Source organism: Anaerococcus hydrogenalis DSM 7454 (assembly GCF_000173355.1).
Lineage (GTDB): Bacteria > Bacillota > Clostridia > Tissierellales > Peptoniphilaceae > Anaerococcus > Anaerococcus hydrogenalis.
The window spans coordinates 55,520-113,190 of record NZ_ABXA01000044.1 but is presented as its reverse complement, the minus strand read 5'-3'; the positions used below and the strand labels follow the sequence as shown (position 1 = coordinate 113,190).

Below are 57,671 nucleotides of genomic sequence, written 5' to 3'. Positions count from 1 at the left end.
TAAGTTGTCTTTTAAAACTTTTGAAGAAAGAAGATAAATTTTTGACCCTATTTTTGCATCTTTAAAATCTTTTAATTCTAATTCTTGGCCCTTTTTCAAATCCTCCGTCAAGGTCAAAGGGAGTTTTCTATTTTTTTCAGTAGTAACTTGAAGGATCGATTCTTTTATCAAAGATGAATTTGATTTAAAAAATCTCTTGCCATTTTTTTCATAAACCTGACCAATTTCCCTATGTTTATTTTCATCTTCAAGGGCAAGATATGATGATTTTTGACCAAAAATAAATCCTTTTGTATAGGACCTGTTTGAAATATCCCTTAACTGGTCCTTATCATAAAAGTTTTTCTCTAACTTTTCTTTATAATTTTTGACAGTATTATAAACGTACTCATCAGTTTTCATACGTCCTTCAATTTTTAAAGAATCAACTCCAGCCTTAATTAGCCTATCTGTATAATCTATGGTTGATAAATCTTTCATTGAAAGATAATAATCTTCTCCCAAAATTTTACCGTCATTTATAAGCTTATATTTTTTTCTACAAATCCCTGCACACCTTCCCCTATTGGCAGATCTTTTACCAAGATATGATGATAAAAGGCATTCTCCAGAAAATGATACGCACAAAGATCCATGAACAAAAACTTCTGTATCAATATCTAATTTACAAATTTTTTCAATTTCATCAATTTCTGTTTCTCTTGCAACAACTACCCTATCAAAACCAAGATTTTTGGCAGTAAGTGCCCCCTCATAATCTTTTATGGCCATTTGAGTTGAGGCGTGAAATTCTAATTTGTGCTTTGCATTTTTATTTATATTTTTTACCAATGAATATAGACCAATATCTTGGATTAAAATTGCATCAGCCCCATATTCAAAAAGTTTTTCAATATAAAAAATCGCCTTATCAATTTCTTCATCCTTTATAAGGGTATTTATGGTTATAAAAACTTTTTTATCAAACAAGTGAATATAATCAATCACTTCTTCAATATTTTCCAAAGAAAAATTCTTGGCGTAGGCTCTTGCACCAAAATCATCCAAGGCTAGATAAAAACTGCAAGCCCCTGCAGAAATGCCTGCATCAAGCATTGACATTTTTCCAACAGGAGCTAATATTTCAGTATTTTTCATTATAAGTCCCTCTTTAAATCTTCATTTTCTTTTTGAAGATCGAGATTTTCCTCTTGCAACTTAGTTAAATTTTCTCTAAGTTTTTTAAGATTTTCATCTTTAGACTTATTTATTTTATTTTCTTATCAATTTCCGCATTCAACCTATTAATAGTAGAATTCAAGCCATCTATTTTTTCATAGATTCCATAAAATCTTTCTTAGATTTTTCAAAATCATCTTTTGTAATTTTATTTTCTTCTTCTAATTTTTCGTAAGCTTCTTTTATTTTAGGATAATTTTCAATAGGCTCCTTAGCTTTTTCTCTTAGCTCTTTGTGCTTGATTAAAATTTTATACATTTCATCAGCTATATTTACTGAAGCTAAGACAAGTTGATTTTCACGAGTTAATTTATCATTATCAATTTCTCGAATTTTTTTATCAACATAAGCAGCTATTTGCTTTATTTCATTATTTTCCTTTTCACTTACCAAAGTGTAGTCCATGCCAGCAATATTAACAACAATTTTATTATCTGCCACCTTAACTCCTAACTACGCAAGTTTATATTTTCCTTACTTAAATCTTCTAAAAATGCTTTTTCAATTTTTTCAACTTCTTCATCTTTTAAAGTTGCATCATTTTTACCATAAGCTACCTTGTAAGAAATAGATTTTTTGCCTTCTTCAATTTGATCTCCTGTGTAGATATCAAATATTTCTATATTTCTTACCAAGCCATCAGCTTTTTCAATGATCTTATCTTCAATGCTTTGACTTTCTACATCCCTATCACAAGTAAATGAATAATCACGAAGAATAGATGGGAATTTTGAAAGAGCCTTATACTTAACTTGGTCAATTTTTTTATCCTTAATCATAGAAAGATTAATTTCTAAGGCTAGGGCAGGATTTTTAATTTTAAATTCTTCCATAACTTCATAAGAAATTTGTCCCATTATACCAATTTTTTGACCATCTAAATAAATATTTGCACACCTTCCTGGGTGGAAAGTTTTGATATTTTCTTCAGTTTCAAACCTAAATCCTTTAAAACCAGTCTTATTCATAGCTTTAATAAAGAAATCTTTCAAATCATAGAAAGAATAATCTCCATAAAGACCCATGGTCAAGTATTGTTTTTCTTCTGGAAGATCATCTCCACCTTTAATAAAGGTTGTTCCAATTTCATAAAACCTTAAATCTTTTTGTTTTTTTGCAATATTTTTTGAAAAAGTATCAAGCATATTTGAAAGAAGAGTCGTCCTCATTACAGAATAATCTTCTCCCAAAGGATTTATAATTTTTATATAATCTCTTAATTTAGAATTTTCATCAACCAATAATTTGTCATAATCTCTTGGAGAAATAAAAGAATAGGTTGTAATTTCTGAGAATTTTTGTCCAAATAAATTATTTTTCAATTCATCTTTTAAAAGTCTCATTGAAGTTTTCTCTCCCCTTTGTAAAGATGAATAAAGTGGTTTAGATTCAACTTTTCCCATTCCATAAAGTCTTGCAACTTCTTCAATTAAATCTGCCTCAATTGAAATATCCATTCTAAAATCTGGAATTTTTGCTTCAATTGTATCATCGTCAATATCTCTAACTTCAAATTCTAAAGATTTTAAATAAGAAATTGCCTCATCTTTTGAAAACTCTCTTCCAATTAAAGAATTTAATCTAGAAATCCTAAGTTTTACCTTGTTTTCTGGACTTTCTTTTATTCCTTCATCAAAATGATCTTCTAAAACATCTCCAATTCCAAGATCTGTTATAAGTTTCATAGCTCTTTTTGATGCAAATTCTGCATTTTCTACAGAAATTTCCTTTTCAAACCTTGATGAAGCCTCAGATCTTAAATTTAAAAATTTAGAAGATTTTCTAATATTATCAGAATCAAAATTAGCAGCTTCAAGAAGGATAGTTTTTGTATCTTCTGTAATTTCACTATCCATTGATCCCATAATTCCTGCAAGACCAATTGCTTCTTTTCCATCAGAAATTACTAGAACTTCCTCATTTAATTTTCTTTCTTCTCCATCAAGAGTTTTAATAACTTCACCTTCTTTTGCATCCCTTACAATAATTTTTCTATCATGTAAAGTTTCAAGGTCATAAGCGTGAAGAGGTTGTCCTGTTTCAAGCATTACAAAATTTGTAATATCTACAACATTATTTACAGGTCTCATCCCAGCAAGCATCAAACAATTTTTAAGCCATTGTGGAGATTCGCCAATTTTTACATTTTTAACAATTCTTCCTGTAAATCTTTTACAATTTTTAGATTTAATTTCTATCCCATTAAAATACTGATCTTTTTTATCAGAAACTGTTGGATATTCTGTTGATGGATAGGTGATTTTTTTATCAAAAGATGCTGCAGATTCTCTTGCCATTCCTATAATTGAAAGACAATCAGGTCTATTTGGAGTAATTTCATATTCAATTACTGGTGTATTTGAAAATAAAACTTCAACTGCAGGTGTTCCTGGATTAAATTCACCAGATAAAACTATAACTCCATCCTTTGATTTTTTTTCAACAACAGAATCATCATAGCCAATTTCTTTGTATGATGTAAGCATGCCTTGGCTTACTATTCCAAAGAAATCATGGTCATCAATTTTTTGTCCGTTAATTTCTGAGCCTGATTTTATTACTATAAGATAGTCGCCTTCTTTTGTATTTTTTGCAGAAGTTACTATGGTAATTTCTTCTCCAACATCAATTGTAAGAACAAATAACTTATCTGCATTTGGATGTTTTTCTTGTTTTAAAACTTTTCCAACAACAAGTCCCTCAAGTTTATCAGAAATAAAATTTACACTTTCAACGTGGGAACCTGTTTCTGATAGTCTATCTGTAATTGTTTTTAAATCTTCGTCTAATTTTATATAATCATTTTGCCAAATTAAAGGTACTAACATAATCCCTCCTAGAATTGCTCAATAAATCTTTTGTCATTATCAAATAGTAATCTAATATCATCTAGTCCGTACTTAACCATGGCAATTCTATCAACACCAAGACCAAAGGCAAAACCAGTATATTTTTCACTATCTATCCCACAATTTTCAAGTACATTTGGATGAACCATTCCTCCACCCAAAAGTTCCATTGACCAACCTGTATTTGAACAAGCAGGACATCCCTTACCACCACAAATTGGACAAGTTACATCAACTTCAAGAGATGGTTCTGTAAATGGGAAATGGTGAGGACGATAACGCATTTTCATATCATCTCCAAACATTTCTTTTATAAAAGTTTCAAGAGTTGCTTTTAAATTTGCAAGTGATACATTTTCATCTACAACCAAACATTCTAATTGGTGAAACATTGGTGAGTGAGTTGCATCTACTTCGTCGTTTCTAAAAACTCTTCCAGCTGAAACCATTTTTATAGGAAGTTTTCCCTCATTCATCACACGAATTTGCATACTTGATGTGTGAGGGCGAAGAAGAGTATTTTCATTTATATAAAAAGTATCAGAAAGTGATCTTGAAGGGTGATTTTTTGGTGAATTTAAATCATCAAAAACATTTTTCACTGTATCAATTTCTGGTCCTTCTACAACATCAAAGCCCATATTTTGGAAAATTTCTTCAAGCTCTGCCATTGTTTGATTAATAACTGATAAATGTCCACTAGAATAAAGGTCAAAATTTGCTGTTACATCAATTTTTTCTTCCTTAACTTTTTTTTCTAAAAGATTTTTTTTGATTTCTTCTTTTCTTTCTTCAAGTTTATTTTCAACTTCTTTTGAAGTTTGATTTATTAGTTTTCCTGCCATTGGCTTTTGATCATTTGGTAATTTTGAAATATTTTTCTTTAGTGAAGTAATTTCTCCTTTTTTACCAAGATATTTAACTCTTAAATCGTCAAGAGTTTTTAAATCTTCACTTTTTTCAATAGCCTCACTTGCTTTTTTAACTAAGGCTTCTAATTGTTCTTTCATTTTAACTCCTTTAATTTTTTGTACAAAAAAACTGCCCTATAAAAGGACAGACTTATCTGCGGTACCACCTAATTTGATTTTTTAATCCACTCAATAATTATAACGCATTACCGTCTCAACTACTTTTAATTCGTATCGAAGCTAGGCGGTGAATTTCTATACCGTTACAAGGTGGCCTTTCATCATCTACCACTTGCTTTGCTTGAATAGTACAGCTTTTATCCGCTTTGGCTAAAATTATTCATCAGTATTGATGCAGCTATAGCTGCATTTAATGATTCGATTTCTCCATCCATTTTTATGGAAACAAAATCATCTGACAAATCTTTTAAAGACTTGCTTATTCCATTAGCCTCGTTTCCTATGGCTAATATTATTTTATCACAAGATTTAAAATAATCTACTGATTTTCCATCCATATCAGCTAAAATCAGCTTATAATCTTTATTAATTAAATCTTTTACATCTTCTAATTCTAAATCAATAAAATTTAACCTAAAAATAGACCCCATGCTAGCCCTTATAGTTTTTTCATTGTATAAATCTACACAATTATTTAGAAAAATTATATCTTTAAAAGAAAAAGCCTCAGCACTTCTAATTATGGTGCCAAGATTTCCCGGATCTTGCATATGATCTAAAAGTAATACCTTCTTTGAAGAAATTTCTTTTTTATCTTTCATTTTTAAAACAGCTGAAACTCCCTCAGGATTTTCAAGCAAAGATAGTTTATCAAATAAATTATTTGAAAAAACTATCTTTTTAAAATCAGTTTTATAATCTTTCATATCCTCGTTTACAAAAATAAATTCACATTCAAAATCTTCTGGGATTTGGTCAACTATTTTTATAGACTCAACTATGAAAGATTTAAACTTTTTTCTGTATTTCTTCTTTTTAAGTTTATTTATATACTTATATTTTTCGTTAGATTCTGATTTTATTATCATTAAGCTGCTTGGTTAGCAATCTCTACTAATTTTGTAAATTCTTCTGGGTTTGATACAGCAATTTCTGCAAGCATTTTTCTGTTGATATCAATGTTTGCTTTTTTAAGATTTCCCATTAATTTTGAATAGCTTGTTCCATTTGCTCTTGCTGCTGCATTTATTCTTGCAATCCATAATTTTCTGAAATCTCTTTTTCTTCTTTTTCTTCCAATATAAGCATATTGTAAAGATTTCATTACTGCTTGGTTTGCAGTTTTGAAAAGTAATGATTTTGAACCGTAGTAACCCTTAGCTTGTTTAAGAACTTTTTTATGTCTTTTTTTAGCGTTTAATGCTCTTTTAACTCTTGCCATTATTTCCTCCTATTAGATGTTTAATAATCTTTTGATGTTTTTAGCATCACCTTTTGCAGCTATTGTTGATTTTCTTAATCTTCTTTTTCTAGCTGGTGTTTTCTTAGCAGTAAGGTGTCCCTTGTAAGCTTTATGTCTTTTTATTTTTCCACTGCCTGTTACTTTAAATCTTTTTGCAGCTGCTCTTTTTGTTTTGATTTTATTTTTAGCCATTTTATTCCTCCTAATTTTCTTCGGTATTTGGTGAGATAAATAATACTAGTGATCTTCCTTCCATTGCTGGTTTCTTATCAACTTGTGCACAATCTCCTACAAATTCCATAAATTTATCTAATAAATCATAGCCTAAGTTTTTATGACCCAATTCTCTACCCTTAAATCTTACAGAAACTTTAACTTTGTCGCCATTGTTTAAAAATTTCTTTGTATGATTAGCCTTGGTTTCAAGATCATGGTCTTCTATATTTAAGCTAAATCTTGTTTCTTTTGTTTGAGTTGTTTTTTGTTTTTTCTTATTTTCTTTAGCTTTTTTTTCTTGTTCATATTTGAACTTTCCATAGTCCATTATTCTTGCAACTGGTGGCTTAGCATTTGGTGACATCAAGACTAAATCAAGATGTTTATCATAAGCTCTATCTAAAGCTTCATTTTTTGATACAACACCAATTTGTGATCCATCTTCGTCTATAAGTCTAAGCTTATTGTCCCTTATTTCGTCATTAATTCTTAAATCTTTTATAATCTTACCTCCAAATATTCGCATAAAAAAATGGGTACTCAAAGTACCCATAAAATTTACAATATAATTAGAAATATTCTAATAGAGATTGTAACCTGAAAACTAAATGTCGGCAGGTGAGTATCGGGTACTTCTTTAACTCTCTTTTGCTATGATACAAGAATTTTCTTTTTTTGTCAAATTTTTATTTTCTATCATTTATTATTCTTGCCATCTCTACACCAGATGCTGATGCTTGGGATAGGGAGTGAGTTACTCCTGATCCATCACCAAGAACAAATAAATTATTTTGACTTGTTTCAAATTCTTCATTTACTTCTACAACTGAGTTATAGAATTTAACTTCTATTCCATATAAGAGTGTATCATCATTTGCCATTCCTGGTGCAATTTTATCAAGAGCATAAATCATTTCTATTATATCGTCCAATTGTCTTTTTGGCATAACTAATGATAAGTCTCCTGCTGTTGCATTTAAGGTTGGTCTTAGGAAAGATTTTTTCATCCTTCTTTCTGAAGATCTTCTTCCTTTAACTAAATCTCCAAATCTTTGCATCAAAACTCCACCACCAAGCATATTTGAAACTTTAGCTATAGATTCTCCATATTCATTGGAATCTTTGAATGGTTCTGTAAATCTATTTGTAACCAAAAGGGCGAAGTTTGTATTTTCTGTTTGAAGTTCTGGATTTGCGTATGAGTGACCATTTACAGTTATAATTCCATTTGTATTTTCTGTTACAACTTCACCGTATGGGTTCATACAAAAAGTTCTTACCAAATCATTGTATTGTTTTGTTTGATATACAATTTTTGCCTCATAAACTTTATCTGTTATGTGTTTAAAAACTTCTGCAGGTACTTCTACACGAACTCCTATATCTACTCTGTTTTTTTTCATTTCGACATCAAATTCTTGGCAAGTTTCTGAAATCCATTTTGATCCAGATCTTCCTGCTGCAAGAACTAAATACTTACATTTTATTGTTTCGTCCTTGTCAGTTTTTACAAAGTAATACCCATCTTCAAAATCTACACTTAAAACTTTTGTCATAAAGTCAAAATCTATTGTATCTTTTACATAATCATAGATTTTTTGTAAAATTTCCCTATTTCTTTCTGTACCAAAGTGACGAACTTTTGCTGTTAATAAGTGAAGGTCATTTTTCAAACACTCTCTTTTTAAATCAGTATTTTCTGTTGAATAAAGTGTGGCATCTCCCTTATCAAAATCCATCAAAACAGAATCAACATATTCCATTAATTCTAAAGCTTTCTTTTCTCCAATATAATTATGTAAATCTCCACCAAAATTTGTTGTTATGTTATATTTTCCATCAGATAAGGTTCCTGCTCCACCAAATCCATACATTATATTACAAGGTTTACATCCGATACAAGAATCAACTTTTCCTTCTGAAATCGGACATCTTCTTGCCTTAACTTTTCTTCCTTCATCTATTACACAAACTTTTTTGTCAGAATTTAATTTAGTAAATTCGTAGGCCATAAAGGATCCACTTGCTCCACTACCTACTACAACAACGTCATATTCTCTCATAATAATCCTTTCTTTTTTAACATACATAATAATTATAGCATTTTAAAAAATAAAAATGAAATTTTCCTATTTTTTTTACATTTGTGATATAATTTATAGAAATTTATTGCTTTCAATCGGTCTTGGGACCTTTGCTTATATTTTTTTAATCCAATACGTTTTTATTTAGCTTTTTTTTCCTTGTTTTTATAGACCAGCTGATATATAATTAGTAAAAATTATAAATAAATATAGAAAAGAAAAAAGGGGAAAGTAATGAGTAAAGATTTTTCAATTACAGGTAACAAGGCAATTTTAAATTTGTCTGAACAATTTTTTAATGATGTAAATGAACTTTTAAATAGTGATTCTTTTTTAGATTTGACAAAATCATTTATAAATTATCATAAAAAAGAATCAACCAGGGTCTACGCCTACATAGAACAATTTTTCATAAATTCTTCAGTGGATTCTCTTGCAAAAGAGCTAACTGATATTTTAAAACTTCTAACTGTTATGAATATCGATGAAATTTCATCAAAAATAAATAAGTACCACAATTTGAATAAGGAAAAATACGGCTTATTAAAAATAGTTGAGGAATTTTATAATTATTGGAGAAATTTAGAAAGATATTCCATAATCGAACAAAAGGAAGATGCTAGGGGTGTTGGGGTTGTAAATTTTGTTGAAATTAATGAAAAGTTAAAAAATATGATCCTTCAAGCTTATAGAAGGATTGAAATGAGCATTTTGGGAGAATGGCCAAAGGTTTATAGACAAGTTCCAGCTGCTGCTGATGCTTCTATTATGATTAGAAATTTTAACAAAAAATATCCAAAAGCTTATGAGTTTTTAAATGATGTTTGTTTTATAACCCAAGTTATGATTGAAACTCCATACATAACCTATACAAAATCCAATAAAAGGGACGGGGTTTTTGAGGAAGTTTATGAAAATCCTATTTTAAAAACAAAATTAATCCAAAACATTTTTTCTGCTATCCTGCTAAGGTAGGAGATAATTTGATTTATATTTATTTTCACAGGGACCTATTAACTCACGGAGTTTCTGCATCCAACCTTTTTGAACTTGCAGATGTAGATGAAATAGAAAATAAAAAACCTGATGCTATTTATGTTTACGGACCAAAGGATAAGGGAAATAAGAAGAATTCTTTTTATTATGATGAGGAAAATAAATTATATGTAGGATATATTGCCTATTGTGAGAAAATTGATTATTTCGGCTATTTAAAAAAAATGGTACTAACTTTAAATAATGTTATCAATATTAAAAAAGGATATTTACCAATTCACGGGGCAGGTCTTTCAGTAGTTTTGCAAAATGGTAAGACTGTAAATATTGTAATTCTTGGTGATAGCGGGGCTGGAAAAAGCGAATCAATAGAAGCTTTTAGGTCTCTTGCTAAAGATTATATAAAGGAAATGACCATTGTCTTTGATGATATGGGATCTTTTAGGATTAAAAATGGAAAAGTTTATGCTTACGGAACAGAAATCGGTGCCTTTGTAAGGCTTGATGACCTTGATGCAGGCTATGCCTTCAAACAAATCGACAGGTCAATTTTTATGAATCCAGATAAAATTAATTCTAGATTAATTATGCCGGTTGCAACCTTTGATGAAATTAATTTAGGTTATCCTGTAGACTTCTTCTTGTATGCAGACAATTATTCAGCAGTTTTAGATAATTGCAACTCAATAGAACTTTTTGATAATAAAAAAGAAGCCCTAAGAGTTTTCAAAAGAGGAGCAAGACTTGCCAAAGGAACAACAACAGAAAAGGGCCTTGTTCAAACATATTTTGCTAATCCATTTGGACCTGTTCAAAAAAGAGAAGAATGCGATAAATTATTAGATAAGTATTTTGATAATCTATTTGAAAATGAAATTAAGGTTGGAACAATTAAAACCCAATTAGGCCTTGACCATATGCAATTTGAAGGACCAAAATCTGCCGCAATCGAGCTTTTTGAATTAATTAAAAAAATGTAAAATCTTTTATAAAAAAATAGCCCCAAAATTAATTGGGACTCAGACTGTTGACAAAGTATACAAATCCTCATGCTAAGAATATCATACGAAAAAAATTGATTTAATTTCAAATTTAAAAATTCGTCAAAAATCGCACTGTTCGAGCGTTAGCGAGTTTGCAATTTTAGAATTTTAAATTTAGAAATCAACAATTTTTGGAGTTAGATATTCGTGCTTGAGGGTTTGTCTACGCTCTGAGCCCCAAAATTAATTGGGGCTATTTTTTAATTTATTTCATCAATAGCTTCTTTTATAAGTCTTGGGGAAATTTTACATTTTTCTTCACTTACTGCACAAAGAGCAAACCTTAGTCCTTCTTTGTTTGCAACTATATACATATCTTTTTCTTTTAATTTTTCAGAAACTTTCTTTGAATTTTTACATGGAACAGAAATGAAAAATCCACCAAAATATGGAAGGCTAACAAGGCCAACTTTCTTTGCATTTTCCACAAAGGCCCTTGCCCTTTTTTCAAGCATAATCCTATAAAATTCAAGCTCATCAGCATAAGATTTTTTCTTTTTCTCATCTTTTTCAATATCAACCAATATATTCATCCCTGCATGGGTAATATTTGACCAAATTGCCCTGTTAGAATGTTTCATTGAGTCAAAAAGGCTATCTGCAATTTCTTCATTTGAAGAAACAATTATACAAGCACCCGACCTTAAACCATAGGCAGTATAAGATTTACTCATAGAATAAGCAATACATGTAATTATATTTTCCTTTAATGACCCAAACTTTTGGAAAAATTTCTTTTGACTTCCATCACCTGCAAATTCAATATAGGCAACATCCAACAAAATACTAATAAATTTACCCTCAACTGCCCTTTGGTCTATAATTTTTAAAATTTTATCCCACATAGAATCACTAATTGTAAAACCGGTAGGATTATTTGCTGGTGAATTAAACACACACAAAACCCTATCCCTTTTTTCCAAAGCATAATCCAAGGCTTTTGTAAATTCTTGTAAATTAAATTCATAATTTTTATCCAAAAATTCATAATTTAAAAATTCTCTATTATACTCCTCGCACATGGTTTGGTAAGCTGGCCAATACCAATTTGGACAAATAACATAATCTCCCTCATCCAAAAGTGACCAAAAAGTATGTCTTACCGCCCCACTTCCACCAGCTGTTGCAATAGATCTAATATATCCATCAGGCCTATAAGGACCAAAACATTTATCAATTAATAAACTTAGAAAATCTTTATCGCCCTCTATGGCCCCATAGCTTGCTATGTCTTTTTTATCCATATTTTTTAAGGTATCATAAACACTATCAAAGGCAATAATATTTCCATCATCATCAATTAAGGTTCCAAGGGTAGAGTTAATTACCTTATCCCTACCTTTTTTTTCTATTGCCTTCTTACACTCGCCGCTAATCTTGAAAATTTCATCTTCAAGTCTAGGCCATTTTGCATGGTCTGCTATAATATTTTTTCCCATAATTTTCCCCTTTATTTTTCATTATTATTTAAAATATTGTATCATTTTTTATTTATTTTTGAAAGTAAAAAAGATTGCTTAATTTATTATAAATTAGTAAAATGTTTGTAAGGAGGATGTTATGGATGAAAAATTAAAGCAAGATAAAATAAATAAGCTATCTAGACTATCTTATGAGGTTACACAAAATGCTTGTACAGAAAAACCTTTTTCTAGTGTTTATGATGATTTTTATAAGGATGGTATATATGTAGATATTGTAAGTGGAGAAGTTTTATTTTCATCTTTAGATAAGTTTGATTCTGGTTGCGGCTGGCCTTCTTTTTCAAAGCCACTAGAAGATAATATAAAAGAAAATGAAGATTTATCTCACGGCATGGTAAGAACTGAAGTAAAATCCAAAAAAGCAAACTCACACCTAGGCCACGTTTTTAATGATGGACCTAAAGAAATGGGAGGATTAAGGTATTGCATAAACGGTGCAAGTTTAAAATTTATCCCAAAAAAGAAATTAAAAGAAGAAGGATACGAAGAATATCTTTATTTATTTGAATAAATATTAAAAAAAGCAGAAAATTTATTTCTGCTTTTTTTTATTCGTATGATCCTTTTTTTAGGATTTTTTTATCTTTTTTCATAAACTTACCTTCAGAAATTACCCCGTCAATATCTAAATTTTTATCCAGTAAAAGTAAGTTTGCTATATAGCCTTCTTTAATAAATCCAACTTCCTTGTCAAGCTTTAATACTTTCGCAACGTTAGATGTAAAAGGCTTGATTGCATCTTCTAAATTTTCTCCATCAGCTACAATTTCTTTAATTGCCTTTATTCCAGTATCAACTGGTGAGTATCCAATTTCTATTAGATTTCCTTCATCATCATAATTTGACCATGAACCAAATCCATCTGATGAAAAGGTAATTTTATCTAAAACATTTTTTTCCTTTGCCATTTTATAAGCCAAGCTATCTGGGAAATCTTTATTTATTCCTGAAGTTAAATCTATATAGCCACCATTTTGAGCAAATTCTAAGGCCTCAGCATAGAGTTTTTTATCCCTATTTACATGGGTTGGCCTAAATACTGTAATAGGTAGATTTGAATATTTTAGGGCATCATTAATTTGATTAAAATAAAATTTTCCACTTCCCATATGAATTGTTACATGGCCACTTTTACCAGAAATCATTCCAGCAACCCTTGCTTCTGCCCCAATTCTTTGTAGCTCTTTATAATCAAGGCAAGAGTCCCTGTGATCATTTGCTGCAATTTTTACTCCTATAAGTTGATTTACAAAAATTATATCTTTTTTTATAGATCCAGTAATAGTTGGTGATGGATAAGCGTAAGATCCTGTTAAAGAATATGTTTTTATTCCTTCATTTGTTAGGGCCAATGATTTTGCCACAAGATTTTCTACGCTTCTTGTTTCAGAATCTGTTCCCAAAAGTCCAACTACAGTTGTTATTCCTGCCTCAATTAATTTTGAAAGGGTAATCTCTGGTACCCTTGTTTCAAATCCACCTTCTCCACCACCACCGGTTATGTGGATGTGTTGGTCAATTAATCCAGGTATAAGAGTTTTCCCTCCTCCATCATATATTTCATCAAAAGGATAATCACAATCTCCTTCAAATATTTTTTCTATTTTTTCATTGGCTATCAAAATATTTTTCAATTCATTATTACCAAGGATTTTTACATTTTTAATTAAAATCATACTTTTTCACCTTCTGCTATTAAAAATTCTTCTTTTTCTTTTTCATTTATTTTAGTAATTCCAATTCCTGTAAAGGCCAAAATTATGGCAAATACTATTCCCATATAATTTAAAACTGCCCAAGGTAGATAGGTCAAAGTATCTACACCAAGAGTTGCTGCCATGTAGGCACCAGCTGCAGACCAAGGAATCAATGGAACTAATACTGTTCCAGAATCTTCAAGAGTCCTTGATAAGTTTTTAGGATGAAGATTTCTTTCAAGATAAACTTTTCTGAATAATTCTCCAGGAATTAAAATTGAAAGGTAAGAATTTCCTGTTACAAAGGCAACTGTAAAACATGAAGCTATTGTTGATAATATTACTCCAAAAGTTGTCTTTACCCTTGTCAAAATTGCATCCAAAACAACATCAAGCATACCAGATGTTGACATAACTCCAGCAAATCCCATAGAACAAAATACCAAAACTGTTGTTGTAGTCATGGAAACTGCCCCACCTCTGTTTATTAGAGTTAAGATATCATCAATAATTTTTCCATCAAATCCTGTCATCTCTACATTAAATCCATTAATCATAGAAATAAATCCATCTTTTAAGCTAAATCCTTGAACAAAAATTCCGATTACAACTGATACCAAGGAGTTTACAATCATGGTTGGTAGGGTTGGAAATTTTAATACTGATCCGATTAACATAAATAAAACAGGTAGTAGTAAAATTATATTCCAATTATAAATTCCAGAAAGTTGGCTTTGAATAATTTTTACAGATTCAGTGCTTGCTCCTGTTGATTTTGAAGAAATACCAACAATTAAATATACTATTATCGAAACAATAGCTGCAGGAACAGTTGTATAAAGCATGTGTTTGATGTGATCATACAATTGTGATCCTGCTGCAAGAGGAGCTAGGTTTGTTGTATCTGAAAATGGTGATAATTTATCTCCAAAGTAAGATCCTGCTACAACTGCCCCTGCAGTTACGGCTAAGTTCATACCAAGTCCTTGTGAAATTCCCATAATAGCAACACCAATTGTTCCTGCAGATCCCCATGATGTTCCTGTAACTGTAGATAAAACTGCAGTTATTAAAAAGGCACTTACATATAAAAATCTTGGGTTAATAATTTGAACACCATAATAAATAATCATAGGAACAGTACCTGAAAACATCCAAGCCCCTATCAAAAGTCCTACTGACCACAAAATTAAAGTAGCAGGAAGGGCTGATGCGATTTTTTCTATAATTCCCTTTTGTAATTCTTCCCAGGTGTTGCCCAATTTTATTGCTATTATACTTGCAATACTAGCACAAATTAATATTATTGGCTCTGCCCTTAATTTTAAAAATCCTACTCCAATTGTAAGAAGCACAATCATAATAACCAAGGGCGATATCGCCTGGAATGTCGTCGGTTTAACTTTCTTTTTTTCCATTTTTTATTCCTCCACTAATTTTTTTATCATTTTAAACTATTATATAATAAAACCAATCTATACGTCAAACAATTAAAACAAAAAATTAATTTGTTATTTTTTATCTTTTTATTTATACTTGCTGAATTTTTATAAAAATAAAAAACCACCAACTTATAAAAAGTCAGTGGTTAGATAAAAAATTATTATTTTTGAGAAATTCCTTCTTCTCTTGCACATTTTGCAACAGCTTCTGCTACAACATCTGCAACTCCCAAATCAAACGCTGATGGGATAACATAATCTTCTGAAATTTTTTCGTCTGGAATTAAACTTGCTATAGCTTCAGCAGCTGCAACTTTCATTTTTTCTGTAATTTTTGTTGCATGAACTGATAGGGCACCTTTAAAAAGTCCTGGGAAAGCTAAAACGTTATTTACTTGGTTTGGATAATCACTTCTTCCAGTTCCAACAACTTTTGCTCCAGCTTCTTTTGCATCTTCATAGGTAATTTCTGGATCTGGATTTGCCATAGCCAAAACTATTGGATCACGTCTCATTGATTTTACCATTTCCTTGCTTACCTTATTTGGCACAGAAACTCCTACAAAAATATCAGCATCTGCCATAGCTTCTTCCAATGTGAGATCTTTATTTTCTTTATTTGTTTCTTTTGCAAGTTTGTTATATAAATCTTTTGAATATTCTTCTCCTTCTTTTAAGATTCCTCTTGAATTGAAAGCGTAAATATCGTTGATTCCAAAATCATTTAACATCCTTACAATTGATGAACCTGCAGCTCCTACTCCTGATATAACTACATTACATTCTTCAGGTTTTTTATTTACTAATTTTAAGGAATTTATTAAAGCTGCAATTGTAACTATAGCTGTACCATGTTGGTCATCGTGGAAAACTGGAATATCTAATTCTTCTTTTAATCTTGTTTCTATTTCTATACATCTAGGTGAAGAAATATCTTCAAGGTTTACTCCACCAAAAGTTGGTGCAACTTGTTTTACAAATTTTATAATTTCTTCAGTATCTGTTGTATCAATTACAAGTGGAACTGCATTAAGTCCACCAAATTTTTTAAACAAGCAAGCCTTACCTTCCATTACAGGAAGTGCAGCCTTTGGACCAATATCTCCAAGTCCCAATACAGCTGTTCCGTCAGAAATTACTGCTATTGTATTTGCTTTTCCAGTATAAATATAAGCGTCATCCTCGTTTTCGTGGATTTTTTTACAAGGTTCAGCTACTCCTGGTGAGTAAACTAAAGATAAGTCGTCTTTGTTTTCTAATTTTGCTTTTAATTCTGTTGAAATTTTTCCTTGTATTTCTTTGTGTAATTCAAGTGCTTTTTCTTTTACATTTTCCATTTTTCTCTCCTTATACCATTTTTTCTGGTTTTACTAATTCGTCAAATTCGCTATCTTTTAAGTAACCAAGTTCGTGGCTTGCTTCTTTTAATGTTAGATTATTATTAAAGGCATATTTTGCAATCTTGCTTGCCTTATCATAGCCAATATGTGGTGAAAGACTTGTCACAAGCATAAGTGAATTTTCTAGATTTTTTTTCAATATTTTTTTCATTAGCTACAAGGCCTTCTAATAATTTTTCCCTAAAACATTTTAATGACTTAGATAAAAGGGTAATTGAATTATCCATTGAATGAATTATTAAAGGCATGTAGGCATTTAGTTGTAATTGACCTTGAGTATTTGCCATTGATATAGCAAAATCATTTGCCATTATTTTTATACAAATCATAGTTATTGATTCAACTTGGGTTGGGTTTACCTTTCCTGGCATTATTGAAGAACCTGGTTCGTTAGCTGGAATTGTTAGCTCACTTATTCCACATCTTGGTCCACAAGATAAAAATCTTATATCATTTGCAATCTTATAAAGATCAGTTGCAAGAGCCTTTATTGTTCCATGAACATTTACTAGGGCTGATTTTGATGATAATTGGTAAAATTTATTTTCATCAGATTTAAATTCAAATTCATATAACTCTGAAAGCTCTTTTGCCATTTCATCACCAAATTCTTTTTCGGCATTTATTCCTGTTCCAACAGCAGTACCACCTATAGCAAGGTAGGTTAGCTCTTCTTTTACTTCTTCTAAAACTTTCAAATCTCTTTCAAGGCAAGTTCTCCATGCAGAAATTTCTTGAGAAAGTTTTACTGGTGTTGCATCTTGAAGGTGGGTTCTTCCAGTTTTAATAATATCTTTATTATCCTCTTCCAATTTTTTAATCGCCTCAATTGTTTTTGGCAATTCCTTCAATAATTTATCTGATAAATTCTTGTAAGTTGAAAGATGCATTGCAGTTGGAAAAACATCATTTGAAGATTGGCTCATATTTACATGGTCGTTTGGATGGATGATTTTTTCATTTTCATTTGCAATATGGCTTATAACTTCATTGACATTCATATTGGTTTGGGTACCAGAACCTGTTTGCCAAACTGTTAGTGGAAATTCTTCGTCAAATTCCCCTTTTAAAATCCTATCGCACGCATCTACAATCAAATCTTTTTTCTTATCATCTAATTTTTCTTCTCTATTATTTACAATAGCAGCACATCTTTTTATACTAGCTATGGCCATAATTTGGGAATGTGGCATTTTTTCAACTTCTTGAGGAAAATTTTCTAAAGATCTTTCAGTTTGAGCTCCCCAAAAATGATCAGCTGGAACATTAACGATTCCTAGAGAATCTTCTTCTTGTCTAAATTTCATTTTTTACCTCTTTTAAAATTCTTCTTTAGCATATTCTTTTAATCTATCAATAAAAATATTTGCTATTCTTTTTAATTTGTGATATTTACAATAATTTATCATGGTAGTTCTTGATGATAAACCTTCTTTTAATTTAAAATATATTAAATCATCCCTTTCTTCCTTTAACATTGATTCAGGAAGAATTGCAAGTCCAAAATTTTCCCTTACACATTTTTGAGCTATAAATATAGAGTCAGTTTCAAGTACTGTTTTTAAAGAGTTTTCTGTAAATTTATCAAGTTCTTGATATTGTAATACTAAATTTTGTCCCTTCTTCATTCTTATAATATTTTGACCTAAAAGTTTTTTTGACTCTACCCATTTAATTTGTCCTTTTCCCTTCAAATCTTTCTTTAAAGGATTTTTGGTCGACATGGCCAAATATACATTTTCCCTATAAAGGTTTATACTTTCTAAATCATCATATTTATCTGTTTCATAGGTAATTGCAAAATCACAAATTCCATTTCTTGCAAAACGATTAAGTTGATCTGTTTTAGCTTCAACAAGTTTGATTTTTATACCTGGATAATCCTTATTAAACTCATTTAAAATTTTAGATAGGAAAAAATAAGTTTGATAATCAGTAGAACCTATTGAAAGTTCTCCTATTTTCAACTTATTTATTTCTTCTATTTTTAAAAGAGTATTTTCTTTTAATTTTTCTATATCTTCAAGAGACTTTTTATATATAAGACCTGCTTCAGTAAGCTTCATAGGTTTAAAATCCCTGTTAAATATCTTAACTCCCAATTTTTTTTCAATCCTTATAATGTGTTGGCTTAAGGCTGATTGGGAAATATAAATTTTTTTTGAAGCGGAAGTTATAGATCCATATTTCAATATAGCTCTTATATATTCTAAGTCTATTTCTGACATATCTACTCCTAAATTTCAATATTTTTTTGAAGTTTTAGTCCTAATTTCAAACTTTCATTTACTAATTCTTTTTCACTATCAATAATAGGATAAGAATCTCTTTTTTCATCTTCACTATTAATATATGAAGCTTCAGTGCAGCCGATTATAATATAATCTGCTCCCTCTTCTAACATTTTATCCAGTATTTTGTGGTATCTTTTAAAATTTATTTGTCCACTTTCCTTAACATCCTTATAAAGGCAAGCATTAATATTTTCTTGAAGTTCTTTTGAGGATACTAAGGCTTTGTGGCCACATCTTTCTATTATATCTGTAAATAAGCGACTCTTAATAGTTCCTTCAGTTGCAAAGAGTCCTATAGTAGAAGGTTTTTTTAGCTCATTTAGCTTATTTTCAACAAGCTCAATCATATTTATAATTGGCTTTTTGGTAAGTTTTTGCAAATCATCATAGAAAAAATGTGCTGTATTACAAGTTATTACATAAAAATCTGGATTTAATTTATCAACACTTTCTACATCTTCTTTTAGAAAATCATAGGGATTTTCTTCTGATTTTTTTAATATGAAGGAGGTCCTATCGGGGATTGTAGCATGATTTAAAACCATATAATTTAAATATTCTTGATCCGAATTTGGTTTATAAGCCTTATTTAAATCATTTAAAAAATTGGTTGTTGCTAAAGTCCCCATTCCTCCTAAAATTACAAAGAAATTTTTCATAATTTAAAAGTTTACTTCTTCCATTTCTGGTTTTTCATCAGATAGGTATCTTTCTTTATCTAATAATTTTTCTGCTGTTGCTGATACGAAAGTTGAAACAACGTCTCCTGTTACGTTTAAAGCTGTTCTAAACATATCTACTATTCTTTCAACACTCATAATCAAACTTACACCTTCAACTGGAAGTCCTACTGATGATAGAACCATAGATAGCATTATCATTCCACTTCCTGGAACTCCTGCTGTACCAATTGATGATAAAACAGCTGTCAAAATAACTGTTACTAAGTTTCCAAATGTTAAATCTATTCCATAAGCATTTGCTATAAATATTACTGCACAACCTTGATAGATTGCTGTACCATTCATGTTAATTGTTGCACCAAGTGGAATTGTAAATGATGAAATTTCTCTTGGTACTCCTAGTGTATCGCATGATGATAGGGTTAATGGAATTGTTGCATTCGATGATGCTGATGAAAAAGCAAAGGTGTAAACCGGAAATACTTTTTTCAAGAAATGGCTTGGGCTTGTTTTTGATGTTAAGGCAATTAATGGTATATATGCTAAAACAATTAATATTAACATTGATCCTAAAACTGCTCCCAAGAAAGTAAGAAGTGGTCCTACTATTCCAAGTCCTATATCTGTAAATGTTCTAGCAATTAGTGCAAATACACCGATAGGTGCTGCCTTCATTACTAAAGCTGTAACTTTCATCATAAAATCATTTCCAACATTCATAAAGTCTTCTAATAATTTTAATTCTTGACCAAATTTTCCTATAACTATACCAGATAAAAATGCCCAGAAAATTACTTGAAGCATATCACCGTTTGCTAGTGATTCAATAGGATTTTTTGGGATAATATTTACCAAAGTTTCTATTAAGGTTGGAGCTTCTTCTGCCTCAGCTGCAGGTGCTGCTGACTTTGTAGCTTCAGCAAGGTTCATACCAACACCTGGTTTTAATAATTTTGCTAAAAATAAAGCTATAGCTATAGCAATGGCTGTTGTTATTAAATATAAAACTAAAGTTCTAACAGCAACTCTTCCAAATTGAGAAATATCTCTCATTTGCATAACACCAGTACCAATTGAGAAAAATACAAGTGGTACTACAAGCATTTGTAATAATCTAACAAAACCTTGTCCAAATAGGAAAAATACACCATCAATCAAAACAGATTTTTTAAAATATCCATCTGGAACTATATAATGAAGTGCAATACCTACTACAAGACCAATGAGCATTGAAAATAATATTTTTTTAGTTGGGCTCATTTTCTTTTTTCATTTGTAGTCATAAAATCCTCCTAATATTTATTTTTCATCCAATTTATCCTCTTCTAAGATTCCTGGTGTAATCATTTTTTTGAAGTCTAATATTTTATCAAGTTCATCTTCACCCAATAATTTTTCTTCAAGAACAAGTTCTCTTACAGTTTTTCCTGTATCTTGTGCCTTGTGGGCAATTTCGCTTGATTTTTCATATCCAATATGTGGAGCAAGGGCTGTAACAAGTCCTACACATTTTTCAACTTCTTCTAATAATAATTCCTTATTAGCTGTAATTCCATCAATACAATTAATTCTTAGAGTATAGATTGCACCCTTTAAAGCTCTTAGAGATTCAAAAAGTTTATAAAATATAACTGGTTCAAAAGCATTAAGTTCTAATTGTCCAGCTTCAACTGCCATAGTTACAGTAGTATCATTTCCACAAACTGCAAAGGCAACTTGGCTTACAACTTCTGGTATAACTGGATTAACTTTTCCTGGCATAATAGAAGATCCTGCTTGTCTGACAGGTAAATTAATATCACCAATTCCTGTTTGTGGACCTGAAGACATAAGTCTTAAATCGTTAGAGATTTTTGAAAGTGATACTGCAAAAGTTTTTAAAATTGATGATGCATATAAAAATCCATCCAAGTTTTGTGTTCCATCAACCAAATCTTCTGCTTGTTTTAAATCAAGACCTGTAACTTCTTTTAATACATCAACTATTTCATTTACATATGTAGCATCAGCATTAAGGCCTGTTCCAATTGCAGTTGCTCCCAAGTTTACACTTGACAAAGCCTCTATTGCCTTATCCATTCTTTCATAATCTCTTTTAATAACAGAATGATAAGCATTAAATTCTTGGCCCAAACTTATTGGAACTGCATCTTGAAGTTGAGTACGGCCCATTTTGTAAACATCTTTAAATTCTTTTGCTTTTCTTTCAAAAGATTCTAAAAGTTTTTCACATTCATCTTTAAGTTCCATAAAATATCTAACAAGAGCAATTTTTCCACTTGTTGGAATAACATCATTTGTAGATTGTCCTTTATTTACGTCATCATTTGGATGAACTTTATCGTAAACTCCAAGACCTCCACCAAGTTTTTCATTTGCTATATTTGCAATAATTTCATTAGTATTCATGTTATAACTTGTTCCAGCTCCGCCTTGGATTGGATCAACAATAAAATTATCCCTATACTCGCCTTCTAAAAGTTTTTCACAAGCATAAAGTATTGCATCTTTTTGATCTGTAGATATTAGGCCCAATTTTTCATTTTCAGTAGCTGCAGCTTTTTTAACCTCAACCATAGCATCTAAAAATTTATCATCAGCTTTAAGGCCTGTAATTGGGAAATTTTCTTCTGCTCTTTTTGCATTTGCACCATAATAAGCATTTTCTAAAATATCCATCTCACCAACAGAATCATGTTCTCTACGAAACTTAGTCATAATTTCCTCCATAAATTCACTTAATTATTTTGAATCCTCTTCAATTATAATAAATATTAGTATCTGTTTTCAAATTTAATTATATAGAAAACGTTTCTTTTAGTAAAATTATTAATTTATAATCAAAATCATAAGTTCAAACTTATAATATTAGTTTTTAAAGTATTTGGATTTACTAAAAACTAGAATTTTTTTCAAGAATTAAAAAATTTATAGTGAAAATGTTTTTGGTAAAAGCTTTTCCTAATAGATAAAATTATAACTAATTATTTTTATTTATTGCATTAAAATAATTATAAAAATACAAAACTTACAAAAGCAGATTAATTGAATTTTAAAAATAAGCACAAAAAAAGCACTCACTTTTGAGTGCTTAAATCTGGTGCAGGATAGAAGACTTGAACTTCCACGTCCTAAAATCGGACACAAGATCCTTAGTCTTGCGCGTCTGCCAATTCCGCCAATCCTGCAAGCTACCCTTATATAATACCAATATATGATAGCTTTGTCAATTTTTTTATAAAACTTTTGATAGAAATTCCTTACTTCTTTTTTCTTTTGGATTTTCAAAAAATTCTTTTGGATTTTGGGATTCTTCTACTATTTCCCCATCATCCATTATTATTATTTTGTTTGAGACTTGTTTGGCAAATTCCATCTCGTGAGTTACTATTGCCATTGTCATTCCATCGTTTGCTAAATCTTTCATCAAATCTAGTACATCTTTTACCATTTCTGGATCAAGGGCACTTGTTGGTTCATCAAATAAAATCAAATCAGGTTCCATCATTAGGGCTCTTATTATTGCTATTCTTTGTTTTTGTCCACCAGAAAGTTCTTTTGGATATGAATTTTTTTTATCTGATAGGCCAATTTTTTCTAACAAGTCTAGAGCTTTTTTTTCTGCCTGATTTTTTTGCATTTTTTTTGTATTTAAGGGTGCAACTAATAGGTTTTCTAATATGGTCATATTTGAAAAAAGATTAAATTGTTGAAAAACCATACCTACTTTTTCTCTTAGTTTGTTTACATCAAGCTCATCTATATTTTTATTTTCAAAATAAATATTTCCACTTGTTTTTTTCTCTAGTTTGTTTAAGGTCCTAAGTAGGGTTGATTTTCCTGATCCTGATGGTCCAATTATTGCAAGTATATCGCCCTTATTTATTTCTAAATCTATTCCCTTTAAAACTTCTTTTTCTTTGAAAGATTTTTTTTAAATTTTCTACTTTAATCATGGGCCATCCTCTCTTCTAATTTTTTAAATATTTTTTCAAGTAATAAGACAACTAGTAAATATATGAGCGCTGCTGCAAGATAGGGAATTGCTGCTGAAAATGTTCTTGATATTATTATTCCAGCTCCCCTTGTCAAGTCTACTAGGCCAATAAATCCTGAAATTGATGTTTCCTTGAATAAGGTTATAACTTCATTTCCTAAGGCTGGTAGGGAATTTTTCATAGCTTGAGGTATTACAACAAGTTTTGCTGTTTTTTCATAAGATAAGCCCAAGCTTCTAGCAGCTTCAATTTCTCCCTTATCAACAGAGTTTATTCCACCCCTAAATACTTCTGACATATAGGCTGATGAATTGATTGTAAATGTTACAACAGCTACCAAAAATAAGGAGTCTGTGTTTGCCAAAATTACATTATATATAATAAGAAGTTGGATTGTTGAAGGAGTACCCCTTACTATTGTTACAAAAATATTTAAAATTTTTGAAAGGATTTTTATTAATGTAACTTTTAATCCCTTATCGTTTTTATCCAAATTCTTGTCATAATCTTTGATTATGGCTATAGTCATACCAAAAATTAGGGCAAGAATTAAAGAAATTAGGGTAACTGATAGGGTAGTTTTTAAACCATCTATCAAATACTTGTAATTATTATCTTGTATTAAATTCTTTTCTATTGCTTGTAAAAAACTTTGCATTTTTTATTTATCCATGTATTTTTCAAAAATTTTGTCAATTGTTCCGTCTTTTTTAAGCTCATCAATAGCCTTGTTTACTTCTTCTAATAATTTGTCGTTTTTCTTATCAAGGGCAATGGCATATTCATCTTTTGCTAATTCTTTATCCAAAACTTTTAAGTCTTTGTTTGCAGCTGCAAATTTTTCTGCTACTTGATCGTCAAGTACAACTGCATCAACCTTATCATTGTTTAAAGCTACGATTGCATCCATGTTTTTGCTAAAAGATTGAACCTTTTCTTCTCCATAAGTATCCTTAGCTGCGGCTTCACCAGTTGAACCAAGTTGGCTTGCAACTTTTTTTCCTTTCAAATCTTCTGGATTTTTGAAAGAAGAATCTTTTTTAACAATAACTTTTTGGACAGATTTTCCATAAGTATCTGAGAAATTTACATTTTTCTTACGGTCTTCATTAGCAGTAATTCCTGCAATTCCTCCATCAAGTTTGCCTGATTCTATTGATGCAATAATAGATGAGAAGTCCATATCTTTGATTTTAACTTCCACGCCTAGTTTTTTTCCAATTTCTTGTGCAATCTCAGCATCAATCCCTACAATTTTATTGTTATCATCAAAAAATTCGTATGGTGGGAAATCAGCACTTGTTCCAAGATCTATTACCCCATCGCTTACAATCTCTGATGAAACTTTCTTGTTTGAATTATTTGATAGGTCACTTTCGTTTGAATTACCTTTTTGATCTTTTCCTGAACATGAAACTAATAAAGTAGTAGTTACAAAGGCCAACAATATTTTCTTTAAATTTTTCATTTTTTCCTCTTTTCTTTTTTTAATCTAAATTAAGCAAATAAATATTACCGAAAATTAAAAAAATCTCCGTCCCAAAGGGACGAAGATCGCGATACCACCCAAATTTTTCTATTTTTTACAAAACAGAACTCAATAAGTACAAATTATACTCTTACTCTGTAACGGGAGTTCCCGTATGGATTTTTTACTTCCACATGCTCCAAGTTTCTCTTCATTTTGCTTCCACTTATCCTCTTACACTCTACAGGATTCGCTTTAAGCTTTCACAAAACTACTCTTCTTTTCGATGCATTTATTTACTTTAGTAGAATTATATAACAATTGGAATATTTGTCAAATATTTTTTCAATTTAATCTTCTAAGGCATTTTTTATATCTGCCAAAATATCATCTACATCTTCTATTCCAATTGATAATCTTATCAAATTCGACCCAATTCCTACTTCTTTTAATTGGTCATCAGATAACTGCCTGTGGGTTGAGCTTGCAGGATGAAGGGCGTAGGATCTTAAATCTGCTACGTGAACACATAAGCTTAAAAGTTCTAATTTTTCTATAAATTTCTTAGCTTTTTCACGTCCTCCTTTTATCTCAAAAGATATAAGCCCTCCACCAGCTTTTAAATATTTTTTGGAAAGTTCATAGTTTTTGCTTGATTGTAAATAGGCATAATTTACAGCTTCTACCTTATCAGATTTTTCTAAAAATTTTGCAACTTCAAGGGCATTTTCACTTGTTTTTTTCAATCTTAGTGAAAGAGTATCAAGTCCTAAAAAGGTAAGATAAGCATTAAATGGCGAAATTATTGATCCAATATCCCTAAGTCCTACTGTCCTAAGTCTTGCAGCATAAGCAGCTTTTCCAAATTGTTCGGTATAAACTAAACCATGATAAGACTCATCAGCTACTGTAAGATAAGGAAAGTCTCCCTTATTCCAATCAAAATTTCCAGAATCTACAATAATTCCTCCCATAGCTGCTGCATGACCATCTAAATATTTTGATGATGAATAAGTTACTATATCACAACCAAAATCTATCGGTCTTACAAGGGCAGGAGTTGCAAGAGTATTATCTAGAATTAGAGGAATATTATTTTTGTGGGCAACATCTGCATATGATGAGATATCAATTACATCTGCTCTAGGGTTTGACAAAGTCTCCCCAAAAACAAGTTTTGTCTTACTATCAATTGCCTTTTTTAATTGATCTAGGTCATTTGAATCTACAAATCTTGTTTCTATACCAAAATTTTTTATTATATTTCCAAGTAAATTAAATGTGCCCCCGTAAATATTATTTACTGCAACAATATTATCCCCACTTTTAGCAATATTTAAAACTGCCAAAAGATTTGCTGCTTGCCCACTTGATGTTGCTACTGCTGCAAGGCCCCCATCTAAGGCTGCAATTTTTTTCTCAAGTGCATCTACTGTAGGATTTGCAATTCTTGTATAAAAATATCCTTCTTCTTTCAAATCAAATAAATTTGCAACGGTATCTGGACTATCATATTTAAAAGTTGTTGATTGGCTTATTGGTGGAATCCTACTTTCTCCATTTTTTGGATCCCATCCAGCTTGGGCGCAAAGTGTGTCAAATTTTGTAAATTTTTTAGTCATTTTTCTCTCCTTATAATTTTCCATAATAAAAAAGAGCCCTCATCCTAAAAAGGACGAAGACTCGTGTTACCACCTTAATTTATTATATACTCACGCATATAAACTCATCAGCTACTATATTTTAAATAAGAAAAATATTTTATAGCCTAGCCCTGTAACGGGAGCACCCGGAAAAATCTAAATATCGACTTTTCCTAAAAAAAGACCATGTTCACAAAAAACCCATCTACTTCTTTCACCAAAACGAATCTCTCTGTAATCAGTTTTTCTTGCTACTCTTCTTTTTGTTAAGTTTATTTATTTCTTAAACTTAAATGAATTATATAAATATTTTGAATTTTTGTCAAATTTTTTTATAATTTTACATTTTCTTTTAAATTTTCTCTAGCTTGACTCATCATTAATTTGACCCTATTAATTTGGTTAACTTCGCTTGCACCCGGATCGTAGTCGATTGCTACAATATTTGCTTGTGGGTAAATTTCTCTGATTTTTTTCATTACCCCTTTTCCAGTAATGTGGTTTGGAAGACAACCAAATGGTTGGATACAAACAATATTTGGAGCATCTTGGTGGATTAATTCTACCATTTCTCCTGCAAGTAGCCAACCCTCTCCTGCTTGATTTCCTATACTTGTAACTTCTTTTGCAAAATCTACCACATCATTTATATAAACAGGTTCTGAAAATCTTTTTGAATTTTTTAAGGCCTTTCTTATAGGCTTTCTATAAATTTCAATTGTATTTATGACAGTTTTTCCGAAAAATGCTGTCCAAGGGCTTTTTCCATATAAATCTTTTTTAATTTCTGTATTTTTTAAGCAATACATAAAAAAGTCCATTAAATCCGGAACAATAACTTCTGCCCCTTCTTCTTCCAAAGTATCTTGGAGATGGTTATTTGCTTCTTGTAAATATTTTACAAGAATTTCTCCAACAATTCCTGCCTTTGGTTTTTTGATATCTAAAATTTCAACATTATCAAATTCTTCTACAATATCATTAATAATTTCTCTGTAGGTTTTTGAACTCATTTTTACAATATTATCCCTACAAATTTCAATCCATTTTTCTTTTAATTTATTTACAGATCCTTTTTCTTTTTCGTAAGGTCTTGTTGCATTTGAAACCCTATTTATTAAATCTCCCAAAAGTAAGGACCTAAGAGCATTTATTAAAAGTGGAATATTTGAAACTTTTTTAAGGTCAAAGCCTGAATGTGATTCTATTCCTTGGGCCGATAAAGCAATTACGGGAATTTGTGGATAACCTGCATCTTTTAGGGCCTTTCTTATATAGCCAACATAATTTGATGCACGACAAGCTCCACCTGTTTGAGTCATTAATAGGGCTAGTTTATTTGGATCATATCTTCCAGAATTTACAGCCTCCATAAGTTGGCCAACAACTGTAATTGATGGATAACATGAATCATTGTTTACATATTTTAAACCATTATCAATAACTTTTTCATCAACCTTATTTAAAAATTCAATATTGTATCCGCTGCCATTAAAAAGTTTTTCCAAAATTTGAAAATGCTCTCTTGCCATTTGTGGGGCAAGGATTGTGTAACCCGCATCCTTCATCTCTTTGGTAAATTCATGGTTTTCATAAGATATCTTATCTTCTTTTTTTCTTAAGTGAATATCTTCGTCATTTTGTTGGCTTAGGGCTTGAATTAATGACCTAATCCTAATTTTTACAGCTCCAAGGTTTGAAACTTCATCGATTTTTAATAAGGTATAAATTTTTCCATTTGCTTCTAATATATCTTGTACTTGGTCAGTTGTAACTGCATCAAGCCCACAACCAAATGAATTTAGTTGAACCAATTGAAGACATGGATCTTTTCCTACAAATTCTGCTGCCCTGTAAAGTCTTGCATGATAAGACCATTGATCCAAAACTCTAGTCTTATTTTCCAAATCTTCTGTAGAATAGGCAAGAGCATCTTCAGATAAAACTGGGATTCTCATAGATTCAATTAATTCTGGAATTCCGTGATTTATTTCAGGATCAATATGGTAAGGACGACCTGCAAGAACTATTGCTTTTTCATTATTTACATGAACATATTCAAGAATTTCTCTTCCCTTTTTTCTAATATCTTCATGATATTCTTCCTGTTTTACCCAGGCATTTTTTACTGCATTTATAATTTGGTTTTTCTTTAAAACAAATCCATCATGCTCATATCCTTCAAAAATTTCAACTAGCCTATCAGAAATTATTTTTTCTGATTCAAATGAAAGATATGGCGCCATATATTTTACATTTTTTAACCCATCAACATTATTTTCTATTACATCAGGATAACCTGAAACAACTGGACAATTCATGTGATTTTGTGCCTTGTCAAATTGCTTGTATTCATAAAAAATTGCAGGATAAAATAAAATATCTATATCTTTTTCTAGTAAATTTTCTATATGACCATGGGTAATTTTTGCAGGATAACAGGCAGTTTCTGATGAAATTGTTGCAATTCCTTTTTCATAAATTTCCCTATTTGACTTATCAGATAAAACTACATCAAAGCCAAGAGAGGTGAAAAATTCATGCCAGAAAGGATAATCTTCGTACATATTTAAGACTCTAGGAAGACCAACTTTTCCAAGAATATTTTTCTCTCCCAAGGTCTTCCTATCAAATAATAATTTATTTTTGAATTTGTACATATTAAGATCGGCCAAAGTTTCTTCTTGTTTTACTCCTGCCCCTCTTTCGCACCTATTTCCTGTAATAAATCTTGACCCATCTGGGAAAATATTTATTTGTAGCGAACAATTGTTGGTACATCTTCCACACCTTGCAGATTTTTGAGTGTAGGTGAAATTATCTATCTCAGCTTCTGATAAAATTTTGGAATGGCCTGTTGATTTTTCTTTAGAAATTAAGGCCATGCCCATAGCCCCCATAAGTCCAGAAATTTCAGGTCTGGTTACACTTCTTGATGATAATTTTTCAAAGGCTCTTAAAATTGCATCCCCATAAAAAGTTCCACCTTGAACAACTATATTTTTTCCAAGAGATTTTGGATCACGCACTTTTATAACTTTTTGTATGGCATTTTTTATTACTGAATAACAAAGACCTGCTGCTATATCAGAAACATCAGCCCCTTCTTTTTGAGCTTGTTTTACCTTTGAATTCATAAAAACTGTGCATCTTGAACCCAAATCTGCAGGTTCTTTTGCAAAAAGAGCCTTTTTTTTGAAATTCTTCTACAGAAAGTCCAACACTTGCTGCAAAGGTAGACAAAAATGACCCACAGCCTGATGAACATGATTCATTTAATTGGATAGAATCGATAATTCCATCACGAATATGCATAGCCTTCATATCTTGGCCACCAATATCCAAAATAAAGTCTACCTCTGGATCAAAAAATTTAGCTGCAGAATAATGGGCGATAGTTTCAACTTCTCCGTTGTCAATATGAAGAGCCTTTCTAATAAACTCTTCCCCATAACCACAAATTCCTGATGAGACAATTTTTGCTTTTGGTGAAATTTTTTTGTAAGCATCTTTTAGCATAGAAATTACAACTTCAAGTGGTTTTCCAAGATTCATCCTATAATCTTGGTGTAGTATTTCATTATCTTCACTAATTAGGACAATTTTTGAAGTAGTAGATCCTGCATCTATTCCTAGGAAAATTTCTCCCTCATAATCTTCTATATCTTTATATTTTACAAGATTTGTTTCATGGTTTTTCTTAAAATTTTCATAATCTTTTTCATTATCAAAAAGCCTATCCATTTTTTTGGTCATTTCCATATCCACTTTTTTATCTTCTCTCAAAGATTTAATAAGTGATTTATAAGAAATAGGCTTTTCATCCTTTGATAAAATTGCAGCACCCTTTGCCACATAAGTTTGGGCATCGTCTGGAATATAAAAATTATTTTCTTCTTCTCCTAAAGTTTCTATAAATCTATCTCTAAGAGCCTTTAAAAAATGTAGTGGTCCACCTAAAAAAGTTACATTTCCCTTAATAGGCCTACCACAGGCAAGGTTTGAAATTGTTTGATTTACAACTGATTGGAAAACAGAAATAGCTATATCTTCCCTGCTAGCTCCTTGGTTCATTAAAGCTTGGATATCAGTTTTTGCAAAAACTCCACAACGACTTGCTATAGGATAAATTTTTTTATAATTTTTGCTAAGCTCATTTAATCCTTGCGCATCAGTATCAAGAAGGGCTGCCATTTGGTCAATAAAAGCGCCAGTACCACCAGCGCAAATAGAGTTCATTCTTTGTTCAACAGAACCTTTAAGATAAGTTATTTTTGAATCCTCACCACCAAGTTCAATCACAACATCAGTATTGGGAATAAATTCTTTTATTGCCCTAGTTTCTGCAATAACTTCTTGGACAAAATTAATTCCCAAATATTTTTCAACAAACATTCCACCTGAGCCTGTGACATTAACTGTCAAAAAATCATCTTTGAACCTATCATAAGCTTCATTTAAAACGTCTGTAACTGTTTGTTTTACATCTGATTTATGCCTTCTGTAGACAGAATAAAGAGTGTTAAACTTATCATCAGTAATAACAATCTTTACAGTCGTAGAGCCGACATCAAGACCCATATGTAAATTCATATTCTATCCTTTCCTATATATCTTAAAAAAATATTTTATATTTAAAATCATCATAGAATTTTTATAAAATTCCACTATATATATTCTATTACAATAAAAAGTAAATACAAGCAAATAAGTTGGTTTTATCCATTAAATTATATGAAAATTATTTTGTAAAATAATTTAAAATTTATATAAAAACTTGGTAAAATTATCATTCAAACTTGTATCACTATATAGTAAATTAAATTCTCAAAATTATCAAGGATTATTCAGAAATTATATATTATAAAAAACGATAAAAATAAGCATAAAAAAAGCCTTCATAAAGAAGGCAATAATTATTTTCTTAAATCTTTTACCATTTTAGAAATTTCTTTAAAATTTTCATCCTTTGCATCGCTTGCCAAGTCAAACATTAACATTTCTGTATTTACAAGGCTTGCTCCCATATCAGAAATTGCTTTTAATCCCAAATCTTTTTGTTCTTTATTAAAGCTTGAGACTGCATCTTCCACTACAAAAACCTTGTAGCCTTCAAATAATAATCTTCTTACTGTTTGAAATACACAAATATGACTTTCAGCTCCTGTAATTACTACATTTGTTATCTTATTTTCTTTTAAATAAGAAGAAACTTCATCAGTTATTGCATCAAAGCTTGTTTTTGAAAAAATATGGTCATCATCAAGATACTCTTTAATATCTTCTAGGCTTTGGCCAAGACCTTTTGGATATTGTTCTGTTGCAATTTTTTTCATTCCATACATATCAAAAACTTTTAAAAGTGTCGCTGATCTTTTTACAATTTTTTCAGACTCAAAAATTGCTGGCATCAATTTTTCTTGTAGGTCTATCACCAACAAAAGTGTATTTTCCTTATTATCATAAGTTTTTGTATCAAAATTATAGCCTTCAATATAAAAATTTCCTATTTCTCTTTCCATAAATCCCCCTGCTTTTTATCTTCATCTTTTAATTTTTTATCAATAGTCGATAAGACCCTTGCCTTGTTTTTTGACCAAATTGGCCAAATAATTTTATCACGACGTCCATCACCTGTTAGTCTTTGGATGATTATATTTGGATCTAAATTCTCCAAAATAAGTATAACATAATCCACATACTGATCCAAAGTCATAGTAAAGTCATTTTGATTTTTCAAATAATAATTATAAATTCTTGAGCCTTTTTCTATATAAAGATTGTGAACTTTAATCCCCCAAAACTTTCTTTTGTTTATATAAGAGATGTCATTTAAAAAATCATCAATATCTTCATTAGGAAGACCAATGATAATATGGGCCAAAGTTTTTATATTTTTTTCATTTAATTTCAAAAGACCCTGATCAAATTCCTTGTGGCTATAGCCCCTATTTATAAATTCTATAGATTTTTCATTTACAGATTGAAGGCCTAGTTCTACAACAAGAAAAGTTTTTTTATTTAAATCATCCAGTAAGTCTATAACCTCATCTGAAAGGCAATCTGCACGAGTTGCAATAGAAAGCCCCATAATATTAGGATTATTTATTGCCCCATAAAATAATTTTTTCATCTTTTGGATATTCCCATAGGTTGAGGTGAAATTTTGAAAATATGCCATATAGCCTTCTTTTCTATTTTCTTTTTTTAATCTATTTATTTGAAAATCAATTTGCTTATCCAAATCATCATATTTTGTAAAATCTCCAGCTCCATTTTCTGAGCAATAAATACAGCCTAATTTTGAAATTTTTCCGTCCCTATTTGGACAAGTAAATCCCCCATCAAGGGGAATTTTTATTATTTTTTATTAAAACTTTTTTTAAAATAAGAATCTAGATCCCTATATCTTTTTTTATTTATTTCCATAATTTTATTTTACTTTTATATAAAAAAAAGACACCTCTCGGTATCTTTTGCTTGCTTATTGAAAGTTTTATATTCTATTTATCTTTAATTATCTTCGTATGGCAATAAAGCTACTTGTCTAGCTCTTTTGATTGCTCTTGTAATTTCTCTTTGATGTTTCGCATTTAGTCCTGTAACTCTTCTTGGAAGGATTTTTCCTCTATCAGAAATAAATCTTTTTAGAGTATCAATATCCTTATAATCTATTACTTTTGAAGGGTCTTTGACAAATGGATCGACTTTTTTTCTTGGTCTGAAATTTCTACGCATTTTATCCTCCTAAAATCTAGAAAGGAATTCTTCCGTCGTCTTCAATTTCTGTAAAGTCATCGTCAAAAAAGTCATCGTTATTATTATTCATGTTTTGATTGTTATTTTGTTGGAAATTATTTGAATTATTGTAGGATCTGTCTTGGTTCATATCTCCAAAACCATTATCTTGGTTCATTGGATTGTTGTTATTTTGATATTGACCTTCTGATCTTGATTCTAAAAATTCAACCCTGTCTGCTACAACATCTGTTGTATAGACCATTTTTCCATCTTTATCTTGGTAAGATCCTGTTTGGATTCTACCATCTATCGCACATTGATTTCCTTTTTTAAGATATCTTGATACATTTTCAGCTTGTACTCCCCATACTGTAATTCGTGGAAAATCAGCTGTTGGACGATTCATTGATTCCATTTCTTGTCTTTTTTGTTTACTTAAACCTCTATCAACTGCTAAGGAAAAACTAACAACTGCTTGTCCTTGTTGAGTATATCTCAAGTCAGGATCTTTTGTAAGTCTTCCTATAAGAAAAACTTTATTCATTTAGTCCTCTTTTCTGATTACCATGAATCTTAGAATTAAATCAGATATTCTTAATCTTCTTTCAAATTCTTTGATGTGGTCACCACTAGCTTTAAAATCAACGATATAATAATATCCTTCTTTGATATAATTGATTTCGTATGCAAGTTTTCTTTTTCCCCAGTCATCTACAGATTCTACTTCTCCATTATCAGCTATAATGCCTTTGAAGATTTCTAAAGATTTATTTCTCTCTTCATCTGAAACTTCTGGTTTGTAAATCAATACTGCTTCGTAGTTATTCATCTTATTCACCTCCCTTTGGTCTTTGACCCCGATCTATTGTCGGAGTAGAGAATTCTTATCTATGTTACTATAATCTATTTAAAAAGTCAATAAATTTCTTAAATAAATTCAGAAGAATTTTCTATTTTTGAAAAATAAATTGCATTTGCAATCGCACGAGCCATAACTTTTGCTCCAAGGCTTCCTACAAGATTTAAATCTGCCTTTACTTTATTAGTTGCAAGAGAGAAAATTGTATCTCCATCCATCATAGTATGAACGGGTCTTATAGCTCTGGCATAACCGTTGTGAGTCATTGAGGCGATTTTTCTAAGTTCAGTTTTAGAAAATTTTCCATTTGTTGCAACAATTCCAATTGTTGTGTTCAAAGAATTTTTTTCAGAAATTTTTTCTAAAACTTCAATAGTTGGAATAAATTTATTATTTTTTAAAATTCCTGCTATTTGTTTATTTTTTTCATCATCAAAAATATCTCCCATGGCATTTACAGCAACTATTGCAGACACTTTTAAATCTCCAAGACTTATTGTTGCAGATCCTAGTCCTGATTTCATAGAAAATCCTTTTCCCAAGGCCTTTCCAACTGTAGCTCCAGTACCTGCTCCAATTATTCCTTGACGATTTTCATCAAAACTTGCATTTTTATAAGCATCACTTCCCATTTTTTTGTCTGGTCTAATTTTATAAGATTTATAATCCAAATCGTACAAAATTGCTTGTGGAACTATGGGAACAATTCCGCTTGTAACCTTAAAACCAATCCCATCTTTTTCCAATTCTTCAACAACTCCAATTGAACATGCAAGACCATAAGATGAACCTCCAGATAAAACGATAGCTGAAACTTCGCTTACAGTATTTACAGGATTTAATAAATCAGTTTCACGAGTCCCAGGTCCTCCCCCTCTTACATCAACACTTGCAGTATTTCCCCTTGGAGGAATTAAAACTGTAAGACCTGTTCCTGCATCAAAATTTTGAGCATGACCAACTTTTATTCCTTCGATGTCGGTAATGTAACCCTTATACATTTTTTCTCCTTGTTACAAATTTAAAATTATATTAATATATTAAGCTTAATCTTTCTTATACAACTAATAGCCATCAAGAGATCTCTCCACAAGGTCGAGATGGGTTTGTAGCTTATCTAATTAAAAAAATAAACTTAAGATTTAAATTATTAATATAATTTTATTAAACCTAAACTTTAGCCTAAAAATAAATACAGCAATAAACCATCTCGAGCAGATAAATGTGCCTTGATTTGGCACATTTATCCCTAAAACTAGTGTGAAAACACGGAAAAGTTTGTAACTCAAATAAGTTTTAGTAGCCGAGAGATCTATTTGATTAACTTTAGACATAAATTATAAATATTTCCTAAATTTATCGGCTAATAAATAATATTAATCCTACTTCCTATACTTATCCATCATTTCTGCAAAAACTTCTGCAGATGAAGGTGCTGTATAGGATATGGCATTTGCTCCTGCCTTTATTGTTTTTAAAATTGATTCTGGTTTTTTGCCACCTGTTGCAATTATTGGGAATTCATCTCCAATTAATTTTCTTATTTCAACTAATAACTCTGGAGTTTTTGGTCCTCCTGATACATTTAAAATTTCAGCTCCTGCTTCTATTTTTCCAACAACATCATCTTTAAATCCCGTTACAGTTGCAATTACTGGAATATCCACAAATTCTGAAATTGCCTTTATGTCCTTGTTTGGAATTGGGGAATTTACAACAACCCCATAAGCTCCTTCAAGTTCTGCATCAAAGGCTATGTATTTTGACCTTGCTCCTTGAGTTGTTCCTCCACCAACACCAATAAAACAAGGAACTGATGCCGTAGAAATTATTGATTGGGCAATTGTATTTTGTGGTGTGTAAGGATAAACTGCCATTATAGAATCTGCATTTGTATTTCTAATTATGGCAAGGTCGGTTGTAAATAAAAGAGATTTTATTCTTTTTTCATAAATTTTTATCCCACTTGCCCTGTAAATTTCCTCTGGCACTGTTATAAATGATTTTCTTAGTTTAGAGTGTACTTGGGGTACAAATTTTTTCATTTTTTCTTCCATAATTGTCTCCTTTTTTAATTTATATTCCAACTATTGGACAAATAAAGGCAAAAGATTCGTAAGATCTTAAGTTTATATTTTCAAAAATTTCTCTTTTAGAAATATTTCCAACTACAAAGATAGCCTTTTTCACATCCAAAAATCCTGGCAATTTTAATAAAATATTTTTTTGGGAGAGGTTATTTATTATAATAAAGGCCTTGTTTTTTCTATAATAAAGATAGGCTAAAACATCTTCGTCCTTGAAATTTAAGGAAAAATATCCACTATTTATTAAGTCAGAATAATCATAGCTTAAGACTATTAATTTTTTGTAAAAATCAAATATTTCCTTTCTTTCACTAAAAGCAAGATCCTCAATATTAAAGAGAGTTTCCTCCCCTTCTTTTATAAAAATATCATTTTTCCTTAATATAGTTATGATAGCCAAAAGTTTTGCACAATTTGTGTGAAAATGTTTAAAATCCAAAATATTTTCAGAAATAAAACCCAGGTCTTTATTTAAAGAAAATCCCACATCTTTTTTATTTTCTTCCAAAATATAAGACTTAAAGTCAATATTTTTGTAAGTATCCGATAAGTCTAGGCTAGGGATAAATTCATCCTTATTTTCTTTGGAATTTACAATAAATTTCATATCAAATTTTTCGAAAATATTTTCAAAATCTTGACTATTATCAAATAAAAAACCGTCAACTTCTCTTTCTTTCCAAAAATTTATTATGTTTACTAATTGACTTTCATTGGAAATTTTTTCTAAATCCATTCTCAAAATAACTTTTAAACCCAAATCATGAGCCTTTAAAATTTGATTTTCAAAATCAGATCTTTGACCAAATAATTTATTTATCTGAAAAAAATTTATAAAAATACCTTCAATTATTATATAATCAATTCCCAAAATTTTTCCTATCATAAACCTTGCATCAAGGTCATAAATATCCAAAAATCCCAAATTTGATCTATCTTTATTAAATTTTTTTGGGTAAGTCCTATAAAAAATATCTCCCATAATTCTCCTTATATTTACATTATATTTTTTAAATCTAAATAATCAAACACAAAATAAGAGTATAATAAACAAAGCTACAATTAAAGAAAGGATTAATATGTTAGAGCTTAAAAATATTAGTAAAATTTATAAAACAGGAGAAAGTGAACAAAAAGCTCTTGATGATATAAATATTTCATTTAGAAAAAATGAATTTGTTTCAATTTTAGGCCCATCTGGTGGTGGAAAAACTAGCCTTTTAAATATAATCGGCGGCCTTATGAATTATACATCAGGAGATTTAATCATAGATGGACGCTCTACCAAAAAATTTAAGGATAGGGATTGGGATTATTATAGAAACAGGTCGGTCGGCTTCGTTTTTCAATCCTATAACCTAATTGGCCATCAAAATATCTTAAAAAATGTAGAACTTGCCTTGACTCTTTCTGGTGAGAAAAAAAAATCTAAGGGAGGATTTGGCAAAAAAAGCCCTGGGAAAAGTAGGACTATCTGATCATATTTACAAAAAACCTGCCCAATTATCAGGTGGACAAATGCAAAGAGTTGCCATTGCCCGAGCCCTTGTAAATAATCCGGAAATAATTCTTGCCGATGAGCCAACAGGAGCCCTTGATACAGAAACTTCCAAAGAAATTATGAATTTGTTAAAAGAAGTTGCCAAAGACAGACTTGTAATTATTGTAACTCACAATCCAGAATTGGCAGAAAAGTATTCAACAAGGATTGTAAGATTAAAAGATGGGAAAATTTTATCAGATACCAACCCATATGAAGAAGAAAAAACAAGAGATGAATTTAAGACAAAAAAATTATCCCTCTCCCTTCCAACTGCCCTAAAACTTTCTTTTAACAACCTTTTGACAAAAAAAGCAAGGACTATCCTCACAGCCTTTGCAGGATCAATAGGAATTATTGGAATAGCCTTAATCCTATCTCTTTCAAATGGGGTTGATGATTTTATAAAGGAAAGTCAAAGAAAAACCTTAAAATCTTATCCCATAGAAATTAAGGAAGAAAGCCTAAATCTTGGGGAAAATTTCATGAGAGATCCTGCAGGAGATGAAATTCACAATAAAGATGATAAAAATATTTTAGCAAATAATGATATTTTAAAAAGAAAATCAACCCTTACATCGTCAATTTCGGAAAATAACCTATCTCCATTTAAGTCCTATCTGGATAAGAAAAATTTAAGTAAAACAATTGGAAAACATTCAACAAACTATATTTATAACTTAAATTTGCAAATATATGGAAAAGATAAGGATGGAAATCTTATAAATACTGATGGGTCAGATTTTAAAGATGACGATGACAATATGTTTTCATCAAATAATCCTTCAATTTTTAATATAGGATCAAGTGAACACAAAAATTTTAGGCAAATAATTTCTAACAAGGATGGATCAATTTCAAATATTGTAAAAGAAGAATATGATTTGATTGATGGAAAATGGCCAGAAAATGCCAATGAATTGGTTTTATTTACAGACAAAAATAATTCTGTTGATAGGGAAAGCTTGTATGAACTTGGAATTTTACCAAAAAAAGACTACAAAAATATCTTAAATAAAATGAAAGATGGAGAAAAAATTAAACTTGACCATCAAAAATAAAACAAAGGACTTAATAGGCCATGAATTTAAGGCCTTAATACCTGCTGATTTTTATAAAAAAGAAAATAATAAGTACAAAAATATAAAAGATGATGAAAATGAAAAGAAAAAAGCTATAGAAAATGCCTACAAAATAAAAATAGTAGGAATTGCCAGGGCAAAAAAGATAGCGAAACAAATCAAACAAATACTGCCCCTCTTGGTTTTACATCAAAATTTACTGATCAGATGATAAAAAGAGCAGGAGAGTCTCAAATTGTAAAAGACCAAGAAAAAATAAAGACATAAATATTTTAAATAATATTGCCTTTAAAGCAAAAGACCAAGAAAAAAGAAAGGCAAGTAAGTCATATCTTAAAAATTTAGAAGCTGACCAAAAATTAGAAGCCCAATCATTTTTGCTTGCAAATTCTGATAAATTAAAAGAAAATATCAAAAAAGCATCAATGAATCCACAAGTCGGACAAAAACAAGGACAAAATATGGATATAATTGGACTTTTCCTAAAAGATCCAGAAGATAAGGTCTTGGATAAATTATACGATGAAAAACTCCAATCAAATTCTTACCAAAATAACCTAGAAAATTTTGGTTATGTTTCCAAAAATGCCCCATCTGAAATAAAAATTTATGTGGAAAATTTTGAAAACAGGGACAAGGTAAAAAACATAATTGATGATTTTAACAAAAATAAAAAGAAAAAGACCAAATCCACTACACAGATTTTGTAGGACTTTTGACTTCATCAATAAGAACAATAATAAATGCAATTTCTTATGTACTAATTGCCTTTGTAGGGATTTCTCTAATAGTTTCATCAATAATGATTGGAATAATAACCTATATTTCCGTTTTAGAAAGGACAAAAGAAATAGGAATTTTAAGGTCAATTGGTGCTAGCAAAAAAGATATTAGAAAAGTTTTCTTGTCAGAAACTTTTATGGAAGGACTATTGTCAGGACTTCTTGGAGTTATTGTCACAATCCTTTTAAATATTCCAATAAGTAAAATCATACAAAATATGACAAATATTTCCTATATTAGGTCATCACTTCCTATAAAAGCTGGTGTAATTCTTGTAATAATTTCAGTTTTACTAACCTTAATTGCAGGAATTATTCCATCATCAATAGCATCTAAAAAAGACCCGGTTGAGGCTTTGCAAAGTGAATAAAATTTAAAAATAATTTCAAGTCAAATCTATTTAGATATTTTTCAAAATAGATTTGACTTTTTTTTATTTAGAATCTATAATAAAAATAGCTATTTAGATAATTATCAAAATAGAATGAAAGGTTGGTGATTTTTTGTTTTCTGATACTTTTAAAGCCTTATCAGATCCAGTAAGGATTGAAATTTTAAATTTATTAAGAAAAAAAGGGCGTATGAATGCAGGAGAAATTGCCAAAAATTTTGACCTATCAAGGGCAACCATCTCCCACCATTTAAAATTATTAAAAAATGAAGATTTAATCTATGAAACAAAAAAGAAAAATTTTATTTATTATGAGCTGAACACAAGTATTTTTGAAGAAATAATGGCTTGGTTTGTAAAATTTAAAGGAGGAGAAAATGAAAAATAAAATAAAATTTAAAAAAGAAAGTATAATATCAATAGTTTTTTCAATCTTGCTATTTGCCCTTGTAAATTTATTATTTTACAAAAAAAATGCCAGAAACTATACCAACTCACTGGGGCTTTAACAATGAAATTGATGATTATTCCACTAAGTTTAGTGCTTTTATAAAAACTCCAATATTTTTAATATTAATAAATATTTTTTCTTGTTTTATGTTAGATAATGATCCAAAAAACATAAATAAAAATAAGCTTATAATATTAATTGGAAAAGCTACTGTTCCACTCGTTTTACTTATAACCTTCATGATAAGCGTTTTTTATGGTTTAGGTAAAGAAATAAATGTTATGGTGATAGTATCTTTATTTGTAGGTTTTCTCTTAATTATAATAGGAAACTATCTTCCAAAAACTAAAAGAAATTATACGGTTGGAATAAAACTTCCTTGGACCTTAAATAGTGACGAAAATTGGAGAAAAACTCACAGACTTGGTGGCTATACTTTTATATTAGGTGGACTTATTTTCTTATTAAGTCCATTTGTGGGAAATCAATATTTAATTTTAATAACCATAGCTGTAATATTTTTTATTCCAATGATTTATTCTTTTTATCTATACAAAAATGGAATTTAAACACAAAAAAAGCATTGAATAATTCAATGCTTTTTTCTTAACTTAAAATCTGATTAACCCTTCTTTGTACGGCATAATAATCATATCCTGCCTCGGTCAATCTTTTTTTCCTCTCATTTCCATTTCCCCAATCTCCTCTTATAACTTCTCTTGCAAGAGTATCGATTGATTTTAAATTCTTTCTAGGATAAATTTCATTTCCATCTTCATCAAATACCTTTAACCTATATTTATCAGCACATTTTTTGGCATTATCTATAGATTTAAAGGCTCCTTTTTGACTTTTTTTATCACTAAAAGATTTTCTTACCCTATATAAATTTTCCTTATAATCTTTATCAAGCCTTTTGTTAACTTCACTTGCTATAAAAGAAAATTTATTTCCAAGATATGGCCCTGGGCAATTTGTATTTGCATACCACTCATGTTTTTGCAAAACGCCATTTTTATTTCCTGTATAAGTACAAGGATAAATATTATTTCTCCTGCAAATATCTGTCACCAAGTCAATTAACCTATTTAAAACAAAGTCAGAAACTTCCCAACTTGGACCTCTTGTAGAATTTCCTACTTCGATTGTAATAGCACGGTTATCGCACCAGGATGATGAAGTTGTCCACGCCCTATTTCTTTCATCGACTCCCAAAATAATTTTTCCATCTGATCCTATCATATAATTGGAAGATGCCTGCCTTTGCCTTGGCAGAAAAATCCTTGCCAAATCTCTAGCCTTAATTATTCCTGCTGCATGATGGATGGCAATTTTTGAAATTTTCTCATTTCTTAAACCACTATGGTTTGGTGATAAAATTATATCATCAATTAATTTACTATTAGTCATTTTTCCTCCTTAAATTGTTCTAATAAAACTTTTAATTTCATTGGAATAGGTAAACCAATAGCAAGAGAGTTTTCCAAAATAGAAAGTCCCTCATTAGCTATATAGAAAAATATAATAGCAGTCTTAATCATTGGTTCAGATTTAATTAGGTTTTTGTCACACAAATTTCCAATTCCAACAAGAATAAAAATCATAAGTTTCTTAGCTATTCCCTTAAAACCTATCTTTGAAGAAAGTTTTCCATCTACTCCTGCCCTTAGAATTCCTGTCATATAATCAGCTATAACAAAACATAAAAGACTATAAACAAATCCGTCAATTTCACCAAAATAAAATCCCAAAAAAGATCCCATAAGAGTAAAAATAAAGGCAAAAACTTCCTTAAATTTTTCCATAAAAAAATCACCTCCTACTTATATATAAGTAGAAAGGTGAAAATGTCCCTAAATTATTAATCTTCAAAAGCTTTAAGCTCTATACTTTTTTTAATTTTATTAATCTCCTTAGACCTTTCCTTAGAAAGTCTTTTGATAAGAGTAATAAGTTTTTTCTCAGATTTTTGAATATCCAATTTCTTTTTTCTCATATCAATTCTTAATTTCATATCTGAAATAGGATTTCTAGGGCTAGAAAATTGACTAAGTTTGTAAGGAAGATCAATAATTGATGCAAGCTTTGGATCAAAAGTTAATAAATTTGAATGAAGACTCAAAAGCACATCTTGACTCCTATCAATCGCCTTATTAATAGAATTATTTTTATTAGACCTTAAAAAATCTCCAACAATATTTCTTCCAACAAGACCAGTAAGAGAATAATCAGAAGCCTTTCCAACCCTCTTTGTTGCCCTTTGCAAAACTCCAAGAGCATCTCTTGCCTCAACTAGTAATTTATCAATTTCTTTTATCCTATTATTTTCATATTTAAAATCTTTCATAAAACTCTCCCTAAATTTATCTTTATAATATATTATACCCATTTGTGAGTAAATAATCTTTTTGGGTATAAAATAAAGTATAAAAAGAAAAGGAGATTTTATGGCATTAATTATTTTATTTAACGCTAATGATATAGAAAAGGAAAAGTTAAGAATTTTATGTGAAAAGGAAAATGTAAAATTAAAATTGATTGGCATGGAAGCTGTTGATCAAAAGGTTGGATATCTTGCTGAAATTGAAGGTTATGAAAAAATAGAATCAGAAGGCGAGCACCTTGACCAATATGATTTTACCTTTGCATTTTTTAAAGATTTTGAACAAAATGATTTGTTTGAATTTATCGATAATATGAGAGCAGAAGGAGTTGTGATTGAGCACAAGGCTGGAATTACACCTACAAATATCAAATGGACTTTAAGAGAATTATTGGAAGAAAACGACCAAGAACATAAAACTATGCAAATTGTAGAAGAAATTAATGGATATTTGTCAAAGGCTAGCAAAATCAAAGAAAAAAGTGGAGAAGAAAATCCACAAATAGCAAAATCAGTTAAGGAATTAAACCATTATTTCCAAACAGCTGGAGAAGATTTTGATATTAATGTAGCCAAAGAATATAGGGATAAAATTAAAAGCTTGGTTGAAAGTTTATAGGATTTTTTTCAAAGTTTAGCTTATATTTTTGTATAAATTTAATAAGGGAGATCTCTCGACTGGGCTCGAGATGGGTTACTCTTTATTTACTTTAATACTAAAGAAATATTTATTTTTTAGCAATAAAATACAAAGACCTATCTCACATCTAGCTTTTTGAGAGATCTTTTTTTTAATATTTTTTTAAATAATAATTTTAAAATAATAATTAAAAAAATCCTTTAGCAATAATCCGAATATTACAACCACCCATCTCGAGCCTAGTCGATAGGTCTTTTTTTATATTTTGCTTATATTTAAATTTTTCTATTAAAATTTTTTGAATATTCACCTATTTTATATAAGTAGAAGTAATAATTTTCTTCTTTTCTTGATTTTATAGAAATATTTATTTCCAATAATGATTAAAAAATAATTTAAAGATCCTTTAGCAATAATCTCAATACAAAAACCACCCATCTCGAGCCTAGTCGAGAGATCTCTTTTATTTATTACGCCTTAGCTTAAATTTACTTTTTCATATTTTACTATTAGTCTAATAAAATAATTATAAATATATTTGACAAAGTATTCATATGATGTTATCATCTTTATAAATACTTTGAAGAGTTTAGTAGGTTAGATTTATTAATCACAGAGAGGTTTCGTTTTGCTGGAAGAGGCTATGGTATTTTTAACTGAAAAGATGCTTGAAATGGTTGGAAGTATAAGTCATAAGCTTCCCGTTGACTGCGTTTAAGTTTTTCTAATGAGGCAAAATTTATTTTGCAAATTAGGGTGGCAACACGTTTACTATCGTCCCTTTTTTTAGGGGCGTTTTTTTTATATCTTCAAAGGAAAAATTTTAAGGAGGAAATTATGGAAGAAAATATTTACTATGGTTTTTTGTCGCTTTTACCAGCACTTATTGCTATTATTTTGTCGATTTCTACTAAAAATATTATAGTTTCGCTTTTAACTGCAGTTTATATAGGATCTTTGATTATTAATAAGTTTAATCCCTTTACTGCTTTAATTTCTATGATTGGTGATTTTATGTATGTAAAAATAGCTGAGGATTCTAATGCTCAAACTATTTTTATGATGGCAATAATCGGTGGTTTCGTTGCTCTTTTGACTGCAACTGGGGCTGCAAATTCTTTTGCAAAAAATATAACCCACAAAATCGATACTCGTGCCAAGGGTGAGGTTTTAGCTTGGCTTGGTGGACTTGTTATTTGGTTTACTGATACAGGAAATTCACTAATTCTTGGACCAATTTTTGAAGAAATTTTGGATAAGTTAAAGGCTTCAAAGGAAAAATTTGCCTATATTTTGGATGTAACATCAATTTGTGATGCTGCCCTTATTCCTATTATTGGATGGGGAGTTTATTCTATGGGACTGATTGATACTGAGCTTAAAAATTTAAGTTTGACTCATGAAAGTTCTTGGTCAATTTATATTGGGGCTATTCCTTTTAATTTTTATGCAATTTTGGCCCTACTTATGGCAGGATTTTTGGCCCTAACTCAATTTGATTATGGTCCAATGCTAAAGGCCCAACACAGGGCAGCTACTACTGGACAAACTATGAGAGATGGTGGAACTCCTATGAGAAAATCTGTAAAAGATAGTCACAAGCATGATAAGGATGTTTCAATTATGATTATGGTAATTCCACTTATTATAATGGTTGTTACTATTTTTACTAATTTATTTTTAAATGGCTTTCCAAAGGAAGTTGTTCCTGGAAAAATGATTAGGTCATCTATTGCTGCAGGATTTTTGCTTGCAACCTTATCTCTTATAATTTTATCAATCAAAGATAAGCTTATGACTTTTGATGAGTGTATGTCAGTTTTTCTAAAGGGAGTTTCAAATTCTTCTTTTATGGCAGTTCTTCTTACCCTTGCTTGGTCTTTGGGTGGAATTTCTACACAAATGGGAACTGCTGAGTATATTTTAAAAATTACTGAAGGATTTTTATCTCCTCAAATGCTTGCTGCCGTATTTTTCTTGATTGGCTGCATAATGTCTTTTGCTACTGGATCATCTTGGGGAACTATGGCAATTTTAATTCCTTTGGCAATTCCTATGGCACACAAAATGGGAGTTTCTTTATCAGTTGTTGTAGCTGCCGTTTCATCTGGAGGACTTTTTGGTGATTCATCTTCACCAATTTCTGATACTACTATGCTTGCATCAACAGGAGCAGGTGGAGATCATATGGACTTTTTCTCATGTATGGTTCCATATTCTCTAACAGTTGGAGCTCTTTCCTTTATTACTTTTATAATTGCAGGCCACATGGCGTCAAATGCAATTATATTTGTTACTATGATAGTTTTATTTATTTTGATTTATATTTTGCACAAAATATCTATGAAAAAATATGGTTTTGAAAAATTTTAGGAGGAAATAATGAAAAATTTATGGTCTGGAAGATTTTCCAAGGCAATGGATGAGGTGACAGCCCTTTATAATGAATCTTTATCTTTTGATAATGTCTTATATCCATATTCAATTTTGGGAAGTCTTGCCCATGTTACAATGCTAAAAGATTGTAAAATTATTGATGAAGATACTTATAAGAAAATAAAATCTGGCCTTATTAAGGTTAAGGAAAAATTTGACAAGGGTGAAGTTGAGCTTGATATAGCAAATGAAGATATCATGATGCTAATTGAAAAAGAACTTACCAATGAAATTGGCAATGCCGGCAAGGCCCTTCATACTGCAAGAAGTAGAAACGACCAAAATGCCCTTGATGAAACTCTTTTTATGAGAGAGGCTTGTCTTGAAACCCTTACAAGGCTTAAAAATTTGATGGAAATTTTAATAAAAAAGCCAAGGAAGAAGGCCAAAAGATTATGCCTGGCTTTACCCATCTTCAACACGCCCAACCAATAACAGTTGGCTATTATTATATGGCACATTTCCAAAGATTTAAAAGAGATAGTGAGAAATTTATGGAACTTTTCAAAAGACTCCAAGAAAATCCACTCGGAGCTTGTGCTATGGCTGGGACAACTCTTCCAACCGATAGATTTATTACAACAAAACTTCTAGGCTTTGACAAACCAACAGAAAATGCCATGGATACTGTAGGAAATCGTGATAATATAATGGATTATTTATACCTTTCATCTCTTACTATGACCCATATTTCATCAATTGCGGAAGAATTTGTAGTATTTAATTCCCAAGAATTTTCATTTATAGATATAGATGATGGATATTGTACAGGATCATCAATCATGCCTCAAAAGAAAAATCCTGACCTCGCAGAACTTGCAAGAGGAAAGGTTGGTAGAAATATAGGAAATTTAATTAATCTTCTTACAGTTGTAAAAGGAACATTTTTAACCTTCAACAAGGACTTCCAAGAAGATAAGGAAGCCTTATTCGATTCAATAAAAACCCTAAACATGTCCCTATTAATATTTGAAAAAATGCTAGAAGGATCCCACTTTAAAGAAGAAGTTTTGAAAAAACATTTAGAAGAAGGATTTATAGAAGCAACTGACATAGCAGAATATTTGGTAAAAGAAAATATTCCCTTTAGGTCAGCCCATGAAATTGTAGGAAACCTGGTAAAATATTGCGAAAATAACAATAAAGATTTCTCTCAAATAAATAAAAAAGACCTAGAAATTTTAGAATTTCCAGTAAAACTAGATGACCTATCAATATTTAAAATTGAAAATTCCATAAAAAGAAGAAACTCCTTTGGAGCAACATCCTTCAAAGAAGTTGAAAGGCAAGTAGGAGTTGGAGAAGAATATATAGAAAAATTAGAAAATCAAATTAGTAGGTTAAAAAATACCATAGATTCTTTATATGCTAATTTAGAAAAATAAATTATTATATAAAAAGCTTTATAAGATTAGTTAAAATACTTATCATAAGGCTTATATAAAAAATAAGGAAAATCTAAGCTGATTTTCCTTGTTTTTTTAATTAAAAATTATTTTTTTATAGTAAGTTCTACTTATATTTTTCAAAAAATTCAGCTATCACTTTCTTGTAGGCTTTTGGGTTTTCTTGGGCAAATTTTGTATGATCATAGCCCTTTGCTGTATAAATTTCTTTATTTTTTGAATCTATTGCCCTATAAATATCTTCTCCCATGTATTTAGGGGTAATCTTATCAGAATCAGAATTTATTATCAAAATTGGCATATCTAGTTTTGCATTTTTTATCCATTTTATTGTGTTAATATCTTTTAAAGTAAAGCCTAATTTTAATTTCAAGCAAATATTTCCAGTAAATTTCATTAATTTCCCAGGTATATTTTCTTCTTTTTCTACCTTTTCAAATACCTTATCAGAAAATTCATTAGAATCTGAAACGGGACAATCAAGGACTAGATAATCAATATTTGTCTTATCACGACTTGCAGCAATCAAAGATGTTGCTCCCCCTAAAGATTCTCCAAATAAAACAAGCCTAGCCTTTCCATTAATATTTTTCCTTGCATAATTTAGACAATCCAATGTATCAAAAGACTCCAAGACTCCAAATGTTGAGTATTTTGCCTTATTATATCCTGAATTTCTTTGATCATAAATTAAAAGACTGTAACCTAAATCATAAAAAATTTGCCCTTGATTATACATAGAATACTTACTTGCTCCCATACCATGGACCATGATGCAAATCTTGTCAGAATTATTATTATTAATAAAAATTGCAGGTATTTCATGGTCAAACTTGGAAGATTTTATTTTTACCTCTTCAACATCCTTATTTTCTGCAAATTTTTCATACTCCTTCTTATATTTTGAAATATTTTCTATAGTAGTTTTTCTTGGTGTAAAATTTGTTAGCCCCTTAAAAGTTTCCACACCCAGAAAGGCCCCAAAAACTAAACTTCCTGATATAAAAAGTACACTTATAACTATAGCAATAATTTTTAATTTCTTTCTCATAAAATCCCCCTATCTTAATTAAATTATAAGAAAAATATTTGAATTAGCCTAGAAAAAATCATAAATTTTACCAAAATTTTACAAATATAAGTAGGATAAAATTTTTAAAAAATCTAGAATCTAGGACCAAGAAATCCTTATAAATATTTTTTAAAAAATATCCTCCCTACAATTTTTAGTAAGGAGGACTTGCTTATTTATTTTCTTTCATAGCTTTTGCATATATTTTACTTGATAGGCCAAATAAATTTATAAAGCCTGTTGCGTCTGATTGTTTATATACATCATCTTCTTCGAATGTTGCGTATTCTTCTAGGTAAAGTGAGTTTGTTGCATAAATTCCTGCAGGTTGCATAGAGCCTTTGTAAAGTTTTACTTTTACTTTTCCACTTACATTTTCTTGAGTTTTTTCTATAAAGTCATCCATAGCTTCTTTTAGTGGGGTTATCCATTTTCCTGCATAGACTAATTTGGCATAATCTAGGGCCATTTTTTGCTTATATTGGAAGGCATCTGGGTGAATTGTTACGGATTCTAATTTTTCGTGGGCAAAGTAAAGGATACTTGCAGCTGGATTTTCGTATACTCCTCTTGATTTCATTCCGACCATCCTGCTTTCTACCATATCATCTACACCTATTCCGTGTTTTCCTCCAATTTTATTTAATTTTTTTACAAGTGAAGATCCCTTTAATTTTTCCCCATTTAGGGCTATAGGTTTTCCTTTTTCAAATTCTATTTCTACAATTTCTGCCTCATCCACAGCTTTTTCAGCTGGTGTAACCCAATATAGGATTTTTTCTAAGTTTGCAGGATTTTCTGGGTTTTCTAAGTCCAAGCCTTCGTGGGAAAGGTGCCAAATATTTTCATCCATTGAATAGTCTTCATCTTTTGTTACTTTAAGCTCTATGCCATGGTCTTTTGCATATTTTTCTTCTTGGCTACGTCCCTTTATATCCCAAAATCTCCATGGGGCAAGAACATTTATTTGAGGATTTATAGTCATTATTGAAAGTTCGAAACGTATTTGATCATTTCCTTTTCCTGTACAACCATGAACTATCAAATCTGCCTTTTCTTTTTCTGCCACATCAACCAAAACTTTGGCAATTAAAGGACGGGCTATGGCTGTTCCTAATAGGTATACATTTTCGTACTTAGCTCCAGCCTTTAAAGTTTTGAAGGCATAGTCTTCTATAAATTCATCTTCAACATTTACATTATAAAATTTGCTAGCTCCAGATTTAAGAGCTTTTTTCTCCAAGGCCTCAGGATTTTTTACCTGTCCTAAATCTACTGATACACAAATAACTTCTTTTGCTCCATTTTCTTTTAGCCAAGTTACCATTACAGATGTATCTAGACCTCCTGAATAAGCCAATACTACTTTTTTTGCTTGATTTAAAATTTCATATTCATTATTAATCATATTTTTCCTCCTAAATTTTTTAAAAAACTAGTCATTTGTGTTTTTGGAAATTAAAAAAGCCTTCATCCCAAAAGGGACGAAGACTCGCGATACCACCCGTATTTGTCTATTTTTCACAAAATAAACCTCATCAAGTACTAACATACTCTAACTCTGTAACGGGAGTTCCCGTATAGGTCTCCTTGTATCGACCCATAAGCTCTAAGGTTCTTTTCACTATCTCTTAACTTATCCCCTCACACTCTACGGGATTCGCTTTAAGTATTAAAATAGCTACTCTTCTCTTCAACACTTTTCTTAACTAATATTTTAATTAAATATATTGTAGTATTATTCTAATCTTTTGTCAAATTTTTTCTTAAATTTCTCTATAAACCCTACAAGGATTACCGAAGGCAAGTGAATTTTCTTTTATATCTTTTGTCACTACAGATCCTGATCCAATTACTGTATTATCTCCTATTTTTACTCCTGGATTTATTACTACATTTGCACCTATCCACACATTGTTTCCAATTTTTATCTTATAGGCATATTCTAGGCCCTGATTTCTTTTTTTATAATCTAGTGGGTGGCCTGCTGTAGAAATTGTCGCATTTGGTCCTATAAATACATTATCTCCGATTTCTACCTTAGCACAATCCAAGATTATCAAATTATGGTTTGCATAAAAATTTTCTCCTATTTCTATATTAAAACCATAATCACAAAAAAATGGACTTTCTATAGTGAAATTTTCTTTTGTTTTAATTTTTAATTTTTTTATTATTTCTTTTTGTTTTTTCTATCAGATGGCCTTGTTTGGTTAAATTCAAAGCATAAGTCTTGGGCTTTTTGCCTTAGTTTGGATATTTCTTGGTCAAAATTTGCATTGTAAATTTCACCTTTTAGCATTTTTTCTAATTCTCTCATGCCTCTATCCCCAAGGATTTTTTTGCCAAGGCATCTGCCATATCATTATATTTGTCATTTGAGTGGGCCTTTACTTTTATGAAATGGACATCAATTTTTTCTTTTGCTTTTTGGAAAAATTCGTAGTATCTTTTTGTAAGTTCGTTATTTCTTTTCCACTCGCCTTTTGCCCATGATTCTATTCCTTGGTAATCGAAATGGATATAAATTGTTTTTTACCATCAGAAATCGCCTTATTGATTGCTCCTACACTTGCCTTTACCTCTCCCGCTACATTTCTGTGGATATGAAATTCATCATCAAAATCTTCGTAAATTTCCTCTATTTTTTCATCAGTAATATAGACAATGCCTACTCCATATTTTTTATCTTTTTTAGAATAAGATCCATCTATGTAGGCTATTACTGAGTCCTTGTCAGCCTTTATTTCAATTTTTTTATCTTCTAAAAAATCTAAGGCATCTTCTTTTTTCTTGAAAGATTTATAAATTGCTCCCTTGTAGCCTTTTACTTCTTTTAAACATAAATCCCAGGATGTATATATCCCAGGATTTCTGCCTTTTTTTACTGCGTAATATTTCATTAATTTTCCTCTGCTGCCCAATATGAAACAGAACCAGGTCCAACATTAAAGACCCCGTTTCCATCTTCATCAATTGTAACTTGGTTTTTGTTATTTCCTGATAAATCTATATAAACTTTTCCGGCTTCTTCTTCTCCAACAAACATTTGTTTTTCAGCCATATCTCCAATAGAAATTAAAACTGCAAGGGAGGATGTTTCATTATCAGTTCTTCTTACCCAACCTACAACTTGAGGATTATCAAAGTATTCATCTTGGTCCCCAAAAGAATATTTTTTTCTCACATCAAGCATCTTATCAATCATTTCTTTTAAAGGATCTTTTTTAATTTCTCCTTTTAAACCATAATAATCTCCTGCAAAGATGCAAGGATAGCCGTCTTTTCTAAATAAAATCAAGGAGTAGGCAATTTCTTTAAACCAATCTTCAACCCAAGAATCTAAAGATTGACCAGGTTGGGAATCGTGGTTGTCGACAAAGGTTACTGCTTGAAGGGGATGATTTTCAACTATGGTATTGTTAAAAATATTTCTCATATCATAATTTCCATTGGACTTACTTGCTTCTTGCATGTGAAAATGAAGTGGAACATCAAATAAGTCTATTTTCCAATCAGTATCATCTAAATATCCATCAATTTGGCCCTCATCATATTGCCAATATTCTCCAAAAAGATAAAAATCATCTTCCTTTTTTTCCATAATATGTTTGGATAGGTCATAAATAAATTCATCAGAAATATGTTTTAAAGCATCATACCTAAAGCCATCAACCCCAGTCTCTTCCATAAACCAATCAACCCATTTAAAAATTTCTTCTCTTACTTCTGGGTGGGAATGGTCAATATCTGCGTTCATGAGATAATCAAAATTTCCCTTTTCATCACTTACACCCTCATCCCAATATTTTCCATCACCAAGGATTCTAAAAATAGCCTTTGTATCGGTATTTGCATCATAATCAACACCTGTAAAATGGTAATAATGCCAAACAAAGTCAGAATATTTACCAGCCCTTCCAGGAAAATCAAAACCTGTCCAAGCCTTTATTTTCATATCTTCTGATACATCTTTTTCCCTGTTGTTTTGATCTACCATTCTTGCCATAAATTCTTCTTCAAAATCAGCATTTCCCTTGTGGTTTAAAACAACATCAGCATAAACTTTTACATCATTTTTGTGAAGTTCATCAATTGCTTCAAGAAGTTCTTTTTTTGTTCCGTATTTGGTCCTGACTGTGCCTTTTTGGTCAAATTCTCCCAAATCCCACAAGTCATAAATTCCATATCCAACATCTTGGTCTCCTCCACCCTTACACATTGGTGGAAGCCAAAGGGCATCAATTCCTGCATCCTTAATTTTTTTTGCATTTTCTTTTAAAAATTTATAATAGCCTCCGTCAGCAGGTGTGTCCCACTCGAAGGCTTGCATCATAACATCACTCATTTATTTTTCTCCATTTACTATAGCAATAGATGCTGAACAACCTAATCTACTTGCCCCGGCTTCTATCATTTCCATAGCTTCTTCATAAGTGTGGATTCCTCCACTAGCCTTAACTCCCATATCCTCTCCTACAGTTTTTCTCATAAGAGCAACATCTTCTTTTCTTGCTCCACCTGTAGAAAATCCTGTAGAAGTTTTTACAAAATCAGCTCCTGCTTCTTTAGAAAGTTCACATACCTTGATTTTCTCCTCATCATCAAGTAGGCAAGTTTCTATAATAACCTTTAAAGTATTATTCCCACAAGCCTTTTTAACTTCTTTTATATCGTTAAGAACATAGTCATAATCTTTATCTTTTAGTCTTCCAACATTAATTACCATATCAATTTCATCTGCACCCTTTTTGATAGCATCTTCTGCTTCAAAAACTTTAGCTTCAGTTGACATAGCTCCCAAAGGAAATCCTATTACTGATGTAATCCTAATATTCTTATCCATATTTCTAATAAAAGAAACATAAGAGGAATTTACACAAACAGATTTAAAGTCATATTCCTTAGCTTCTTCAACAATTTTTTTAACTTGGTCTTTTGTAGCATCAGCTTTTAATATAGTGTGGTCAATATATTGGTTAATTTTCATTTTTTTCTCCTTTATAATCAATTATAGCAAGGCTTATATCATCATCTTGTTCGCCCCAGGTAAATTTTTCCAAATCACCTAGTATATAATCAAGACCTCTATCTTCATTTAAAATTTTCATCAATCTTTCAACGGAATACTCATTTTTTCCTATATCCTTACTTTCTATAATCCCATCAGTATAAAATAATATCTTATCTTTTGGATTTAAGTTTATTGTAACTTCTTGGTAGATATTTTGCTCTATTATATTTGAAATCATCCTTCCTGAAACAACAAGTTTTTCAACATAGGATTTTTTATTAATCAAATGAAGAGGTGGGCAATTGTGGCCTGCATTTGAAAAGGTAAGGGTATTATTTTTGCAGTCAAAAATTCCAATCCAAACTGTAAAATATTGGGATGAGTTCATATCAAGTTTTACAAATTCTTCTCTTAATTTTTTTAAAACCTGTCCTGGAGAATAAAAAGGGTGTCTTTCAAATATAGCTGCTATAGAAAGTTTTACAAACATAGTCATAATTGAAGACTTAACCCCATGACCCATAACATCAGCTATATAAAAGGAATACTTATCCTTGTCAATTTTTATAATATCAAATAAGTCACCGGAAACATCATTGGAAGGTAGGTATCTACCTTCAAGTTTTATATCCCCATATACCTTATTTTTAGGAAGTATATTGCTTTGAATTTTTCTAACAAATCTAATATCTTCAAGCATCTTCCTATTTGCATTAAATAGGTCAACTTTCATTTTAGATTCACTAGTTATATCCCTATAAACTTCAATAATTCCTAAAAATTCATCCTGATAATATAAGGGAGACGACTTTATAGAATAATACTTATCGTTAATAAGTCTTTCTTCTTCAATTGTTGTGTTTTTAAAAATATCAGCCTTCTCATTAAGTTTTTCAGTATCTATATTTTGCTCAATGAGTGACCTATCTAAGTGGATATCTCTTTTCATTTTTTCATTAATAAATACAATCCTCCCGTATTTATCAAGTATCCTAACCCAGTCATCCATTGAGTTTAAGACATAGAAATTATCATCCCTAAATTTTTCTATATTTTCCTTACCCATATAAACCTCTTTTTAACATTTATTCTCTTTTAATGTTAACATTTATATGATAGATTTTCAATTTTTATAAGAATAAATTATACAAAAATAGTATAAATTTAAAAAATAAAAATAAGCACAAAAAAAGCATCTTATTTTCATAAGATGCTATAGAGTAAGTTTAATTATACTAATTCTAAAATTGCTCTTTCAGAACCGTCACCTTTTCTTGGTCCGAGTTTTAATACTCTAGTATATCCACCGTTTCTATCTTCATATTTTGGTGCAATTTCACCAAATAATTTTTGAACTGTAGATGGTTTGTATATATATTGAGCTGCTTGTCTTCTTGTGTGAAGTGTATTTTTCTTTCCTAAAGTGATCATACGATCAGCCATTTTTTGAGTTTCTTTTGCTCTTGTTAGGGTAGTAGTAATTCTACCGTTGTCTAACAAAGAAGTTACTTGATTTCTAAGTAAGGCATTTCTATGATCAGTTCTTCTACCAAGCTTTCTTTTATTAGCCATCATATCCTCCTATTCTTCTCTTAAGCTAAGTCCTAAACTATGAATCTTATCAATAACTTCATCTAAAGATTTTTTACCAAAGTTTTTGATATCTTTTAGTTCGGCTTCACTTTTCTCTATTATCTCACCAACAGTATTGTATCCTGCTCTTTTTAGACAATTGAATGATCTTAATGAAAGATCTAATTCTTCAATAGTTTTAGATAATTCTACTTGATTATCATCTTCTTCTTCAATTTCTTCAACTTCTTCTTCCTCAACTTCTGGTGGGAATTGTTGGCCTGGAAGATCTTTGAAAAATCTAATATCTTCCATCAAAATTGAAGCTCCTTCAGATAAGGCTTCTTGAGGAGTGATTGTTCCATCGGTCCATACTTCAAGAATTAATTTATCATAATCTGTAGATTCACCAACTCTAGTATTTTCTACTGTAAAGTTTACACTTTTAACTGGTGTAAATGATGAGTCTATTGCAATTGCCCCTATAGGATCTGTATCCTTTTTATTTAACTCAGCAACTCTGTAGCCCTTTCCGTCAGTAACATCAAGTGCTATGAATAATCTTGCCTTATCATTGACTGTTGCAAGATAATGGTCAGGATTTGCTACTTCTATTTGGGCATCAGTTTTAATATCTTTTGCTGTAACAATTTTTGGGCCTTCTATATCTAAAAATAGTGTTAGATCTTCTTTTGTATGTTTTTTAATATCAATACCTTTGATATTTAATATTAATTCAGGTACATCTTCCACAACTCCAGGAATTGTTGAAAATTCATGTAGTACCCCGTCTATAAGAATCTTTGAGACGCTAGAACCAGGTAAGGATGATAAAAGCATCCTTCTCATACTGTTTCCTATGGTTGTACCATAGCCTCTTTCGAGTGGATATAAGACAAACTTTCCGTAATTTGTTTCTTCGTCTATATCTAAAATTTCAATTTTTGTATCTAATTTTTCTATCATTGTATCTCCTTAGTTCTAACAATTTAACTAATTCTATTTAGAATAGAACTCAACAATCATACGTTCTTCAACAGGTATATCAATATCTTCTCTTGTTGGGAAGTTTGTAACTTTTACCTTTAAGTTTTCTAAATCTGAATCTAACCATGAAACAATTCCAAATGATTGGTTTGTTTCTTTGATAGCCTTAAACAATTGGCTTGATCTTGATTTTTCTCTAACTTCGATAACATCGCCTTCTTTTACAAGAATTGATGGGATGTCAACACTTTTTCCATTTAATAATAAATGTCCGTGTGTTACAACTTGTCTTGCTTCTCTTCTAGTTCTAGCAAGTCCTGATCTAAATGCTATATTGTCAAGTCTTCTTTCGCAAAGGATTATTAGGTTTTCACCTGTTTGTCCATGCATTTTTGAAGCTTTTTCATAATAACTTCTAAATTGTTTTTCACTTACTCCGTAGATGAATTTAGCTTTTTGTTTTTCCCTTTGTTGCATACCATATTCACTGAGTTTTCTTCTTTGATTAGAGTTTGATCTTTTAGATTCTCCTGAATATCCTAAGTATGCTGGGCTTATTCCTAAGCTTCTACATCTTTTAAAAATTGGATCTCTGCTTACTGCCATAGTTTCTCCTTATTAAACTCTTCTTCTCTTAGGTGGTCTACAACCATTGTGAGGAATTGGTGTTACGTCTTTTATCATTGTTACTTCAAGCCCTGCTGCTTGTAAACTTCTGATTGCAGATTCTCTTCCTGAGCCTGGTCCTTTAACAAATACTTCTACACTTTTTAAACCATAGTCCATAGCTTTTTTAGCTGCTTCTAAAGCTGCTTCTTGTGCTGCAAAAGGAGTAGATTTTCTTGATCCTCTAAAACCTAATTGTCCAGCACTTGCCCATGATAAGGCATTACCTTGTGCATCTGTCAAAGTTACCATTGTATTATTGAATGTTGAATTGATATGAGCTTGTCCTCTTTCGACATTCTTTTTAACTCTTCTTCTACCTCTTTTAGCAGAAGATTTTCTAGTCTTTGCTGCCATATCTCCTCCTAATGTCTTCCTTTTCTAGTTCTTGCGTTATTTTTTGTATTTTGACCTCTTACAGGTAGACCTTTTTTATGTCTTAGTCCTCTGTAGCAATTAATTTCTCTAAGGTTTCTAATATTCATTGATACTTCACGTCTTAAATCACCTTCGATTGTATAATCGTCAAGTACCTCACGAATTTTTCCTAATTCACCTTCTGTAAGGTCTTTCATCTTTGTATCAGGATTAATTCCTGCTTTTTCTAATATTTCTTGTGCTGAAGATTTTCCTATACCATAAATATAAGTTAATCCAATCTCTGCTCTTTTTTCTCTAGGTAAGTCTATACCAGCTATTCTTGGCATCTAAA

Annotated in this window: 55 protein-coding genes, 1 tRNA gene, 6 pseudogenes and 2 other annotated features (1 of these 64 cut by a window edge); of the genes and pseudogenes, 14 read left to right on the top strand and 48 right to left on the bottom strand. The window is 30.4% G+C overall.

Annotation, left to right across the window (positions count from 1 at the left end; genetic code table 11):
• From ANHYDRO_RS08345 to ANHYDRO_RS08305, 9 genes and pseudogenes are all read right to left on the bottom strand, one after another.
• Nucleotides 1–1,137 (bottom strand): annotated as a pseudogene (locus tag ANHYDRO_RS08345) (peptidase U32 family protein) (it extends 1,079 nt beyond the left edge of the window).
• A gap of 168 nt (nt 1,138–1,305) precedes the next feature.
• The gene (locus ANHYDRO_RS08340; protein ID WP_004815633.1) at nt 1,306–1,659 is read right to left on the bottom strand and encodes a cell division protein ZapA; all 354 of its coding nucleotides are present in this window, start codon (nt 1,657–1,659) and stop codon (nt 1,306–1,308) included.
• An 8-nt stretch (nt 1,660–1,667) separates the two neighbouring features.
• Nucleotides 1,668–4,046 carry a phenylalanine--tRNA ligase subunit beta gene (gene pheT, locus ANHYDRO_RS08335; RefSeq protein WP_004815630.1) on the bottom strand — a complete coding sequence of 793 codons (2,379 nt, stop codon included), beginning with the start codon at nt 4,044–4,046 and terminating at the stop codon, nt 1,668–1,670.
• 8 nt (nt 4,047–4,054) lie between these two features.
• Entirely contained in the window at nt 4,055–5,077 is a 1,023-nt protein-coding gene (pheS, locus tag ANHYDRO_RS08330; protein ID WP_004815628.1) for a phenylalanine--tRNA ligase subunit alpha, read from the bottom strand.
• Nucleotides 5,078–5,295: 218 nt separating this feature from the next.
• Nucleotides 5,296–6,027, bottom strand: a complete 732-nt coding sequence (locus tag ANHYDRO_RS08325) for a TrmH family RNA methyltransferase (protein ID WP_004815627.1) — start codon at nt 6,025–6,027, stop codon at nt 5,296–5,298.
• Nucleotides 6,027–6,380, bottom strand: coding sequence for a 50S ribosomal protein L20 (gene rplT, locus ANHYDRO_RS08320; RefSeq protein ID WP_004815624.1), 354 nt, complete (start codon nt 6,378–6,380; stop codon nt 6,027–6,029). The genes ANHYDRO_RS08325 and rplT overlap by 1 nt, the downstream gene beginning before the upstream one ends.
• Before the next feature lie 12 nt (nt 6,381–6,392).
• On the bottom strand, nt 6,393–6,593 hold the full coding sequence (gene rpmI / locus ANHYDRO_RS08315) for a 50S ribosomal protein L35 (protein WP_004815623.1): 201 nt from the start codon (nt 6,591–6,593) through the stop codon (nt 6,393–6,395).
• A 10-nt stretch (nt 6,594–6,603) separates the two neighbouring features.
• Nucleotides 6,604–7,143, bottom strand: coding sequence for a translation initiation factor IF-3 (infC, locus tag ANHYDRO_RS08310; RefSeq protein ID WP_039914480.1), 540 nt, complete (start codon nt 7,141–7,143; stop codon nt 6,604–6,606).
• 160 nt (nt 7,144–7,303) lie between these two features.
• On the bottom strand, nt 7,304–8,680 hold the full coding sequence (locus ANHYDRO_RS08305) for an NAD(P)/FAD-dependent oxidoreductase (protein WP_039914478.1): 1,377 nt from the start codon (nt 8,678–8,680) through the stop codon (nt 7,304–7,306).
• Nucleotides 8,681–8,935: 255 nt separating this feature from the next.
• Between ANHYDRO_RS08305 and ANHYDRO_RS10920 the strand changes: the two genes are divergently transcribed.
• Nucleotides 8,936–9,676, top strand: coding sequence for a hypothetical protein (locus ANHYDRO_RS10920; RefSeq protein ID WP_004815617.1), 741 nt, complete (start codon nt 8,936–8,938; stop codon nt 9,674–9,676).
• 8 nt (nt 9,677–9,684) lie between these two features.
• Entirely contained in the window at nt 9,685–10,677 is a 993-nt protein-coding gene (locus ANHYDRO_RS10915; RefSeq protein ID WP_004815616.1) for a hypothetical protein, read from the top strand.
• Nucleotides 10,678–10,940: 263 nt separating this feature from the next.
• Here ANHYDRO_RS10915 and ANHYDRO_RS08295 read toward each other — a convergent pair whose 3' ends face one another.
• Entirely contained in the window at nt 10,941–12,179 is a 1,239-nt protein-coding gene (locus ANHYDRO_RS08295) for a pyridoxal phosphate-dependent aminotransferase (protein ID WP_004815613.1), read from the bottom strand.
• Nucleotides 12,180–12,300: 121 nt separating this feature from the next.
• Between ANHYDRO_RS08295 and msrB the strand changes: the two genes are divergently transcribed.
• Nucleotides 12,301–12,735, top strand: coding sequence for a peptide-methionine (R)-S-oxide reductase MsrB (gene msrB / locus ANHYDRO_RS08290; protein ID WP_004815610.1), 435 nt, complete (start codon nt 12,301–12,303; stop codon nt 12,733–12,735).
• Between the two features lie 37 nt (nt 12,736–12,772).
• Here msrB and iadA read toward each other — a convergent pair whose 3' ends face one another.
• The 22 genes and pseudogenes from iadA to ANHYDRO_RS08180 form a co-directional block, all read right to left on the bottom strand.
• Nucleotides 12,773–13,900 carry a beta-aspartyl-peptidase gene (iadA, locus tag ANHYDRO_RS08285; RefSeq protein WP_004815607.1) on the bottom strand — a complete coding sequence of 376 codons (1,128 nt, stop codon included), beginning with the start codon at nt 13,898–13,900 and terminating at the stop codon, nt 12,773–12,775.
• Nucleotides 13,897–15,339, bottom strand: coding sequence for a Na+/H+ antiporter NhaC (gene nhaC / locus ANHYDRO_RS08280; RefSeq protein ID WP_004815606.1), 1,443 nt, complete (start codon nt 15,337–15,339; stop codon nt 13,897–13,899). The genes iadA and nhaC overlap by 4 nt, the downstream gene beginning before the upstream one ends.
• A gap of 185 nt (nt 15,340–15,524) precedes the next feature.
• Nucleotides 15,525–16,700, bottom strand: coding sequence for an NAD(P)-dependent malic enzyme (locus ANHYDRO_RS08275; protein WP_004815603.1), 1,176 nt, complete (start codon nt 16,698–16,700; stop codon nt 15,525–15,527).
• A gap of 10 nt (nt 16,701–16,710) precedes the next feature.
• Nucleotides 16,711–18,070, bottom strand: a pseudogene (locus tag ANHYDRO_RS08270) (class II fumarate hydratase).
• Nucleotides 18,071–18,082: 12 nt separating this feature from the next.
• Nucleotides 18,083–18,991 (bottom strand): LysR family transcriptional regulator, encoded by a 909-nt coding sequence (locus tag ANHYDRO_RS08265; RefSeq protein WP_004815600.1) that lies wholly within the window; start codon nt 18,989–18,991, stop codon nt 18,083–18,085.
• A gap of 8 nt (nt 18,992–18,999) precedes the next feature.
• On the bottom strand, nt 19,000–19,716 hold the full coding sequence (locus ANHYDRO_RS08260; protein WP_004815599.1) for an aspartate/glutamate racemase family protein: 717 nt from the start codon (nt 19,714–19,716) through the stop codon (nt 19,000–19,002).
• A 3-nt stretch (nt 19,717–19,719) separates the two neighbouring features.
• Complete coding sequence (locus tag ANHYDRO_RS08255) at nt 19,720–21,000, bottom strand: dicarboxylate/amino acid:cation symporter (RefSeq protein ID WP_004815597.1); 1,281 nt, start codon at nt 20,998–21,000, stop codon at nt 19,720–19,722.
• A 39-nt stretch (nt 21,001–21,039) separates the two neighbouring features.
• Nucleotides 21,040–22,458 (bottom strand): aspartate ammonia-lyase, encoded by a 1,419-nt coding sequence (locus ANHYDRO_RS08250; protein WP_039914474.1) that lies wholly within the window; start codon nt 22,456–22,458, stop codon nt 21,040–21,042.
• Between the two features lie 380 nt (nt 22,459–22,838).
• Nucleotides 22,839–22,928 (bottom strand) — tRNA-Leu (locus tag ANHYDRO_RS08245).
• A gap of 47 nt (nt 22,929–22,975) precedes the next feature.
• A pseudogene (locus tag ANHYDRO_RS08240) lies at nt 22,976–23,696 on the bottom strand (amino acid ABC transporter ATP-binding protein).
• Nucleotides 23,689–24,396: an amino acid ABC transporter permease gene (locus tag ANHYDRO_RS08235; protein ID WP_004815590.1), complete on the bottom strand. Its 708-nt coding sequence runs from the start codon at nt 24,394–24,396 to the stop codon at nt 23,689–23,691. The pseudogene ANHYDRO_RS08240 and the gene ANHYDRO_RS08235 overlap by 8 nt, the downstream one beginning before the upstream one ends.
• Nucleotides 24,397–24,399: 3 nt before the next feature.
• The gene (locus ANHYDRO_RS08230) at nt 24,400–25,206 is read right to left on the bottom strand and encodes a transporter substrate-binding domain-containing protein (protein WP_004815589.1); all 807 of its coding nucleotides are present in this window, start codon (nt 25,204–25,206) and stop codon (nt 24,400–24,402) included.
• Between the two features lie 72 nt (nt 25,207–25,278).
• Nucleotides 25,279–25,502: a binding site (T-box leader), on the bottom strand.
• 54 nt (nt 25,503–25,556) lie between these two features.
• Nucleotides 25,557–26,828 carry an O-acetylhomoserine aminocarboxypropyltransferase/cysteine synthase family protein gene (locus ANHYDRO_RS08225; RefSeq protein ID WP_039914471.1) on the bottom strand — a complete coding sequence of 424 codons (1,272 nt, stop codon included), beginning with the start codon at nt 26,826–26,828 and terminating at the stop codon, nt 25,557–25,559.
• A gap of 353 nt (nt 26,829–27,181) precedes the next feature.
• A pseudogene (locus tag ANHYDRO_RS08220) lies at nt 27,182–31,442 on the bottom strand (acyl-CoA dehydratase activase-related protein).
• Nucleotides 31,443–31,765: 323 nt separating this feature from the next.
• The gene (locus tag ANHYDRO_RS08215) at nt 31,766–32,371 is read right to left on the bottom strand and encodes an isochorismatase family protein (protein ID WP_004815580.1); all 606 of its coding nucleotides are present in this window, start codon (nt 32,369–32,371) and stop codon (nt 31,766–31,768) included.
• A complete protein-coding gene (mnmL, locus tag ANHYDRO_RS08210) occupies nt 32,356–33,159 on the bottom strand; it encodes a tRNA modification radical SAM protein MnmL/YtqA (RefSeq protein WP_244261674.1) in 804 nt (267 codons plus the stop codon). Before mnmL ends, ANHYDRO_RS08215 begins: the two co-directional genes overlap by 16 nt.
• A 203-nt stretch (nt 33,160–33,362) precedes the next feature.
• Entirely contained in the window at nt 33,363–33,587 is a 225-nt protein-coding gene (gene rpsR, locus ANHYDRO_RS08205; RefSeq protein WP_004815577.1) for a 30S ribosomal protein S18, read from the bottom strand.
• Nucleotides 33,588–33,603: 16 nt separating this feature from the next.
• The gene (locus ANHYDRO_RS08200; protein WP_004815575.1) at nt 33,604–34,134 is read right to left on the bottom strand and encodes a single-stranded DNA-binding protein; all 531 of its coding nucleotides are present in this window, start codon (nt 34,132–34,134) and stop codon (nt 33,604–33,606) included.
• The gene (gene rpsF, locus ANHYDRO_RS08195) at nt 34,135–34,419 is read right to left on the bottom strand and encodes a 30S ribosomal protein S6 (RefSeq protein WP_004815573.1); all 285 of its coding nucleotides are present in this window, start codon (nt 34,417–34,419) and stop codon (nt 34,135–34,137) included. It lies immediately after the preceding gene.
• A 98-nt stretch (nt 34,420–34,517) separates the two neighbouring features.
• Nucleotides 34,518–35,450: a P1 family peptidase gene (locus tag ANHYDRO_RS08190; RefSeq protein ID WP_004815571.1), complete on the bottom strand. Its 933-nt coding sequence runs from the start codon at nt 35,448–35,450 to the stop codon at nt 34,518–34,520.
• A 381-nt stretch (nt 35,451–35,831) separates the two neighbouring features.
• Nucleotides 35,832–36,506: a hydrolase gene (locus tag ANHYDRO_RS08185; protein ID WP_039914467.1), complete on the bottom strand. Its 675-nt coding sequence runs from the start codon at nt 36,504–36,506 to the stop codon at nt 35,832–35,834.
• 19 nt (nt 36,507–36,525) lie between these two features.
• Complete coding sequence (locus ANHYDRO_RS08180) at nt 36,526–37,518, bottom strand: alpha-amylase family protein (RefSeq protein WP_004815567.1); 993 nt, start codon at nt 37,516–37,518, stop codon at nt 36,526–36,528.
• Between the two features lie 97 nt (nt 37,519–37,615).
• Here ANHYDRO_RS08180 and ANHYDRO_RS11280 point away from each other — a divergent pair, with 97 nt between their 5' ends.
• The 8 genes from ANHYDRO_RS11280 to ANHYDRO_RS08145 all read left to right on the top strand — a co-directional run bounded on the left by ANHYDRO_RS11280 (nt 37,616) and on the right by ANHYDRO_RS08145 (nt 41,352).
• Nucleotides 37,616–38,014, top strand: coding sequence for an ATP-binding cassette domain-containing protein (locus tag ANHYDRO_RS11280; RefSeq protein ID WP_004815565.1), 399 nt, complete (start codon nt 37,616–37,618; stop codon nt 38,012–38,014).
• Entirely contained in the window at nt 37,977–39,137 is a 1,161-nt protein-coding gene (locus ANHYDRO_RS09785) for an ABC transporter ATP-binding protein (RefSeq protein WP_004815562.1), read from the top strand. Before ANHYDRO_RS11280 ends, ANHYDRO_RS09785 begins: the two co-directional genes overlap by 38 nt.
• Complete coding sequence (locus ANHYDRO_RS10910; protein WP_004815560.1) at nt 39,103–39,369, top strand: hypothetical protein; 267 nt, start codon at nt 39,103–39,105, stop codon at nt 39,367–39,369. Before ANHYDRO_RS09785 ends, ANHYDRO_RS10910 begins: the two co-directional genes overlap by 35 nt.
• Before the next feature lie 166 nt (nt 39,370–39,535).
• Nucleotides 39,536–39,868 carry a hypothetical protein gene (locus tag ANHYDRO_RS10905; protein ID WP_004815558.1) on the top strand — a complete coding sequence of 111 codons (333 nt, stop codon included), beginning with the start codon at nt 39,536–39,538 and terminating at the stop codon, nt 39,866–39,868.
• Between the two features lie 5 nt (nt 39,869–39,873).
• Entirely contained in the window at nt 39,874–40,311 is a 438-nt protein-coding gene (locus ANHYDRO_RS08155; RefSeq protein ID WP_039914460.1) for an ABC transporter permease, read from the top strand.
• A 133-nt stretch (nt 40,312–40,444) separates the two neighbouring features.
• Nucleotides 40,445–40,720: an autorepressor SdpR family transcription factor gene (locus tag ANHYDRO_RS08150; protein WP_004815554.1), complete on the top strand. Its 276-nt coding sequence runs from the start codon at nt 40,445–40,447 to the stop codon at nt 40,718–40,720.
• Nucleotides 40,710–40,841 (top strand): hypothetical protein, encoded by a 132-nt coding sequence (locus tag ANHYDRO_RS11275; protein WP_004815552.1) that lies wholly within the window; start codon nt 40,710–40,712, stop codon nt 40,839–40,841. Before ANHYDRO_RS08150 ends, ANHYDRO_RS11275 begins: the two co-directional genes overlap by 11 nt.
• A complete protein-coding gene (locus ANHYDRO_RS08145) occupies nt 40,807–41,352 on the top strand; it encodes an SdpI family protein (protein ID WP_004815550.1) in 546 nt (181 codons plus the stop codon). Before ANHYDRO_RS11275 ends, ANHYDRO_RS08145 begins: the two co-directional genes overlap by 35 nt.
• Before the next feature lie 37 nt (nt 41,353–41,389).
• On the opposite strand, the gene ANHYDRO_RS08140 is transcribed toward ANHYDRO_RS08145, so the two are convergent.
• The 3 genes from ANHYDRO_RS08140 to ANHYDRO_RS08130 are packed head-to-tail and all read right to left on the bottom strand — an operon-like array spanning nt 41,390 to nt 43,130.
• Nucleotides 41,390–42,193 carry an N-acetylmuramoyl-L-alanine amidase gene (locus ANHYDRO_RS08140; protein WP_004815548.1) on the bottom strand — a complete coding sequence of 268 codons (804 nt, stop codon included), beginning with the start codon at nt 42,191–42,193 and terminating at the stop codon, nt 41,390–41,392.
• Entirely contained in the window at nt 42,190–42,588 is a 399-nt protein-coding gene (locus ANHYDRO_RS08135) for a phage holin family protein (protein WP_004815545.1), read from the bottom strand. The genes ANHYDRO_RS08140 and ANHYDRO_RS08135 overlap by 4 nt, the downstream gene beginning before the upstream one ends.
• A gap of 56 nt (nt 42,589–42,644) precedes the next feature.
• Nucleotides 42,645–43,130 (bottom strand): hypothetical protein, encoded by a 486-nt coding sequence (locus ANHYDRO_RS08130; protein WP_039914458.1) that lies wholly within the window; start codon nt 43,128–43,130, stop codon nt 42,645–42,647.
• 100 nt (nt 43,131–43,230) lie between these two features.
• Between ANHYDRO_RS08130 and ANHYDRO_RS08125 the strand changes: the two genes are divergently transcribed.
• The 3 genes and pseudogenes from ANHYDRO_RS08125 (at nt 43,231) to argH (ending at nt 47,627) form a co-directional block, all read left to right on the top strand.
• On the top strand, nt 43,231–43,785 hold the full coding sequence (locus ANHYDRO_RS08125; protein WP_004815541.1) for a DUF3783 domain-containing protein: 555 nt from the start codon (nt 43,231–43,233) through the stop codon (nt 43,783–43,785).
• Nucleotides 43,786–44,643: 858 nt separating this feature from the next.
• Nucleotides 44,644–46,179: a Na+/H+ antiporter NhaC family protein gene (locus tag ANHYDRO_RS08120; protein WP_148315686.1), complete on the top strand. Its 1,536-nt coding sequence runs from the start codon at nt 44,644–44,646 to the stop codon at nt 46,177–46,179.
• Between the two features lie 9 nt (nt 46,180–46,188).
• Nucleotides 46,189–47,627, top strand: a pseudogene (argH, locus tag ANHYDRO_RS08115) (argininosuccinate lyase).
• A gap of 127 nt (nt 47,628–47,754) precedes the next feature.
• On the opposite strand, the gene ANHYDRO_RS08110 reads toward argH, so the two are convergent.
• The 13 genes and pseudogenes from ANHYDRO_RS08110 to rpsM all read right to left on the bottom strand — a co-directional run bounded on the left by ANHYDRO_RS08110 (nt 47,755) and on the right by rpsM (nt 57,666).
• Nucleotides 47,755–48,699: an alpha/beta hydrolase gene (locus tag ANHYDRO_RS08110; RefSeq protein ID WP_004815526.1), complete on the bottom strand. Its 945-nt coding sequence runs from the start codon at nt 48,697–48,699 to the stop codon at nt 47,755–47,757.
• A gap of 193 nt (nt 48,700–48,892) precedes the next feature.
• Nucleotides 48,893–50,128, bottom strand: coding sequence for an argininosuccinate synthase (locus ANHYDRO_RS08105; RefSeq protein WP_004815524.1), 1,236 nt, complete (start codon nt 50,126–50,128; stop codon nt 48,893–48,895).
• Nucleotides 50,129–50,197: 69 nt separating this feature from the next.
• Nucleotides 50,198–50,426 (bottom strand) — a binding site (T-box leader).
• A gap of 60 nt (nt 50,427–50,486) precedes the next feature.
• On the bottom strand, nt 50,487–50,783 hold the full coding sequence (locus ANHYDRO_RS10900; protein WP_279624978.1) for a DapH/DapD/GlmU-related protein: 297 nt from the start codon (nt 50,781–50,783) through the stop codon (nt 50,487–50,489).
• A gap of 110 nt (nt 50,784–50,893) precedes the next feature.
• Nucleotides 50,894–51,040 carry a maltose acetyltransferase domain-containing protein gene (locus tag ANHYDRO_RS10895; RefSeq protein WP_004815520.1) on the bottom strand — a complete coding sequence of 49 codons (147 nt, stop codon included), beginning with the start codon at nt 51,038–51,040 and terminating at the stop codon, nt 50,894–50,896.
• Nucleotides 51,037–51,623: pseudogene (locus ANHYDRO_RS08095) on the bottom strand (ribonuclease H1 domain-containing protein). Before ANHYDRO_RS08095 ends, ANHYDRO_RS10895 begins: the two are co-directional and overlap by 4 nt.
• Nucleotides 51,623–53,068: an alpha-amylase gene (locus tag ANHYDRO_RS08090; RefSeq protein ID WP_004815517.1), complete on the bottom strand. Its 1,446-nt coding sequence runs from the start codon at nt 53,066–53,068 to the stop codon at nt 51,623–51,625. The pseudogene ANHYDRO_RS08095 and the gene ANHYDRO_RS08090 overlap by 1 nt, the downstream one beginning before the upstream one ends.
• Nucleotides 53,069–53,710 carry a deoxyribose-phosphate aldolase gene (deoC, locus tag ANHYDRO_RS08085; RefSeq protein WP_039914455.1) on the bottom strand — a complete coding sequence of 214 codons (642 nt, stop codon included), beginning with the start codon at nt 53,708–53,710 and terminating at the stop codon, nt 53,069–53,071.
• Complete coding sequence (locus ANHYDRO_RS08080; RefSeq protein WP_004815513.1) at nt 53,700–54,800, bottom strand: PP2C family protein-serine/threonine phosphatase; 1,101 nt, start codon at nt 54,798–54,800, stop codon at nt 53,700–53,702. Before ANHYDRO_RS08080 ends, deoC begins: the two co-directional genes overlap by 11 nt.
• Before the next feature lie 164 nt (nt 54,801–54,964).
• Nucleotides 54,965–55,306 carry a 50S ribosomal protein L17 gene (gene rplQ, locus ANHYDRO_RS08075; protein ID WP_004815511.1) on the bottom strand — a complete coding sequence of 114 codons (342 nt, stop codon included), beginning with the start codon at nt 55,304–55,306 and terminating at the stop codon, nt 54,965–54,967.
• 9 nt (nt 55,307–55,315) lie between these two features.
• Complete coding sequence (locus ANHYDRO_RS08070) at nt 55,316–56,272, bottom strand: DNA-directed RNA polymerase subunit alpha (RefSeq protein ID WP_004815509.1); 957 nt, start codon at nt 56,270–56,272, stop codon at nt 55,316–55,318.
• Nucleotides 56,273–56,305: 33 nt separating this feature from the next.
• Complete coding sequence (rpsD, locus tag ANHYDRO_RS08065; RefSeq protein ID WP_004815507.1) at nt 56,306–56,899, bottom strand: 30S ribosomal protein S4; 594 nt, start codon at nt 56,897–56,899, stop codon at nt 56,306–56,308.
• A gap of 12 nt (nt 56,900–56,911) precedes the next feature.
• The gene (rpsK, locus tag ANHYDRO_RS08060; protein ID WP_004815504.1) at nt 56,912–57,316 is read right to left on the bottom strand and encodes a 30S ribosomal protein S11; all 405 of its coding nucleotides are present in this window, start codon (nt 57,314–57,316) and stop codon (nt 56,912–56,914) included.
• Between the two features lie 8 nt (nt 57,317–57,324).
• Nucleotides 57,325–57,666 (bottom strand): 30S ribosomal protein S13, encoded by a 342-nt coding sequence (gene rpsM / locus ANHYDRO_RS08055; RefSeq protein ID WP_004815502.1) that lies wholly within the window; start codon nt 57,664–57,666, stop codon nt 57,325–57,327.
• Nucleotides 57,667–57,671: the final 5 nt, after the last annotated feature.

Excerpts from the sequence above, each read along its gene's own strand:
- ANHYDRO_RS08070 (WP_004815509.1), bottom strand. The coding sequence starts at position 56,272 with ATGATAGAAAAATTAGATACAAAAATTGAAATTTTAGATATAGACGAA.
- ANHYDRO_RS08185 (WP_039914467.1), bottom strand. The coding sequence starts at position 36,506 with ATGGAAGAAAAAATGAAAAAATTTGTACCCCAAGTACACTCTAAACTA.
- ANHYDRO_RS08110 (WP_004815526.1), bottom strand. The coding sequence starts at position 48,699 with ATGAGAAAGAAATTAAAAATTATTGCTATAGTTATAAGTGTACTTTTT.
- rpsF (WP_004815573.1), bottom strand. The coding sequence starts at position 34,419 with ATGAATAACTACGAAGCAGTATTGATTTACAAACCAGAAGTTTCAGAT.
- ANHYDRO_RS08305 (WP_039914478.1), bottom strand. The coding sequence starts at position 8,680 with ATGAGAGAATATGACGTTGTTGTAGTAGGTAGTGGAGCAAGTGGATCC.
- ANHYDRO_RS10920 (WP_004815617.1), top strand. The coding sequence starts at position 8,936 with ATGAGTAAAGATTTTTCAATTACAGGTAACAAGGCAATTTTAAATTTG.
- nhaC (WP_004815606.1), bottom strand. The coding sequence starts at position 15,339 with ATGGAAAAAAAGAAAGTTAAACCGACGACATTCCAGGCGATATCGCCC.
- ANHYDRO_RS08135 (WP_004815545.1), bottom strand. The coding sequence starts at position 42,588 with ATGGAAAAATTTAAGGAAGTTTTTGCCTTTATTTTTACTCTTATGGGA.
- ANHYDRO_RS08190 (WP_004815571.1), bottom strand. The coding sequence starts at position 35,450 with ATGTATAAGGGTTACATTACCGACATCGAAGGAATAAAAGTTGGTCAT.
- rpmI (WP_004815623.1), bottom strand. The coding sequence starts at position 6,593 with ATGGCTAAAAATAAAATCAAAACAAAAAGAGCAGCTGCAAAAAGATTT.
- rplT (WP_004815624.1), bottom strand. The coding sequence starts at position 6,380 with ATGGCAAGAGTTAAAAGAGCATTAAACGCTAAAAAAAGACATAAAAAA.
- ANHYDRO_RS08325 (WP_004815627.1), bottom strand. The coding sequence starts at position 6,027 with ATGATAATAAAATCAGAATCTAACGAAAAATATAAGTATATAAATAAA.
- deoC (WP_039914455.1), bottom strand. The coding sequence starts at position 53,710 with ATGAAAATTAACCAATATATTGACCACACTATATTAAAAGCTGATGCT.
- ANHYDRO_RS08295 (WP_004815613.1), bottom strand. The coding sequence starts at position 12,179 with ATGGGAAAAAATATTATAGCAGACCATGCAAAATGGCCTAGACTTGAA.
- ANHYDRO_RS08250 (WP_039914474.1), bottom strand. The coding sequence starts at position 22,458 with ATGACTAAGTTTCGTAGAGAACATGATTCTGTTGGTGAGATGGATATT.
- pheS (WP_004815628.1), bottom strand. The coding sequence starts at position 5,077 with ATGAAAGAACAATTAGAAGCCTTAGTTAAAAAAGCAAGTGAGGCTATT.
- ANHYDRO_RS11275 (WP_004815552.1), top strand. The coding sequence starts at position 40,710 with ATGAAAAATAAAATAAAATTTAAAAAAGAAAGTATAATATCAATAGTT.
- ANHYDRO_RS08145 (WP_004815550.1), top strand. The coding sequence starts at position 40,807 with ATGCCAGAAACTATACCAACTCACTGGGGCTTTAACAATGAAATTGAT.
- ANHYDRO_RS08080 (WP_004815513.1), bottom strand. The coding sequence starts at position 54,800 with ATGGGTAAGGAAAATATAGAAAAATTTAGGGATGATAATTTCTATGTC.
- ANHYDRO_RS08235 (WP_004815590.1), bottom strand. The coding sequence starts at position 24,396 with ATGCAAAGTTTTTTACAAGCAATAGAAAAGAATTTAATACAAGATAAT.
- ANHYDRO_RS08120 (WP_148315686.1), top strand. The coding sequence starts at position 44,644 with ATGGAAGAAAATATTTACTATGGTTTTTTGTCGCTTTTACCAGCACTT.
- ANHYDRO_RS08140 (WP_004815548.1), bottom strand. The coding sequence starts at position 42,193 with ATGACTAATAGTAAATTAATTGATGATATAATTTTATCACCAAACCAT.
- ANHYDRO_RS08105 (WP_004815524.1), bottom strand. The coding sequence starts at position 50,128 with ATGATTAATAATGAATATGAAATTTTAAATCAAGCAAAAAAAGTAGTA.
- ANHYDRO_RS08090 (WP_004815517.1), bottom strand. The coding sequence starts at position 53,068 with ATGAGTGATGTTATGATGCAAGCCTTCGAGTGGGACACACCTGCTGAC.
- ANHYDRO_RS08130 (WP_039914458.1), bottom strand. The coding sequence starts at position 43,130 with ATGAAAGATTTTAAATATGAAAATAATAGGATAAAAGAAATTGATAAA.
- ANHYDRO_RS08125 (WP_004815541.1), top strand. The coding sequence starts at position 43,231 with ATGGCATTAATTATTTTATTTAACGCTAATGATATAGAAAAGGAAAAG.
- ANHYDRO_RS08215 (WP_004815580.1), bottom strand. The coding sequence starts at position 32,371 with ATGGAAAGAGAAATAGGAAATTTTTATATTGAAGGCTATAATTTTGAT.
- ANHYDRO_RS11280 (WP_004815565.1), top strand. The coding sequence starts at position 37,616 with ATGTTAGAGCTTAAAAATATTAGTAAAATTTATAAAACAGGAGAAAGT.
- rpsR (WP_004815577.1), bottom strand. The coding sequence starts at position 33,587 with ATGCGTAGAAATTTCAGACCAAGAAAAAAAGTCGATCCATTTGTCAAA.
- rpsK (WP_004815504.1), bottom strand. The coding sequence starts at position 57,316 with ATGGCAGCAAAGACTAGAAAATCTTCTGCTAAAAGAGGTAGAAGAAGA.
- ANHYDRO_RS08265 (WP_004815600.1), bottom strand. The coding sequence starts at position 18,991 with ATGTCAGAAATAGACTTAGAATATATAAGAGCTATATTGAAATATGGA.
- infC (WP_039914480.1), bottom strand. The coding sequence starts at position 7,143 with ATGCGAATATTTGGAGGTAAGATTATAAAAGATTTAAGAATTAATGAC.
- ANHYDRO_RS10895 (WP_004815520.1), bottom strand. The coding sequence starts at position 51,040 with ATGAGAGAATTAGAAAAAATGCTAAAAGGTGAAATTTACAATGCAAAT.
- ANHYDRO_RS08260 (WP_004815599.1), bottom strand. The coding sequence starts at position 19,716 with ATGAAAAATTTCTTTGTAATTTTAGGAGGAATGGGGACTTTAGCAACA.
- ANHYDRO_RS08200 (WP_004815575.1), bottom strand. The coding sequence starts at position 34,134 with ATGAATAAAGTTTTTCTTATAGGAAGACTTACAAAAGATCCTGACTTG.
- ANHYDRO_RS08275 (WP_004815603.1), bottom strand. The coding sequence starts at position 16,700 with ATGGAAAATGTAAAAGAAAAAGCACTTGAATTACACAAAGAAATACAA.
- iadA (WP_004815607.1), bottom strand. The coding sequence starts at position 13,900 with ATGATTTTAATTAAAAATGTAAAAATCCTTGGTAATAATGAATTGAAA.
- ANHYDRO_RS08180 (WP_004815567.1), bottom strand. The coding sequence starts at position 37,518 with ATGGGAGATATTTTTTATAGGACTTACCCAAAAAAATTTAATAAAGAT.
- ANHYDRO_RS08255 (WP_004815597.1), bottom strand. The coding sequence starts at position 21,000 with ATGAGCCCAACTAAAAAAATATTATTTTCAATGCTCATTGGTCTTGTA.
- msrB (WP_004815610.1), top strand. The coding sequence starts at position 12,301 with ATGGATGAAAAATTAAAGCAAGATAAAATAAATAAGCTATCTAGACTA.
- pheT (WP_004815630.1), bottom strand. The coding sequence starts at position 4,046 with ATGTTAGTACCTTTAATTTGGCAAAATGATTATATAAAATTAGACGAA.
- rplQ (WP_004815511.1), bottom strand. The coding sequence starts at position 55,306 with ATGGCTAATAAAAGAAAGCTTGGTAGAAGAACTGATCATAGAAATGCC.
- ANHYDRO_RS08230 (WP_004815589.1), bottom strand. The coding sequence starts at position 25,206 with ATGAAAAATTTAAAGAAAATATTGTTGGCCTTTGTAACTACTACTTTA.
- rpsM (WP_004815502.1), bottom strand. The coding sequence starts at position 57,666 with ATGCCAAGAATAGCTGGTATAGACTTACCTAGAGAAAAAAGAGCAGAG.
- rpsD (WP_004815507.1), bottom strand. The coding sequence starts at position 56,899 with ATGGCAGTAAGCAGAGATCCAATTTTTAAAAGATGTAGAAGCTTAGGA.
- ANHYDRO_RS08225 (WP_039914471.1), bottom strand. The coding sequence starts at position 26,828 with ATGACTAAAAAATTTACAAAATTTGACACACTTTGCGCCCAAGCTGGA.
- ANHYDRO_RS10910 (WP_004815560.1), top strand. The coding sequence starts at position 39,103 with ATGGAGAAAAAATTAAACTTGACCATCAAAAATAAAACAAAGGACTTA.